At 69.4% G+C, this 55,916-nt stretch carries 58 protein-coding genes, 2 tRNA genes and 1 other RNA gene (2 of these 61 cut by a window edge); 36 read left to right on the forward strand and 25 right to left on the reverse strand.

Going from position 1 to position 55,916, the window contains the following annotated elements; genetic code table 11:
- The 3 genes in view from LY13_RS02255 to LY13_RS02265 are tightly spaced (at most 23 nt apart) and all read right to left on the reverse strand, a layout consistent with a single transcriptional unit that may run on beyond the window.
- Window positions 1-585: the 5' portion of an FtsK/SpoIIIE domain-containing protein gene (locus tag LY13_RS02255; protein ID WP_253826453.1), read on the reverse strand. The gene continues 2,148 nt to the left of window position 1, outside the view; only the first 585 of its 2,733 coding nucleotides appear in the window; its start codon is at window positions 583-585; the stop codon falls past the left edge of the window.
- A gap of 7 nt (window positions 586-592) precedes the next feature.
- Window positions 593-856, reverse strand: coding sequence for a hypothetical protein (locus LY13_RS02260; RefSeq protein WP_253826454.1), 264 nt, complete (start codon window positions 854-856; stop codon window positions 593-595).
- 23 nt (window positions 857-879) lie between these two features.
- Entirely contained in the window at window positions 880-1,140 is a 261-nt protein-coding gene (locus tag LY13_RS02265; protein ID WP_183648638.1) for a hypothetical protein, read from the reverse strand.
- Window positions 1,141-1,374: 234 nt separating this feature from the next.
- Between LY13_RS02265 and LY13_RS02270 the strand changes: the two genes are divergently transcribed.
- The 3 genes from LY13_RS02270 (at window position 1,375) to LY13_RS02280 (ending at window position 3,129) form a co-directional block, all read left to right on the forward strand.
- The gene (locus LY13_RS02270; RefSeq protein WP_253826455.1) at window positions 1,375-1,740 is read left to right on the forward strand and encodes an FAD-binding protein; all 366 of its coding nucleotides are present in this window, start codon (window positions 1,375-1,377) and stop codon (window positions 1,738-1,740) included.
- Window positions 1,737-2,297, forward strand: coding sequence for a nuclear transport factor 2 family protein (locus LY13_RS02275; protein ID WP_253826456.1), 561 nt, complete (start codon window positions 1,737-1,739; stop codon window positions 2,295-2,297). The genes LY13_RS02270 and LY13_RS02275 overlap by 4 nt, the downstream gene beginning before the upstream one ends.
- A gap of 283 nt (window positions 2,298-2,580) precedes the next feature.
- Window positions 2,581-3,129, forward strand: coding sequence for a potassium channel family protein (locus LY13_RS02280; RefSeq protein WP_253826457.1), 549 nt, complete (start codon window positions 2,581-2,583; stop codon window positions 3,127-3,129).
- Here the strand turns inward: LY13_RS02280 and LY13_RS02285 are convergent.
- Both LY13_RS02285 and LY13_RS02290 read right to left on the reverse strand, forming a co-directional pair.
- Window positions 3,126-3,356: a DinB family protein gene (locus LY13_RS02285; protein ID WP_253826458.1), complete on the reverse strand. Its 231-nt coding sequence runs from the start codon at window positions 3,354-3,356 to the stop codon at window positions 3,126-3,128. The genes LY13_RS02280 and LY13_RS02285 overlap by 4 nt on opposite strands.
- Window positions 3,357-3,655: 299 nt before the next feature.
- Window positions 3,656-3,892 (reverse strand): hypothetical protein, encoded by a 237-nt coding sequence (locus tag LY13_RS02290; protein WP_253826459.1) that lies wholly within the window; start codon window positions 3,890-3,892, stop codon window positions 3,656-3,658.
- A 27-nt stretch (window positions 3,893-3,919) separates the two neighbouring features.
- Here LY13_RS02290 and LY13_RS02295 point away from each other — a divergent pair, with 27 nt between their 5' ends.
- The 6 genes from LY13_RS02295 (at window position 3,920) to LY13_RS02320 (ending at window position 6,773) form a co-directional block, all read left to right on the forward strand.
- The gene (locus tag LY13_RS02295; RefSeq protein WP_253826460.1) at window positions 3,920-4,342 is read left to right on the forward strand and encodes a DUF4396 domain-containing protein; all 423 of its coding nucleotides are present in this window, start codon (window positions 3,920-3,922) and stop codon (window positions 4,340-4,342) included.
- 44 nt (window positions 4,343-4,386) lie between these two features.
- Window positions 4,387-5,253: an oxidoreductase gene (locus tag LY13_RS02300; protein ID WP_253826461.1), complete on the forward strand. Its 867-nt coding sequence runs from the start codon at window positions 4,387-4,389 to the stop codon at window positions 5,251-5,253.
- A gap of 131 nt (window positions 5,254-5,384) precedes the next feature.
- Window positions 5,385-5,606 (forward strand): hypothetical protein, encoded by a 222-nt coding sequence (locus tag LY13_RS02305; protein WP_253826462.1) that lies wholly within the window; start codon window positions 5,385-5,387, stop codon window positions 5,604-5,606.
- A gap of 125 nt (window positions 5,607-5,731) precedes the next feature.
- The gene (locus tag LY13_RS02310; protein WP_253826463.1) at window positions 5,732-6,046 is read left to right on the forward strand and encodes a DUF2795 domain-containing protein; all 315 of its coding nucleotides are present in this window, start codon (window positions 5,732-5,734) and stop codon (window positions 6,044-6,046) included.
- 37 nt (window positions 6,047-6,083) lie between these two features.
- Window positions 6,084-6,422, forward strand: a complete 339-nt coding sequence (locus tag LY13_RS02315; RefSeq protein ID WP_253826464.1) for a DUF8129 domain-containing protein — start codon at window positions 6,084-6,086, stop codon at window positions 6,420-6,422.
- 21 nt (window positions 6,423-6,443) lie between these two features.
- Complete coding sequence (locus LY13_RS02320; RefSeq protein ID WP_301298363.1) at window positions 6,444-6,773, forward strand: DUF2267 domain-containing protein; 330 nt, start codon at window positions 6,444-6,446, stop codon at window positions 6,771-6,773.
- A 139-nt stretch (window positions 6,774-6,912) separates the two neighbouring features.
- Here the strand turns inward: LY13_RS02320 and metH are convergent, their stop codons facing one another.
- The 5 genes from metH to gnd form a co-directional block, all read right to left on the reverse strand.
- Window positions 6,913-10,641 (reverse strand): methionine synthase, encoded by a 3,729-nt coding sequence (gene metH, locus LY13_RS02325; RefSeq protein ID WP_253826466.1) that lies wholly within the window; start codon window positions 10,639-10,641, stop codon window positions 6,913-6,915.
- Window positions 10,642-10,927: 286 nt separating this feature from the next.
- A tRNA-Ser gene (locus LY13_RS02330) sits at window positions 10,928-11,013 on the reverse strand.
- 308 nt (window positions 11,014-11,321) lie between these two features.
- Complete coding sequence (locus LY13_RS02335; RefSeq protein ID WP_253826467.1) at window positions 11,322-12,029, reverse strand: potassium channel family protein; 708 nt, start codon at window positions 12,027-12,029, stop codon at window positions 11,322-11,324.
- Complete coding sequence (locus LY13_RS02340; RefSeq protein ID WP_301298364.1) at window positions 12,022-13,380, reverse strand: TrkH family potassium uptake protein; 1,359 nt, start codon at window positions 13,378-13,380, stop codon at window positions 12,022-12,024. The genes LY13_RS02335 and LY13_RS02340 overlap by 8 nt, the downstream gene beginning before the upstream one ends.
- Before the next feature lie 16 nt (window positions 13,381-13,396).
- Window positions 13,397-14,836 (reverse strand): NADP-dependent phosphogluconate dehydrogenase, encoded by a 1,440-nt coding sequence (gene gnd, locus LY13_RS02345; RefSeq protein WP_253826468.1) that lies wholly within the window; start codon window positions 14,834-14,836, stop codon window positions 13,397-13,399.
- A 66-nt stretch (window positions 14,837-14,902) separates the two neighbouring features.
- Here gnd and LY13_RS02350 point away from each other — a divergent pair, with 66 nt between their 5' ends.
- Window positions 14,903-15,760 (forward strand): helix-turn-helix domain-containing protein, encoded by an 858-nt coding sequence (locus tag LY13_RS02350; RefSeq protein ID WP_253826469.1) that lies wholly within the window; start codon window positions 14,903-14,905, stop codon window positions 15,758-15,760.
- 184 nt (window positions 15,761-15,944) lie between these two features.
- Here LY13_RS02350 and LY13_RS02355 read toward each other — a convergent pair whose 3' ends face one another.
- Entirely contained in the window at window positions 15,945-16,151 is a 207-nt protein-coding gene (locus tag LY13_RS02355) for a hypothetical protein (protein WP_253826470.1), read from the reverse strand.
- A 280-nt stretch (window positions 16,152-16,431) separates the two neighbouring features.
- On the opposite strand from LY13_RS02355, the gene LY13_RS02360 reads away from it, so the two are divergent.
- The 3 genes from LY13_RS02360 (at window position 16,432) to LY13_RS02370 (ending at window position 19,611) form a co-directional block, all read left to right on the forward strand.
- Complete coding sequence (locus LY13_RS02360) at window positions 16,432-16,698, forward strand: DUF397 domain-containing protein (protein ID WP_253826471.1); 267 nt, start codon at window positions 16,432-16,434, stop codon at window positions 16,696-16,698.
- 76 nt (window positions 16,699-16,774) lie between these two features.
- An RNA gene (gene ffs / locus LY13_RS02365) (signal recognition particle sRNA small type) lies at window positions 16,775-16,871 on the forward strand.
- Window positions 16,872-17,196: 325 nt separating this feature from the next.
- Window positions 17,197-19,611 (forward strand): DNA polymerase III subunit gamma and tau, encoded by a 2,415-nt coding sequence (locus LY13_RS02370; protein ID WP_308216251.1) that lies wholly within the window; start codon window positions 17,197-17,199, stop codon window positions 19,609-19,611.
- Between the two features lie 67 nt (window positions 19,612-19,678).
- Here the strand turns inward: LY13_RS02370 and LY13_RS02375 are convergent, their stop codons facing one another.
- Window positions 19,679-20,524, reverse strand: a complete 846-nt coding sequence (locus LY13_RS02375) for an N-acetylmuramoyl-L-alanine amidase (protein WP_253826473.1) — start codon at window positions 20,522-20,524, stop codon at window positions 19,679-19,681.
- Window positions 20,525-20,602: 78 nt separating this feature from the next.
- On the opposite strand from LY13_RS02375, the gene LY13_RS02380 reads away from it, so the two are divergent.
- From LY13_RS02380 to LY13_RS02415, 8 genes are all read left to right on the forward strand, one after another.
- Entirely contained in the window at window positions 20,603-20,968 is a 366-nt protein-coding gene (locus tag LY13_RS02380) for a YbaB/EbfC family nucleoid-associated protein (protein WP_253826474.1), read from the forward strand.
- 2 nt (window positions 20,969-20,970) lie between these two features.
- On the forward strand, window positions 20,971-21,567 hold the full coding sequence (gene recR, locus LY13_RS02385; protein WP_253826475.1) for a recombination mediator RecR: 597 nt from the start codon (window positions 20,971-20,973) through the stop codon (window positions 21,565-21,567).
- Between the two features lie 6 nt (window positions 21,568-21,573).
- A complete protein-coding gene (locus LY13_RS02390) occupies window positions 21,574-22,182 on the forward strand; it encodes a uridine kinase family protein (RefSeq protein WP_253826476.1) in 609 nt (202 codons plus the stop codon).
- Window positions 22,183-22,362: 180 nt separating this feature from the next.
- The gene (locus LY13_RS02395; RefSeq protein ID WP_253826477.1) at window positions 22,363-24,027 is read left to right on the forward strand and encodes an ABC transporter substrate-binding protein; all 1,665 of its coding nucleotides are present in this window, start codon (window positions 22,363-22,365) and stop codon (window positions 24,025-24,027) included.
- Between the two features lie 95 nt (window positions 24,028-24,122).
- Window positions 24,123-25,127 carry an ABC transporter permease gene (locus LY13_RS02400; RefSeq protein WP_253826478.1) on the forward strand — a complete coding sequence of 335 codons (1,005 nt, stop codon included), beginning with the start codon at window positions 24,123-24,125 and terminating at the stop codon, window positions 25,125-25,127.
- Window positions 25,124-26,044 (forward strand): ABC transporter permease, encoded by a 921-nt coding sequence (locus tag LY13_RS02405; RefSeq protein ID WP_253826479.1) that lies wholly within the window; start codon window positions 25,124-25,126, stop codon window positions 26,042-26,044. The genes LY13_RS02400 and LY13_RS02405 overlap by 4 nt, the downstream gene beginning before the upstream one ends.
- Before the next feature lie 5 nt (window positions 26,045-26,049).
- On the forward strand, window positions 26,050-27,045 hold the full coding sequence (locus LY13_RS02410; protein ID WP_253826480.1) for an ABC transporter ATP-binding protein: 996 nt from the start codon (window positions 26,050-26,052) through the stop codon (window positions 27,043-27,045).
- A gap of 143 nt (window positions 27,046-27,188) precedes the next feature.
- The gene (locus LY13_RS02415; RefSeq protein WP_253826774.1) at window positions 27,189-28,241 is read left to right on the forward strand and encodes an ABC transporter ATP-binding protein; all 1,053 of its coding nucleotides are present in this window, start codon (window positions 27,189-27,191) and stop codon (window positions 28,239-28,241) included.
- A gap of 81 nt (window positions 28,242-28,322) precedes the next feature.
- On the opposite strand, the gene LY13_RS02420 is transcribed toward LY13_RS02415, so the two are convergent.
- Entirely contained in the window at window positions 28,323-29,231 is a 909-nt protein-coding gene (locus LY13_RS02420; RefSeq protein ID WP_253826481.1) for an EamA family transporter, read from the reverse strand.
- Between the two features lie 81 nt (window positions 29,232-29,312).
- Here LY13_RS02420 and LY13_RS02425 point away from each other — a divergent pair, with 81 nt between their 5' ends.
- Window positions 29,313-30,221, forward strand: coding sequence for a LysR family transcriptional regulator (locus LY13_RS02425; RefSeq protein ID WP_253826482.1), 909 nt, complete (start codon window positions 29,313-29,315; stop codon window positions 30,219-30,221).
- A 233-nt stretch (window positions 30,222-30,454) separates the two neighbouring features.
- Here LY13_RS02425 and leuA read toward each other — a convergent pair whose 3' ends face one another.
- Entirely contained in the window at window positions 30,455-32,257 is a 1,803-nt protein-coding gene (gene leuA / locus LY13_RS02430; protein ID WP_253826483.1) for a 2-isopropylmalate synthase, read from the reverse strand.
- Between the two features lie 256 nt (window positions 32,258-32,513).
- Between leuA and LY13_RS26110 the strand changes: the two genes are divergently transcribed.
- Complete coding sequence (locus LY13_RS26110; RefSeq protein ID WP_372493722.1) at window positions 32,514-33,050, forward strand: hypothetical protein; 537 nt, start codon at window positions 32,514-32,516, stop codon at window positions 33,048-33,050.
- A gap of 29 nt (window positions 33,051-33,079) precedes the next feature.
- Here LY13_RS26110 and LY13_RS02440 read toward each other — a convergent pair whose 3' ends face one another.
- Window positions 33,080-33,673 (reverse strand): nitroreductase family protein, encoded by a 594-nt coding sequence (locus LY13_RS02440; protein WP_253826484.1) that lies wholly within the window; start codon window positions 33,671-33,673, stop codon window positions 33,080-33,082.
- Window positions 33,674-33,845: 172 nt separating this feature from the next.
- Between LY13_RS02440 and LY13_RS02445 the strand changes: the two genes are divergently transcribed.
- The 3 genes from LY13_RS02445 to LY13_RS02455 all read left to right on the forward strand — a co-directional run bounded on the left by LY13_RS02445 (window position 33,846) and on the right by LY13_RS02455 (window position 36,654).
- On the forward strand, window positions 33,846-35,108 hold the full coding sequence (locus LY13_RS02445; protein ID WP_253826485.1) for an aspartate kinase: 1,263 nt from the start codon (window positions 33,846-33,848) through the stop codon (window positions 35,106-35,108).
- Window positions 35,108-36,154 (forward strand): aspartate-semialdehyde dehydrogenase, encoded by a 1,047-nt coding sequence (locus LY13_RS02450; protein WP_253826486.1) that lies wholly within the window; start codon window positions 35,108-35,110, stop codon window positions 36,152-36,154. The genes LY13_RS02445 and LY13_RS02450 overlap by 1 nt, the downstream gene beginning before the upstream one ends.
- A gap of 125 nt (window positions 36,155-36,279) precedes the next feature.
- A complete protein-coding gene (locus LY13_RS02455; RefSeq protein WP_253826487.1) occupies window positions 36,280-36,654 on the forward strand; it encodes a DUF8711 family protein in 375 nt (124 codons plus the stop codon).
- Between the two features lie 52 nt (window positions 36,655-36,706).
- On the opposite strand, the gene LY13_RS02460 is transcribed toward LY13_RS02455, so the two are convergent.
- A complete protein-coding gene (locus LY13_RS02460; protein ID WP_253826488.1) occupies window positions 36,707-37,903 on the reverse strand; it encodes an MFS transporter in 1,197 nt (398 codons plus the stop codon).
- 371 nt (window positions 37,904-38,274) lie between these two features.
- On the opposite strand from LY13_RS02460, the gene LY13_RS02465 reads away from it, so the two are divergent.
- Window positions 38,275-38,832 carry a hypothetical protein gene (locus LY13_RS02465; protein WP_253826489.1) on the forward strand — a complete coding sequence of 186 codons (558 nt, stop codon included), beginning with the start codon at window positions 38,275-38,277 and terminating at the stop codon, window positions 38,830-38,832.
- 88 nt (window positions 38,833-38,920) lie between these two features.
- Here the strand turns inward: LY13_RS02465 and LY13_RS02470 are convergent, their stop codons facing one another.
- Complete coding sequence (locus LY13_RS02470) at window positions 38,921-39,982, reverse strand: alpha/beta hydrolase (RefSeq protein ID WP_253826490.1); 1,062 nt, start codon at window positions 39,980-39,982, stop codon at window positions 38,921-38,923.
- A 215-nt stretch (window positions 39,983-40,197) separates the two neighbouring features.
- Between LY13_RS02470 and LY13_RS02475 the strand changes: the two genes are divergently transcribed.
- Together LY13_RS02475 and LY13_RS02480 are read left to right on the forward strand one after the other, a co-directional pair.
- Window positions 40,198-40,767 (forward strand): NADPH-dependent FMN reductase, encoded by a 570-nt coding sequence (locus LY13_RS02475; protein ID WP_253826491.1) that lies wholly within the window; start codon window positions 40,198-40,200, stop codon window positions 40,765-40,767.
- Between the two features lie 138 nt (window positions 40,768-40,905).
- Window positions 40,906-41,382, forward strand: a complete 477-nt coding sequence (locus LY13_RS02480; RefSeq protein ID WP_253826492.1) for a Dps family protein — start codon at window positions 40,906-40,908, stop codon at window positions 41,380-41,382.
- A gap of 107 nt (window positions 41,383-41,489) precedes the next feature.
- On the opposite strand, the gene LY13_RS02485 is transcribed toward LY13_RS02480, so the two are convergent.
- A complete protein-coding gene (locus LY13_RS02485) occupies window positions 41,490-43,352 on the reverse strand; it encodes a S9 family peptidase (protein ID WP_253826493.1) in 1,863 nt (620 codons plus the stop codon).
- Window positions 43,353-43,517: 165 nt separating this feature from the next.
- On the opposite strand from LY13_RS02485, the gene LY13_RS02490 reads away from it, so the two are divergent.
- The 4 genes from LY13_RS02490 to LY13_RS02505 all read left to right on the forward strand — a co-directional run bounded on the left by LY13_RS02490 (window position 43,518) and on the right by LY13_RS02505 (window position 48,104).
- Window positions 43,518-44,330 carry a potassium channel family protein gene (locus LY13_RS02490; protein WP_253826494.1) on the forward strand — a complete coding sequence of 271 codons (813 nt, stop codon included), beginning with the start codon at window positions 43,518-43,520 and terminating at the stop codon, window positions 44,328-44,330.
- A 235-nt stretch (window positions 44,331-44,565) separates the two neighbouring features.
- Window positions 44,566-44,760 carry a hypothetical protein gene (locus tag LY13_RS02495; protein ID WP_253826495.1) on the forward strand — a complete coding sequence of 65 codons (195 nt, stop codon included), beginning with the start codon at window positions 44,566-44,568 and terminating at the stop codon, window positions 44,758-44,760.
- A gap of 327 nt (window positions 44,761-45,087) precedes the next feature.
- Complete coding sequence (locus tag LY13_RS02500; RefSeq protein WP_253826496.1) at window positions 45,088-45,594, forward strand: hypothetical protein; 507 nt, start codon at window positions 45,088-45,090, stop codon at window positions 45,592-45,594.
- A gap of 173 nt (window positions 45,595-45,767) precedes the next feature.
- Window positions 45,768-48,104 (forward strand): PQQ-dependent sugar dehydrogenase, encoded by a 2,337-nt coding sequence (locus LY13_RS02505; protein WP_253826497.1) that lies wholly within the window; start codon window positions 45,768-45,770, stop codon window positions 48,102-48,104.
- A 476-nt stretch (window positions 48,105-48,580) separates the two neighbouring features.
- On the opposite strand, the gene LY13_RS02510 is transcribed toward LY13_RS02505, so the two are convergent.
- From LY13_RS02510 to LY13_RS02525, 4 genes are all read right to left on the reverse strand, one after another.
- Window positions 48,581-48,654: transfer RNA gene (locus tag LY13_RS02510), tRNA-Pro, on the reverse strand.
- Window positions 48,655-48,699: 45 nt separating this feature from the next.
- Window positions 48,700-49,653, reverse strand: coding sequence for a metallophosphoesterase (locus LY13_RS02515; RefSeq protein ID WP_253826498.1), 954 nt, complete (start codon window positions 49,651-49,653; stop codon window positions 48,700-48,702).
- 57 nt (window positions 49,654-49,710) lie between these two features.
- Complete coding sequence (locus LY13_RS02520; RefSeq protein ID WP_253826499.1) at window positions 49,711-49,977, reverse strand: hypothetical protein; 267 nt, start codon at window positions 49,975-49,977, stop codon at window positions 49,711-49,713.
- Window positions 49,978-50,077: 100 nt separating this feature from the next.
- Complete coding sequence (locus LY13_RS02525) at window positions 50,078-52,189, reverse strand: transglycosylase domain-containing protein (protein ID WP_253826500.1); 2,112 nt, start codon at window positions 52,187-52,189, stop codon at window positions 50,078-50,080.
- A 368-nt stretch (window positions 52,190-52,557) separates the two neighbouring features.
- Between LY13_RS02525 and LY13_RS02530 the strand changes: the two genes are divergently transcribed.
- Window positions 52,558-52,857 carry a WhiB family transcriptional regulator gene (locus LY13_RS02530; protein WP_253826501.1) on the forward strand — a complete coding sequence of 100 codons (300 nt, stop codon included), beginning with the start codon at window positions 52,558-52,560 and terminating at the stop codon, window positions 52,855-52,857.
- A gap of 149 nt (window positions 52,858-53,006) precedes the next feature.
- On the opposite strand, the gene bagB is transcribed toward LY13_RS02530, so the two are convergent.
- From bagB to LY13_RS02545, 3 genes are read right to left on the reverse strand one after another with little or no spacing between them, the layout of a single operon-like run.
- A complete protein-coding gene (gene bagB, locus LY13_RS02535; RefSeq protein WP_253826502.1) occupies window positions 53,007-54,179 on the reverse strand; it encodes an ATPase BagB in 1,173 nt (390 codons plus the stop codon).
- A gap of 2 nt (window positions 54,180-54,181) precedes the next feature.
- Window positions 54,182-55,186: an ATPase BagA gene (gene bagA, locus LY13_RS02540; RefSeq protein WP_253826503.1), complete on the reverse strand. Its 1,005-nt coding sequence runs from the start codon at window positions 55,184-55,186 to the stop codon at window positions 54,182-54,184.
- 17 nt (window positions 55,187-55,203) lie between these two features.
- Window positions 55,204-55,452, reverse strand: a complete 249-nt coding sequence (locus LY13_RS02545) for a hypothetical protein (protein WP_253826504.1) — start codon at window positions 55,450-55,452, stop codon at window positions 55,204-55,206.
- Window positions 55,453-55,494: 42 nt separating this feature from the next.
- On the opposite strand from LY13_RS02545, the gene sp36 reads away from it, so the two are divergent.
- Entirely contained in the window at window positions 55,495-55,656 is a 162-nt protein-coding gene (sp36, locus tag LY13_RS02550; RefSeq protein ID WP_005466698.1) for a Sp36 family protein, read from the forward strand.
- 6 nt (window positions 55,657-55,662) lie between these two features.
- Window positions 55,663-55,916, forward strand: the 5' portion of a protein-coding gene (locus tag LY13_RS02555; protein ID WP_183648786.1) for a RidA family protein. 211 nt of this gene lie beyond the right edge of the window; 254 of the gene's 465 nt are visible here — the first part of the coding sequence; the start codon lies at window positions 55,663-55,665; the stop codon falls past the right edge of the window.

The following is a 55,916-nucleotide window of genomic DNA, read 5'->3' on the forward strand; positions in this document are numbered from 1 at the left end:
GTGGACCTTCACCGCGCCGGGTTCGAACGTCGAGAGCACGCGCATCAGCAGCGATTCGACGAGCGCGTCCACGGTGACCCGAGTGGTGGGCGCCGACGTGATCGCCAGGTGGGAGGCGTCGAGCAGCGGCACCGCGACGTCGAACGTCTGGCCGCCGCCGATGTCCACTGTGGAGTCGCCGATCCGCCACAGTTCCGGCGACGACAGGCCGGGGTCGGTGCCGACGCGGCCGAGCCACTCCCCGGGCGGCGCTCCCGCGGGGCCGGGCGCGGACGTGGCGACGAGTTCGCGGAGTCTCCGGGGACCGTCCGCCCAATCGGCGTAGAACCGGTCACGCACGGTCGCGAGTCGTTCGACTACGCCTGCCATCGCGGGGGTGGTCATCCGCGCGGCGAGTTCCGGGTCGGAGGCGGCACGTTCCAGCCCGGTGCGCACGACCTCCTGTTCGAGTCTGCGCTGTGCGAGGTCGTGCTCGGTGGTCGTGCGCGCGTTGCGGGCGGCCCCGAGCGCGAGGCCGATCTGGTGGCGGAGTTGGTCGAGAGCGGTCACGACCCGAGCGCGCTGCTCGCCCTTCTTCCTGCCCATGCGGCTGCTACAACCTTGCTTCGTACTGGTTCAGGGCCGATTCGACGTTGCCGAGCTGGGCGATGTGCTCGTCCAGCTGGTCGAACGCGCGCGCCAACGGCGGAGGGAGCCACGGCTCACCCGACGTGGCCGTGCCGGTGCCGCTCTGGGCGCTGAGCAGCGCACGCCGGTAGTCCTCGAGCAGTTCCCTGGCGTGGGCGGCCTGCGCGGCGGTGTCGGTGAGCCCCGATCGGACGACGCCCAGCGAGGCGCGCAGCTCGTGTAGTGACATCGTGAACGCGGATCCGCTGCCGTTCAGAGGCGGGCCGCGTAGCCCTCGGTCGACGAGATGCACGCCTGGATGGTGCTCTGCGTGCCCGTGATGCCCTGAATCGCCTCCGCCATGAGTCCGTGCGCCTGGCTGACGTCCTCCTGCGTGCTGCCCTCGGTCGCCATCGCGAGGGTCTGCTGCGCTTCCTCGAGGGTCTGGGCGGCCTGTTGAAGTGCGGCGATGCTGGCGGAAGCTTTCTCGTTCGCGGCGGCGATCCCCGCGCGGATCTCTTCCACTCCGGCCATGGGGCGGACTCCTAGGACATGTTCGGTACGTGTCGCTTCCCAACTTAGCGTGACGGCGCCTCGGCAGGAGTGTGGAGGTGCCTCGAATTCGCTGACGCTACGTGTTCGCCGCCCGGCCGTGAAACTCCTTCACGTATCGACCCGGGGTTGCGGTGTCGCGGCGGGGCTTGTCCGCCCCATTGACGTCATGGCGGAATCACTTAGCATAGTTATCCTCGATTGAGGGGAGAGCTCGTGGGTGAGTTCGACGTCGTGCCGGGCACCGGGACCGCGAGTGCCTACGACGGCTTCGTCGGCTTCGTCGGCGACAAGCGGTACCACCCCGGAGCGACGTCCACTCTCGGGCCGCTCGACGAAGGTCCGTACTACGCCGTGGAGCTTCGTATCAGCACCCTCGGAACCAACGGCGGTCCACAGACCGATGTGGACGGATATGTGTTCACTGTGGATGGAGGCTCGATCCCAGGGCTCTTCGCCGCGGGAAGCGCCATGGCCGGGCCCGCCGGAATGGTGTACGGCGGGGCGGGCGGCGCGCTCGGTCCCGCGCTCGTGTTCGGATACCGCGCCGGGGGCGCGGCGGCTTCGGGAGGCAGACGATGACGGAGGCACTCGAGCAGCGCATCCAGCGAATCGAGGACAGGACGGCGATCCAGGACCTCGCCGTGCTCTACGGCTACATCATGGACGAACGCGACGAGGACGGGATACGGAAGATCTTCTGCGAGGACGGGACGTTGCGGTCGGCCGACGGGGTGTTCGCCGCGAACGGCATCGACGAGATCGTGACGACGTACCTCGGCAGATTCAAGGCCCTCGGCCCGACCAACCACTTCACGCACGGTCACGTCGTGCGGTTCGACGACAACGACCCGGACGTCGCCCACGGCCAGCTCGCGTCGCATGCCGAGGTGGTCCGCGATGGCAAGGCCATGGTGGTCGCGCTGCGTTACCAGGACGTGTACCGGCGCACGTCGACCGGCTGGCGGTTCGCCGACCGGCTCATGTCGTACATGTACTACACCGAGGTCACCGAGTACGCCGACGTCCTCGGCCGCGATCTGCGCGTGCGCGCCTACGGCGACGAACGCCCCGGCGACTGGCCCGAACTGCTCACCAAGGGCCACCCACCGGAGTGGCTGACGTCCTACCTCCCCTGACTGCCGTGTTGCGCCTTCGGGGGATCGTGTTGCGTTTTCCGGGGGTCGTGTTGGGCCTTCGGGGGCGTGCATCGGTGGGGACGTCCGTGGCGCGCCCTCGTCGCCCGGCCACCAGGCCTCGCGGGAGGCGCCGCGTCCCTGGCCCCTGGCCGTCCCTGTTCCCGCGGACGTGCGGCCGGGCAGAGGGCTCTGATCACGACCTGCGACGACGTGTCGCCGGTGGCGGTCGGGGTATCCGTACCCGTGACGTGCAGGTGAGGGCGCGGACTCCGGAGGTCGGGCCGTGGGACGAGGGCGATTCGACGAGCTGCCCGCCACTGCGCGCAGACGGCTCGTGGCCGGCGCGGTACTGCGGACCGTGCTCAGTGCCGGGCTCGTGATCACCGGGTACTACCTCGTCCCGCTGGACCGCCCGTTCGACGCCGGACCGTGGCTGCGGTTCGGCGTCGCGCTGGTGGCCTTCGGGGCGGCCGTCGGCTGGCAGCTCAGGGCCGTCGCGATGTCCGACACGCCGCGGTTGAAGGCCGCGCAGCTGGTCGCCGTCGGGTTGCCGCTGCTGCTCGTGCTCTTCGCGTCGGCCTACGCCGGACTCGACCGGGCTCAGCCGGGAAGCTTCAGTGAGGACCTCGGCCGTACCGATGCGCTGTACTTCACCGTCACCGTGTTCGCGACGGTCGGCTTCGGCGACATCGTGCCGCGCACCGAGGCTGCGCGGATCCTGACCATGATCCAGATGGCGGTGGGGATCGTCGTGGTGGGCTTCGCCGCGCGGGCCGTCGTCGGCGCGGTGCGGACCGCCCTGTGCCGCGCCGACCCGGGACCGCCTGCCTAGCGCGCCGACGTGGACGTGCGGCCGAGTGCGACGGCCAGACGTTCGATCGATGTGGGCTCGGTGTCGGGGACGTCGGTGACCGCGAACGGAACGTGCGCCGTGGACGTTCCGAGCGCGGTGCCGAGGCCACGATGTGCGGTGCCGACCAGGTGCGCCATCAGCGTGCGGACGTCGAGTTCTGTGCAGGGCGTCGCGCCGGTGAGCTGGTCGGTGTCGGTGCCGGACATGAGCGACGACCCAGGCCCTGGCGCCGGCGTAGTCCCGCAGCCGCTGCCGAAACTCGTCGGCGGAGGTCGACGCACCCGCTGACGATCCGGCCCCCGGAACCGCAACGCGCGCCCCTGAATCCGCAACACGGACCCCTGGATCCGCAACACGGGCTCCGGAATCCGCAACACGGGTGTGTGCGGATGTTTGGTCGTCGTTCGGCAACGGGAATACCCCCTGGGGGTATGGTTGTCGGACCCTTCGGAGAGGAAACGTATACCCGTACGGACTGGAGGTCGGCGTGTCCGACAGATCTGTGTCAGAGGACCCGGCGCTCACGGGCCCGGCGCCTGAGCAGCGTACGTACGAAAAGTCCGAACCGGCAGGGCGCCCGCACGGCGACCGCGATGACCACGGCGATCATGGCCACAACGGGGACCACGGAGACCACAGCGACCGCCGCGTCCGCGGCGACGGCTCCCACAGCTCCCACGGTGACCACGGCGGCCACGGCGGCCACGGCGACCACGGCCCGCACGGCGGCCACGGTGGCCACGGCGAGAGGGGGCAGGCGACGTGGGCGATGGCGGTGTCGGCGACGCTGCACTGCCTGCTCGGCTGCTCGATAGGCGAGGTCAGCGGCATGATCATCGGTACGGCGCTGGGCTGGCACACGGTCGGCACGGTGGTGCTGTCCGTGGCGCTCGCGTTCCTGTTCGGCTACGCCCTGAGCATGCGCGGTGTCGTCCGTGCGGGTGTCGGTTTCGGGACCGCGCTGCGGGTGGCGCTCGCCGCGGACACCGTGTCGATCGCGGTCATGGAGATCACCGACAACGCCGTCATGGTCCTGGTGCCGGGCGCGATGGACGCCGGCCTGGCGACGGTCCTGTTCTGGGTGACGCTGGCCGTCGCGCTGGGGATCGCGTTCGTGGTGACGGTGCCGGTCAACCGGTGGCTCATCGGCAAGGGACGCGGGCACGCCGTCGCACACGCGTATCACCACTGACCGCGGTTTGTGGACCCGTCTCGGGCGCGGCTAGCGTCGCAGCTATGGACACGTATTCCCTCGGTCGGTTTCCCGTGCACCGCATCGGGTTCGGTGCGATGCAGCTCCCCGGCCCCGGAGTGATGGGGCCGCCGCGTGATCACGACGAGGCCGTCGCGGTGCTGCGCCGCGCCGTCGAGCTGGGTGTCGACCACATCGACACCGCGCAGTTCTACGGACCGGACGTCGCGAACGAACTGATCCACGAGGCGCTGCACCCGTATCCCGACGGCCTCGCCCTGGTCTCGAAGGTCGGTGCGGTCCGCGACGAGCAGGGCGGGTTCGTGCCCGCCCAGCGGCCGGGACAGTTGCGCGCGGCCGTCGAGGAGAACCTGCGCACGCTCGGCGTGGACCGGCTCGCTGCGGTGAACCTGCGCCGGATGGACGAGCACGAACTGCCCGCCGACCAGCGGATCCCACTCGAGGATCAGCTCGCGGAGCTGGTCGGGCTGCGCGCCGAGGGCAAGATCGCGGGCATCGGCATCTCGACGGCGACGCACGCCCAGGTGCGGCAGGCGATCGAGCAGGCGGGCATCGTGTGTGTGCAGAACGCGTTCAGCCTGGTGGACCGCTCCGACGCCGACGTGCTGGACCTGTGCCACGACGAAGGCATCGCCTACGTGCCGTACTTCCCGCTCGGCTCGGCGTTCCCCGACATGCCGAAGGTCACCGACAACGCCACGGTCCGGTCGGTGGCCGAACGGGTCGGTGCGTCGCCCGCGCAGGTGGGGCTGGCCTGGCTGCTCGCTCGCCGGGACAACGTGCTGCTGATCCCCGGTACGTCCCGGGTGGCGCATCTCGAGGAGAACATGCGGATCGCCGACGTCTCCCTGAGCGCGACCGACATCGAGGAGCTCGAGGGCGGGGCCTGAGCGAGGATGCCCGGTTGCGTCCTGTTCGGGGAGGAGGTTCGAACCTGCTGCGGTGACCCTCGGCCGCGCGGCGGGTTTGCCGACTCGGCGAAGCGGGTAGGGCCAGCAGAGCCACCGAGAAAGGAGACATCGTGGTAAGAACGGCGCATTATCGCGCAGCGGACACGGACCATGCGTCCGCGATCACGGTGCGGGACGATCGTGGTGTCCCGGTGGCCGAACTCGAACTGTCACAGGGCGGCGACAACCAGAACGACATCGACGGCGAACTGCTTGCAGCCGGTTTCAGCCGCAGCGCCGACTGGGCCAAGGTCGACGACGGATGGGTCGCCCCCGTCGTGCCGGCGGAGTAGGGGTGCGTCCCCGTCACCGTGAGCCCGACGGTCTCCCCGTCAGCCAGCACCGATCGTGATGTCGTCCCGGCCGGGTCGTCGCCGGAAGGCGTTCCCGGCTCGGCCAGAACGGAAAGGGGCAATCGATGAGCACGGACCGTGAATCGTTGAAGGCGGCGCTGTCCTCGGTCGACTTTCCTACCAGCAAAGAGACGTTGGTGTCCCATGTGGAGGCCGACAGCGGCCAGGCGGACGTGGCCCGGGCGCTGCGTGCGATGCCGCCTGCCGAATACGACAACATCGGTGAGGTCATCCAGTCGGTGTCACTGGAGGAAAGCCGGTCCGACTCGGACAAGGCGCAGCAGGCCCGCCACAACAACCAGTCGTCGCTGGCCGAACACGAAACCGAGGTGCCGTCGAACCCGATCGTCGAGGAACTCGGCGAGAACCGGGGAAGCTGACCACATCGACCGTTCCACGTCCCGCGAGGTGCACACCATGACGTCCGACAACGTCCTGCCTCTTCCCGACTACGACGAGTTGCCGATCGCGAAGCTGCAGCACCAGATTCGCGCACTGTCGCCCGACGACATCGAGACCCTGATCGAACACGAACAGCAGCACGGCAACCGCACGCCCGTGCTGGAACTGTTGCGGACCCGGCAACAGCAACTCGCCGAGGGCGCCGAGCCGTCCGGTGGCGACCAATGGGACGGGACCGGAAAGCCGGCGGACACCCCGCACGGCTCACCCGTCTCGCGTGACAGTGCGGCCGGTCCGGGCGCTCCGCTCCGGCACGGTGTCGCGGGTCAGACTCCCGACCGCGACCGGCCGTGACGCCCGGGTCACAACGTCCCGCTGCTCACGGACAACGAGGCCCATCAGCTGTGCCGCGCGACCGTGCGGGCCCTGGGCACCTCCGTTTCCAGCGGGCAGGCCAAGCAGCTCGCCCAATGGCTGCCGGACGTCCTGGAGGCCGAACTCGGTGAGAAGAGCGGACACGCCGAGCGGTTCGACAAGACGAACTTCCTGAACAAGATCGGCGGCGAGACCCACACGGTCGACATGGAGAGCATGGAGCGCCAAGCCTCCGCCGTGCTGTCCGTGCTGCGTTCGTGGGCGCCGACCGACCAGGTCGACGACACGATCGCTCAGCTCCCACGCGAGTTGTCGGTCTTGTTCGAGTGACGGCCTCGCGTGAGCAGTGGCTGTCGGCCGCGGCTCGCGCGCACGCCTGTCACCACTGAGAACCGACTGAAACGCCGGGTGGGTCGCATTCGACCCACCCGGCGTTTCAGCGTCGTGTGCGCTGCTCAGCGGCAGCCCATCAGTCCTCTGGGTCGTAGCCCAGGTTCGCCGACAGCCAGCGCTCGGCCTCGGCCATCGACCAGCCCTTGCGCTGCGCGTAGTCCTCGACCTGGTCACGGCCGAGCCTGCCGACCACGAAGTACCGCGACTCCGGGTGGCTGAAGTAGAAGCCGGACACCGCCGCGCCCGGCCACATGGCCATCGACTCGGTGAGCTCGATGCCGGTGGTGTTCTCGACGTCGAGCAGCTTCCACAGCGTCTGCTTCTCGGTGTGCTCCGGGCACGCCGGGTAGCCCGGCGCGGGCCGGATGCCGTCGTACTTCTCCTTGATCAGGCCGACGTTGTCGAGTTCCTCGTCGGGCGCGTAGCCCCAGAACTCCTTGCGCACGCGCTCGTGCATCCGCTCGGCGAAGGCCTCGGCGAGCCGGTCGGCCAGCGACTCGAGCAGGATCGCGTTGTAGTCGTCGAGGTTCTCCTTGAACTCGGCGATCTTCTTCTGCGTGCCCAGGCCCGCGGTCACGGCGAAGCCGCCGACCCAGTCCTGCAGCCCCGTCTCCTTCGGCGCGACGAAGTCGCCGATGGAACGGTTCGGGACGCCTTCTCGGTGCTCACCCTGCTGGCGCAGGTTGAACAGCGTCGTCAGCGTCTCGCTGCGCTGCTCGTCGGTGTAGAGCTCGATGTCGTCGCCGACCGCGTTGGCGGGGAAGAAGCCGATGACGCCGTTGGCGGTCAGCCACTTCTCCTCGGTCAGCTTGTCGAGCATGGCCTGCGCGTCGTCGTACAGCTTGCGCGCGGTCTCGCTGGTCGACGGGTTGTTGAGGATGTCGGGGAACGAGCCCTTCATCTCCCACGCGTTGAAGAACGGCTGCCAGTCGATGTAGTCCCGCAGCTCGGCGAGGTCGTAGTCCTCCAGCACGTGGATGCCCGGCTTGGCGGGCGTCGGCGGCGTGTACGACGACCAGTCGATCGGGGTGCGGTTCTCCCGCGCCTGCTCGAGGGTGACCAGCGGCCGGTCCTGCTTGTTGGCGTGCCGCGCACGCAGCGCGTCGTAGTCGGCCTGCACCTCGGCCATCAGCGTCTCCCGCTGCTCGTCGTGCAGCAGCGAGGCCACGACCGGCACCGAACGGGACGCGTCCTTGACCCACACCACGGGGCCGTCGTACTTGCGGTCGACCTTGACGGCCGTGTGGGCGCGCGAGGTCGTGGCACCGCCGAGCAGCAGCGGCACGTCGAACTCCTGGCGCTGCATCTCGGACGCGAAGTTGACCATCTCGTCCAGGGACGGGGTGATCAGGCCGGACAGGCCGATCACGTCGGCGTTGTGCTCCTTGGCGGCGTCCAGGATCTGCTGGGCCGGCACCATCACGCCGAGGTCGATGACCTCGAAGTTGTTGCACTGCAGCACCACGCCGACGATGTTCTTGCCGATGTCGTGGACGTCGCCCTTCACGGTCGCCAGCACGACGGTGCCGTTGGTGTCCTTCTCGCCGGTGGTGCCCGCTTCGGCCTTCTCCTGCTCGATGAACGGGATCAGGTAGGCCACGGCCTTCTTCATCACGCGGGCGCTCTTGACCACCTGCGGCAGGAACATCTTGCCCGCGCCGAACAGGTCGCCGACGACGTTCATGCCGTCCATCAGCGGGCCCTCGATGACCTCGATCGGCTTGCCCTTGCGGTTGGCGATGTCGGTGCGCAGCTCCTCGGTGTCGGCCTCGATGTGGGCGTCGATGCCCTTGACGAGCGCGTGCGTGATCCGCTCGCCGACCGGCAGCTCGCGCCACTCGTCGGCGGTCTCGTCGGTGGAGGTGCCGCTGCCCTTGTACCGCTCGGCGAGCTCGAGCAGCCGCTCGGTCGCGGCCTGCGAGTCGTCGGTGCGGTTGAGGATGACGTCCTCGATGGCGTCACGCAGGTCGGGGGCCACCTCGTCGTAGACGGCGAGCGCGCCCGCGTTGACGATTCCCATGTCCAGACCGGCGTCGATCGCGTGGTACAGGAAGACCGCGTGGATCGCCTCACGCACGGTGTTGTTGCCGCGGAACGAGAACGACACGTTGGAGATACCGCCGGAGATCTTCGCCTCCGGCAGGTTCTCCTTGATCCACCGGGCACCCTGGATGAAGTCCATGCCGTACGTGGCGTGTTCCTCGATGCCCGTCGCGACCGCGAACACGTTCGGGTCGAAGACGATGTCCTCGCGGGGGAACTCGACCCGGTCGACGAGGATGTCGTAGGCGCGTTTGCAGATCTCCTTGCGGCGCTCGAGGTTGTCGGCCTGACCGTCCTCGTCGAAGGCCATCACGACGACGGCCGCGCCGTACTTCTTGCAGAGCTCGGCCTGCTGGATGAACTCGTCCTCGCCCGACTTCAGGGAGATCGAGTTGACGATCGGCTTGCCCTGGATGTTCTTCAGGCCGGCCTCGATGACCTCCCACTTGGAGGAGTCGACCATGATCGGCACCCGGCTGATGTCCGGTTCGGAGGCGATCAGCTTGAGGAAGCGATCCATCGCCTCGACGCCGTCGATCATGCCCTCGTCCATGTTGACGTCGATGACCTGCGCGCCGTTCTCGACCTGCTGCACGGCCACCGACAGGGCGGTGTCGTAGTCGCTGTCCTTGATCAGCTTGCGGAACTTCGCGGAGCCGGTGATGTTGGTCCGCTCGCCGATGTTCACGAACAGCGACGAGTTGTCGACGTTGAACGGCTCGAGGCCGGACAGGCGCATCGCGGGCTCGGGCTCGGCGGGCACGCGCGGGGACAGCCCCTCGGAGGCCTTCGCGATGGCGCCGATGTGCTCCGGGGTGGTGCCGCAGCAGCCACCGAGCACGTTGACCAGGCCGGCCTCGGCGAACTCGCGGACCACGGGCGCCATCTGCTCGGGCGACTCGTCGTACTCACCGAACGCGTTGGGCAGGCCCGCGTTCGGGTAGCAGTGCACGAAGCAGTCGGCGATGCGGCTGAGCTCGGCCGCGTACTGGCGCATCTCGGCGGCACCGAGCGCACAGTTCAGGCCGACGAGCAGCGGGTTGATGTGCCGGATCGAGTTCCAGAACGCCTCGGTGGTCTGACCCGACAGCGTGCGGCCCGAGGCGTCGGTGATGGTGCCGGACACCATGACCGGCCAGCGGCGGCCCCGCTCCTCGAAGAGGGTCTCCAGCGCGAAGATGCACGCCTTCGCGTTGAGGGTGTCGAAGATCGTCTCGATCAGCAGCAGGTCGGCGCCGCCGTCCACGAGGCCGTTGGCCTGCTGCAGGTACGCGGTGACGAGCTCGTCGTAGGAGACGTTCCGGGCGCCGGGGTCGTTGACGTCCGGGGAGATCGACGCGGTGCGGTTCGTCGGGCCCATCGCACCCGCCACGAACCGGGGCTTGTCGGCGGTCGAGAACTCGTCGGCTGCCTTGCGGGCGACCTGGGCGCCCTCGTAGTTCAGCTCGTAGACCAACTCCTCCATCTCGAAGTCGGCCTGCGCGATGGTGGTCGCGCTGAAGGTGTTGGTCTCGACGATGTCCGCGCCCGCCTCGAGGAACCGGCGCGTGATGCCGCCGATCAGTTCCGGCTGGGTGAGCACCAACAGGTCGCTGTTGCCCTTGACGTCGCAGCCCCAGTCGGCGAAACGCTCGCCGCGGTACTCGGACTCGCCGGGCGACTCCTGCTGGATCATCGTGCCCATCGCACCGTCAATGATCATGATCCGCTCACGCAGGAGCGCGGTGAGCTGGTCGGTGCGGTCTGGCTGAATGTTGCTCATGCCCTGCCTTCCTGGTCGGAAGGCGTCCTTGGAGGTTCTCACCGAGCGTGGCGGACCGCCCCCTGCCACTGGCAGCCCGTTGCAACGCCTCTCGGCACACCCCAGCCTAAGGTGTTCCCGGGCTGTGGTCGCGAGCGTTTTGCGAGGAAGCTCACCGCTCGGTTGACCGTCGCCGCCCGGCGCGCCTCTGAAACGCCCGATCGACTCTGAAACATTCGGCCGACCTGGGGACGAAAAGCGACAACGCCGGGCAGCCCGTGCTGGGCCACCCGGCGTTGTCGACCGGCGGAGGATACGGGATTCGAACCCGTGAGGGCTGTTAACCCAACACGATTTCCAATCGTGCGCCTTAGGCCGCTCGGCCAATCCTCCGCGGAAAAGGGTACAGGACCGCGCGTCACCGGCTCGTACGGGGTCTCGCCTGCGACGACGGTGCGTGATCGTGGCGCGGGCCGTGACGTGCCCCGCGTGCCCCCAAGGGCACCTTGGTTGCACTCAACGCCACTGTTCTTCCCTTGATCTTGCTGCCCGCGGGAAGTCATCCACGCCATGCGCGAGGGGAAGTTTCAGGGCTCCCACCCGCCGGCCCGGCCGCCTCCCCTCATCGGCACGCTGACGCGTGGCTGTGCTGCACGCCACCAAGGTGCCCTTGGGGGCGTGCAACCCCGCGAGGTCGTCACTCAGCGTGGGGGCGTCGACGTCAGGTTGGCGAACGCCTCCACCTGATTCCGGCGGCCCGCCACGACGAGCAGGTCGTGGCGCTCGACGACGCTCTCCTGCGTGGCGTACGTGAACTTCTCACCGGGCCGCTTGATGCCGACGACCGTCACTCCGTACCGCTTGCGGATCGACGTCTGCCCCAGCGGCACGCCCAGCACCTCGTCGGGGGCCGTCGTCTTCACGAGCGCGTAGTCGTCCTCGAACTCGATGTAGTCGAGCATCCGCCCCGTCACGAGGTGGGCCACGCGTTCACCCATGTCGTGTTCGGGAAGGACGACGTGGTGGGCGCCGACGCGTTCGAGGATCCGCCGGTGCCGCTTGCTCGTCGCCTTCGCCCAGATGTGCGGAATGCCGAAGTCGGCGATCACCGACGTCGTCAGGATGCTCGCCTCCATGTCGTTGCCGATGCTCACGACAGCACGTTGGAAGTCGGGCACCCCGAGCTGCACCAGCGCATCGGGATCGGTCGTGTCCGCGACGGCCGCGTGCGTCAGTTCGTCGGCGAAGTGCTGCACGAGCTTCGGATCACGGTCCAGCCCCAGCACCTCGAACCCGCTCGCGATCAGCTCCAGCGCCAGCGAACCGCCGAACCGGCCGAGCCCGATGACCACGACGCGGTTGACGTCGTGGGACGTCCGCGGCGCGTTCCTGCTCGCCCACCTAGCCAACGATCGGCCTCTCTTCCGGAAGTTCGTACCGACGGGAACGGTCCCGCAACGCCAGCGCCGATGCCAGCGTGATGGGACCCACGCGTCCCAGGAACATGAGCAGTGACAGCACGAGGTGCCCGGCCGTGCCCACGTCGGCGGTGATACCGGTGGACAGTCCGACGGTCGCGAACGCCGAGATCACCTCGAACAGCACCTGCTCGAGGCGGAACGGTGTCAGCGCCAACAGCGCCAACGTGCTCAGCATGACCGCCGCGACGCTCAGCAGCACCACGGTCAGCGCCTGCCGCTGCACCAGCGCAGGGATCTTGCGGCCGAAGGCGTGCGCCGACGGCTCACCCTTGATCTCCGAGTAGATGACGAACGCCAGCAGCGCGAACGTCGTCACCTTGATGCCGCCCGCCGTGCCCGCGCTACCGCCGCCGATGAACATGAGGATGTCGCCCACCAGCAGCGTCCCCGATTCCATCTCGCCGACGTCGACGCTGTTGAACCCGGCCGTCCGCGGCATCGCGCCGTGGAACGCACCCGCCAGCAGCTTTCCCGCGAGGCCGAAGCCGCCGAGGGTCTCCGGGTTGTTCCACTCGGCGATCGTGATGACGACGACGCCGATGCCCAGCAGCACGCTCGTCGTCAGCAGCGTCAACTTGGCGTGCATCGACCAGCGGCGCACCTCGTCGCCGCGCCGGCGTGGCCGCCGGTGCCGCCACAGCTCCAGCCACACGGGGAATCCCAGCCCGCCCGCCAGCATCGCGAACATGACCGGCAGGCAGATCCACGCGTCGGTCGCGAACCCCATGAGGCTGTCGCTGTAGAGGGCGAAGCCCGCGTTGTTGAACGCCGAGATCGCGTGGAACACGCCGTGGTAGGCCGCCTGCCCGGCCTCGTAGCCGTAGCCGGTGGCGAACCGCACCGCGAGCACCGTCGCGATGACCAGTTCGAGCAGCAGCGACACCGTGATGACGCCGCGCACCACGCGCCGGACGTCGCCGAGGTCGAGCGCCTTCGTCTCCGCCTGCGCCGTCAGCCGCATCCGCAGCCCGAACCGCCGGGACACGAGCAGCCCCAGCAGCGACGCCGTCGTCATGATGCCGATGCCGCCGAGCTGGATCAGCCCGAGAATGACGACCTCACCGAACGTGGACCAGTGCTCGGGCGTGTCCACGACGATCAGCCCGGTGACGCAGAGTGCCGACACCGAGGTGAACAGTGCCTCGACGAAACCGGTCGTCTCGCCGGGCTGGGCCGAGACGGGCAGTGCGAGCAGCACCGCCCCGCACACGACGACGAACGCGAACCCCGCGACGACGACGCGCGCGGGTTGGCGCCAACTCGGCAGCAGCCGGGTCAGTACGCGGCCTGCCACCTCACGCGGGGTGTTCGGGACGGCCGTCGGCGGCCCACTCGGTGTGGAACGCGCCGTCGGCGTCGACACGCCGGTAGGTGTGGGCGCCGAAGAAGTCGCGCTGCCCCTGGACGAGCGCGGCGGGTAGCCGGTCGGCGCGCAGCGCGTCGTAGTAGGCCAGCGCGGTCGAGAAGCCCGGCGTCGGAATGCCGAGGCGCACCGCGGTCTGGACCACCGACCGCCACGAGTCCTGCGCGTCCTCGACGGCCTTGCGGAAGCCGCCGCTGGTCAGCAGCGTCGGCAGGTCCGGTTCGGCGGCGTAGGCGGCACGGATGTCGTCGAGGAAGCGCGCCCGGATGATGCAGCCGCCGCGCCAGATCGAGGCGACCTTCCCGAGGTCGATGTCCCAGCCGTACTCGGCCGCGCCCGCGAGGATCTGGTTGAAACCCTGCGCGTAGGCCACCACTTTGGACGCGTACAGCGCCTGCTCGACGTCGTCGGCGAACCGTTCCGCCTCGGAGCCCGACAGCACGGCGCGGGTCGGACCGTCCAGGCCCCGGGCGGCCGCACGCAGGTCGGCGTGCCCGGACAGCGACCTGGCGAAGGTCGCCTCCGCGATACCGGTGATCGGTTCGCCCAGGTCGAGTCCGATCTGGACCGTCCAGCGGCCCGTGCCCTTCTGCTCGGCCTCGTCGGCCACGACGTCGACGAACGGCTTGCCCGTCGCGGCGTCGGTGTGCCCGAGCACCTCGGCGGTGATCTCGATCAGATACGACTCGAGCCGCCCGGTGTTCCAGGTGCGGAAGACGTCCGCGATCTGCGCCGGTTCGTAGCCGAGCGCTCCGCGGAGCAGGTCGAACGACTCGGCGATGAGCTGCATGTCCGAGTACTCGATGCCGTTGTGGACCATCTTGACGAAGTGGCCCGCGCCGTCCTCGCCGACGTGGGTGCAGCAGGGCTCACCGTCCACGTGCGCCGAGATGCTCTCGAGGAGCGGACCGAGCGACTCGTACGACTCCGCGGAACCGCCCGGCATGATGCTCGGCCCGTGCAGCGCGCCCTCCTCGCCGCCGGACACGCCGGTGCCGACGAAGTGCAGACCACGCTCACGCAGCGCGGCCTCGCGACGGCGGGTGTCGGCGAAGTGCGCGTTCCCCGCGTCCACGATGACGTCACCCTCGTCGAGCAGCGGTGCGAACTCCTCGATCACGGCGTCCGTCGGCCCGCCGGCCTTGACCATGACGACCAGTTTCCGCGGGCGCTCCAGCGCCTCGACGAACTCGCGCGCCGAGTAGGTCGGCACGAAGTCGCCCTCGTCACCGAACTGGTCGATCAGCTCCTTGGTCCGGGTTTCGGACCGGTTGTGCAGGGCGACGGTGTGTCCGCGCCGGGCGAGGTTGCGGGCCAGGTTCCGCCCCATCACGGCGAGTCCGGTCACGCCGATATCGGCCTTCTTCGTCATGGGGCCAACCCTACGCCGACCTCCTGCTTTGGGGCAGAGGCAAGAAAAGGTAACGTTCACCCCGCCATGGCCAGTACCGTGACCTCTCGCCGCAAGCAACTCGGCAACGAGTTGCGGCATGCGCGTACCAACTCGGGGATGACCCAGCAGCAGGTGGCGGCGATCCTCGGCTGCACGCAGGGCAAGGTCAACAAGATCGAATCCGGTGCCGTCGGCGCGAAGCTCGGCGATGTCCGGACCATGATCGATGCCTACGGCGTCTCCGGCGAGGAGGCCGACACGCTGCTGAACCTGGCGCGTGCGGCGGCAGGGCAGCGCGGCCACTGGTCCGGCTATCGCTCGGTGGTGCCGCACTGGTTCCGCACCTTCACCGACCTCGAACCAGCAGCCGCCGAGATCATGACGTGGCACGGCGAGCGTATCCCCGGGCCGCTGCAGTCCGAGCACTACATGCTCAAGCAGTTCACGGAGGCCGGATCCGGCGACATCACCTCGCTCGTGCGGGCGCGGCTCGACCGCAAGGCCGTCTTCGACCAGGAGCAGCCGCCGTACTACCGGTTCATCCTGTCCGAATCGGCGTTGTGGAGGGCGCCGGGCGGGCGTTCACCCGGCGTGATGCTCGACCAGATGGAACATCTGCTGGAGCTGGACAAGCGCGGTCGCGTCTACATCCACGTGCTGCCGTTCGACGCGAAGCTCGCGGCTGTACCCAATGACTTCACGATCATGCGCTTCCCGGACCGCACCCGTGACTTCGTCTACGTGGAGCACTCCGCGGGCGGCATCTACCTCGACGACATGAAGGACTTCCAGATCTTCGTCGACTCGTGGGACCGGCTGCGAGGTGCCGCGCTGGAACGGGGCGAGACGCGGGAGTTCGTCCAGGGGATGGCCGCGCACTACCGCTCCCAGCTGATCACCTGAGTCGTCGGCGTGCGGCGCCGTGGCGTTGGCCGCGGGATGACTTGCGACTGTGAGCGTCGGCGGTGGGGATGGCGACGGCAGTGGCCTGCTCGCGCTCACCGGCCCGTCACGAGGGCGTCGACGACGAGGGCGGGAGCGTCGGCGGTGGGATGAGTGCCGACCGTCGGCAGGCCGGCAGGGGGAGTCAGAGGCGCGAGACGTAGCGCGACGTGAGCCTGCGGTCGTCGGCGGCGCCGTCCTGCGGTCGCGGGCGACGGGTGACGAGTCCGGGCCCGAACCTCCGGGGCTTGCGCGGTGACGGCAGCGCGGGCGCGGGGTGGTCGGTGACATCGGACAGGTCCGGCTCCGTGACTGGCGTGTTCGTCCGGGTCATCTCCAGTCGTACGGCCATGTGTACTCCACCCCCAAGAGAGCGCGCGCCGGGTGCGCGTGCGTGCGGACTTGTGGTTCGCCTCTCAGCGGGCGGGCCGGGGTCGACCTGCCGCCGAGCGTTAGGAATAATCCTAGGAGGGGATTAATCACGGTGTCGACCGGCGTACGTGAAGTTCCCACGGATGGGCGCACGCTTCGGTCGGTTTGGCGCCTGAGCACAGGGAGAAACCGGGGAAGCGGCACGAAATCGGACCAGTCCGACGAGGTTGTCCGGTGTCGCGACCGGTACGGAGGTAGAGATGGCCGACCGCACAGTGGAGACGGATTATTACGACCCGGCAACCGTTGTCAGCCGGTTCGACCCGATCGGATGGCAAAAGTCGTTCGCGAGTGAGCCGAACGGCGGAAACTGCGTGGAGGTCAACTTGGGTGACACCGGCGGCGAGGGCCACGTCGGCGTCCGGGACACCAAGCTCGACGACAGTCCCGTCTTCATGTTCACCCGGGGTGAATGGCAGGCGTTCGTGACCGCCGTCAAGGCAGGTCAATTCGATCTGCCCGCCTGAAACCCGCCTCGCGGCGGCCGGCCCGGCGGTCTTGACGGCCCCCGTTCCGGCGAATCGCCGCCAGGCCGTAGACTTGGCAGCGGACCCCCGCGGCGTCCACCCTGTGAACCTCCCCAGGGCCGGAAGGCAGCAAGGATAAGCAGGCTCTGACGGGTGCGGGGGTCCCCTTTTTTATGTGCCCCCATGCGGCGGTCCCGGCCCCGTGTTGCAGGTTCAGGGGACCGTGTTGCAGGTTCCAGGGTTCGTGTTGCGGGTCCAGGGGACCGTGTTGCGGGTTCGGGAGCCCGTGTTGTGGTCTCCGCTGCGCGTGTTGTGCCTTCAGTGCCGCGTGTCCCGCTTTGGCGCCCCAGTGACCGTCGCCCGCGCGCGGAACACGGTGCCCGAGGCAGAACACGTGCCAGAGTGCAGGGCACACGCGCCCGAGTGCAGGACGCGCGGCGGGGTGGGCAGGGCGAAGTCCTCGTCGGGGTGTCGGCGTGGGCCGGTACGCTCGCTGCCGTGGCTCTCGCGCTGTACCGCAAGTACCGGCCGTCGACCTTTGCCGAGGTCGTGGGGCAGGAACACGTCACCGAGCCGCTCCGCACCGCGCTGGCGGCCGGGCGTATCAACCACGCCTACCTGTTCTCCGGACCCCGTGGCTGCGGCAAGACGTCGAGCGCCCGCATCATGGCGCGCTCGCTCAACTGCGAGAGCGGGCCCACGTCCGATCCGTGCGGCGAGTGCGGCCCGTGTAAAGCGCTTGCGCCGGAGGGGCCCGGCAGTGTCGACGTCACCGAGCTCGACGCCGCCAGTCACGGCGGTGTCGACGACGCCCGCGAACTGCGTGACCGCGCCTTCTACGCACCCGCCGAGTCGCGCTACCGCGTGTTCATCATCGACGAGGCCCACATGGTCACCACGCAGGGCTTCAATGCCCTGCTGAAGATCGTCGAGGAACCGCCGGAACACCTGATCTTCATCTTCGCGACCACCGAGCCGGACAAGGTCCTCACGACCATCCGCTCGCGCACGCACCACTACCCGTTCCGGCTCATCCCGCCGACGGCCATGCGCGACCTGCTCGAACGCAACGTCGCGGCCGAGGGCATCAACGTCGAGCCGGCCGTGTACCCGCTGGTCGTGCGTGCCGGGGGCGGATCGGCGCGCGACACCCAGTCGGTGCTCGACCAGCTCCTCGCAGGCGCGGGTCCCGAGGGCATCACCTACGGCAGGGCCGTCGCACTGCTCGGCGTCACGGACGCCGCGCTGATCGACTCCATGGTCGACGCGCTCGCCGCCGAGGACCACAAAGAGGTCTACGCAACCATCGACCGCCTGGCCGAGGCCGGTCACGACCCGCGGCGGTTCGCCAGTGACCTGCTCGACCGGTTCCGCGACCTCATCCTGCTGCGCTCCGTTCCGGACGCCGCATCCAACGGCATGGTCGCCGCGCCGGAGGAGGAGCTCAACCGCATGTCGGCGCAGGCCGAACGGGTCGCGCCGGGCACGCTCACCCGTTACGCCGAACTGCTGCACAACGGCCTGCGCGAGATGCGCGGTGCGACGGCGCCGCGTCTGCTGCTGGAGCTGCTCGCCGCGCGCATGCTGCTGCCCGAGGTCGCCGACGACGAAGGCGCCACGTTGCAGCGGCTCGAACGGCTCGAACGCCGCATGACGGCGGGTGGCGGGCCCGCTCCGGCGGGTGCGGCTCCGGCGAGTGCCGCGGCTCCGGCAGGCACGGCTCCGGCCGCCGAGGCGAAGCCCGAGAGGACGTTCGAACGGCCGTCCCAACGCGCGCAGCAGCCGGAACCGGCCCCGGCGCAGACGCCGTCCCCCGAGCAGTCGCCGTCCCCGGAACCGGCGAAGCCGGCACCCACGCAGGCACAGGCCACGCCGACGCCCGCGCAGCCCGAGGAGCAGGCCGCGCCACAGCAGGCCGCTCCTGCGCAGCCGGAATCCGCACCCCCGGCACCCGCTGCGCAACCGGCACCCGCTGCGCAACCGGCACCGGCGGCCCAGGGCACGGCGGCCCAGGACGCGGGGTCCCAGGATGCGGCGTCCGGGCAGCCGGGGCAGCTCGACGCGGCGGCGTTGCGCCAGTACTGGCCGCAGCTGCTGTCGACCGTGCGCAAGGCGAGCCGAAGTACCGAGGCGATGCTGACGAACGCGACGGTGCACAGCGTCGATGCGGGCGGCGTGACGCTCACGCACACGGCCGAGCCGTTGGCGCGGCGACTGTCGGAACCCCGCAACGCGGACTGCATCGCGGCGGCACTCGGCGAACTGCTGGGTGGCCAGTGGCAGGTGCGGTGCCTGCACGCGGGAGCGGCGGGCGTCCCGCCGGCGCAGTCGGCCGCACCGGCCCAGAGCGCGTCGGCGCAGGGCATGTCGGGCCAGGGCACGTCGGGCCAGGGAGCCTCCGCGAGGCAGTCGGCCCAGCCCACCGCCGGTTCGCGGGCCGAATCCGGCCCGTCCGCGTCGGCCCCGTCCCGGTCCGGCACGTCCGCACCGGCCCAGCCCGCAGGCGGTCCCGCCCAGGGCGGTGACGCCGAGTCGGGACAGGCCACGGCCGAGGCGGCACAGTCCGCACCCGGACAGTCCGCACCCGGGCGGGCCGAATCCGGGCGGTCCGCATCCCAGGACCGGCAGTCCCAGGACGACGTGTCCTCGGACGAGTCCGGTCCGAAAGTGACGACGACCGAGCCCGACATCCCGCTGCCCCCGGAACCGGACGACGACGAGTACGGCGTCCCGGAACCGCCCGGGCCGGACCCGCAGCGGTCGGAGCCGTCCCGGCCGGTGCCGTCGTCGACGTCGTCAGGGCCGGGCGACGGTGCTGCGCAGGCCGGCTCCCCGGCCGCGGCCTCCGCCGATCCGGAAGACGTGGCCCAGCGCCTCCTGTCCGATCACCTCGGCGCCCGCCCCATCGACTGACCAGACCCGACGTCCCGTACCGGCCCCGAGGCGTCGGCACGCTCCCGAGGTGTCAGCGGTACGGGCGTCAGCGGTCGAGGTAGCGCAGCAGGCCGCGGGTGATGGCGTCGGCGTACCGGCGTCGGCCTTCGGACGTCGACATGGCCTCCGCCTCCTCGGGGTTGCGCATGTTGCCGCATTCGACGAGCACGGCGGGCACGGTCGACAGGTTGAGGCCCGCGAGGTCGTCGCGCGCGTCGAGGCCTTCCTGCGAGGCGATGTAGTCCGACGTCGGCAGCCCGGCGGCGGACATCCCCGCCACCATGTCGCGCGCCAGTCGCGGCGCGGCGGTGCGCTGGGCGTCGTTCAGTGGCGGGGCCGAGTAGATGACGTGGAAGCCGCTCGCCTCGGCGGACGTGCCGTCGGCGTGGATCGACACGACGGCATCGGCGTCGTTGCGGTTGCCGATGGCGGCGCGTTCGTCGACGCACGGCCCGACACCGTTGTCGTTCGATCGGGTGAGTACGACGTCGACGCCGTGGCCGGCCAGCATGCGCTGCACGTGTCGGGCGACCGCGAAGTTGAACGCGTGCTCGCCGTATCCTTCGTCGGTGCTGGTGCCCGTCGAGTTGCACTGTTTGCGATCGCCGCGGCCGTTCGGCACCGGACGTTCGATCCGGTCCAGGTTCGCCGCGTTGCGACCGTTGTGCCCCGGGTCGAGCACGACGACGGAGTCGCCGACGCCGGCATCGGTGCTCGAATCGCGCTCCGAACCGGCCGACGCCGAACGCTGGGTGGCGGCTCGCTCGTCGCCGACCTCGCCGTCGGCCGCGGGTTCGGCGGGCGAGCAGCCCGCGAGCAGCATGCCGAGACCGGCCGTCACGGCGATGCCGCGGGCCAGCGCGGTGGTGAATGTGCCCCCCGAACTCCGCACGGTGTCCACGGTGCCACAGGCGCGGCGACTAGGCTGGCCGGTACAGCCAGCTCAAGCGACGAGATCGGATCGACCACCATGGCGCAGCCCGGCGGCGGAATGCCCGACATGCAGCAGATCATGCAGCAGGCGCAGCAGATGCAGCAGCAGATGCTCGAGGCCCAGGAGGAGATCGCCAAGGCCGAGGTCACCGGCACGGCGGGTGGCGGCAAGGTGACCGCCACGGTCAGTGGCGAGCTCCAGCTCAAGAAGCTCGACATCGACCCGGGGATCGTCGACCCCGAGGACGTCGAGACGCTGTCCGACCTCGTGGTGGCCGCCGTCCGCGACGCGACGAGCAACGCGCAGCAGCTCCAGCAGGAGAAGCTCGGCTCGATCACGGGCGGGCTCGGCGGCGGCGAAGGCCTGCCCGGCATGGGCAACCTCGGCCTTCCCGGAATGTAAGCGTGTACGAAGGTGTCGTTCAGGACCTGATCGACGAGCTCGGCAGGCTGCCCGGGGTCGGTCCGAAGAGTGCGCAGCGGATCGCGTTCCACCTGCTCGCCTCGGACCCACAGGACATCGGGCGGCTGCGCGAGGTGCTCGGCAAGGTCGCCGAGGGCGTGCGGTTCTGCGAGATCTGCGGCAACGTCTCCGAAGGTGAGCGGTGCCGCATCTGCAACGACGCGCGCCGTGACGCCACGTCGGTCTGTGTCGTCGAGGAGCCGAAGGACGTACTGGCCGTCGAGCGCACGCGTGAGTTCCGCGGCCGGTACCACGTGCTCGGTGGTGCGCTCGACCCGTTGTCGGGTGTCGGCCCGGACCAGCTGCGCATCAAGGACCTGCTGACGCGCATCGGGTCGGAGGAGATCACCGAGGTCATCATCGCGACCGACCCGAACACCGAGGGCGAGGCGACCGCGACCTACCTGGTGCGGATGTTGCGCGACTTCCCCGGCCTGACGGTGACGCGGCTCGCCTCCGGGTTGCCGATGGGCGGCGACCTCGAGTTCGCCGACGAGCTCACGCTCGGCCGCGCCCTGTCGGGCCGCCGCGCGCTGTGACCCGCCGTGGACGCGGGTTCCGTGGCCGACCCGGCAGGCGACCTCGCCGCCAGGGTGCTCGCCGCGCCGCCGCGGCTGGGAGCGGTGCGGCTGTTGGCGATCGACGGGCGATCGGGCGCGGGCAAGTCGCACCTCGCCGCCCTGGTCGTCGACGTCCTGCGCCGCCGCGGAGCCGATCCGGCGCTCGTCAGCACGGACGACTTCGCGACATGGGACGACCCGGTGTCGTGGTGGCCGCGGTTGGCGACGGGAGTGCTCGATCCCCTCGCGGCGGGCGAGCCCGGCCGCTACCGGCGTACCGAGTGGACCGCGGCGGGGGAGCCGGTCCCGGGGGCGGAGGTTGACGTTCCGGTTCCCGGGGTGCTGGTGTTGGAAGGCGTGTCGTCGGGGCGCCGTTCCGTGCGGGGTGCGACGTCGGTGCTGTGCTGGTTGGACCACGCCGGTTCGGATGCCCGGTTGGCGCGGGCCGTCGCCCGCGACGGCGAGTGGTCCAGACCGCATCTGCAGCGATGGCAGCGCTTCGAGACCGGCTGGTTCGCCGTGGACGAGCCCTGGAATGCAGCCGATGTGACCTACTCCTCCGAACGGTCTAATCAACTCGGTGGAAACGACTGAAACCCCTGGAATTCAGGCACCGTCCGTGCTCGGATCCGTGAATTAGTCGCCGTAAACGGCTGTCAAGTAGCCCGATCGTAACCTCAAGTACTTAAAGAACCGGCCATGAGCCGCTAAGGTCTGCCTCCATCTGCGCCCACCTGGGCGTAACCCGACTGACCTTCCTCAAGGGGTGCGAACATGCTCCACTCACGGGTGACTCGCACGCGCAGCCTCGCCCTGATCGGGCTGGCCGGCGCGCTTGCGATGACCGCTTGTGCCTCGGAACGTGGCGAGGACGCCGGCGACGCGAACACGCTGGTGTTCGGCGCCGCAGGTGCGCCGAAGAACTTCGACCCGATCTTCAACGACGACGGCGAGAGTTTCCGCCCGATCCGGCAGATGTACGAGACGCTCGTCGCGTACAAGCCCGGTACCGCCGAACTCCAGCCCGGTCTGGCCACCGAGTGGACACCGAGCGACGACGGCAAGACGTGGACGTTCAAGCTCCGCGAAGGCGTGAAGTTCCACGACGGCACGGACTTCAACGCCGAGGCCGTCTGCTTCAACTTCGACCGCTGGTACGACATGTCCGGCGCCGCCGCGCAGAGCCAGATGATCTACTACGGCGACGTGTTCGAAGGCTTCGCGAAGAACGAGGGCGACGCTTCGGGCGACCCGGTGTACAAGTCCTGCGAGGCCGAGGACGAGCACACCGCGGTGCTGAACCTCAACGAGGCCAAGGGTGCGTTCCCCGACGCGTTCGGCCTGACGTCGCTGTCGATGTCGAGCCCGGAGGCGCTGAAGAAGTACAACGCCGACGAGGTCACGCAGAGCGGCGAGTCGTTCAGCTATCCGGCCTACGCCAACGAACACCCGACGGGCACCGGCCCGTTCAAGTTCGAGTCCTACGACAAGTCGGCGAACACGATCACGTTGACGCGGAACGAGGACTACTGGGGCGATAAGGCGAAGCTGGAGAAGCTCGTCTTCCGCGTCATCCCGGACGAGAACGCGCGTAAGCAGGACATGATCTCCGGCCAGATCGACGGGTACGACCTGCCGAACCCGGCCGACTACCAGGCGCTGCGTGACTCGGGCGCCCAGGTGATGGTCCGCCCGACGTTCAACATTCTCTATCTGGGCATCAACCAGAAGAACACGCCGGAATTGAAGGACGTGCGCGTCCGCAAGGCGATCGAGTACGCGGTCAACAAGGAGCAGCTGGCGAAGAACCAGCTCCCCGAGGGTGCTTCCGCTCGCTACCAGTTCGTGCCGGAGGAGACCGACGGCTACACCGACGACGTCGAGAAGCACGAGTACAACGTCGACAAGGCCGAGCAGCTGCTGAAGGAAGCGGGTGCCGAGGACCTGAAGCTCAAGTTCTACGTGCCGACCGAGGTGAGCAGGCCGTACATGCCGAACCCGGTGGACATCGCGGGTGCCGTCTCGGACAACCTCGATGCGGCCGGCATCGACGTCGAGATGGTGCAGCGGCCGTGGAACGGTGGCTTCAAGGACGACATCCAGAAGCACGGCAACCACGACATCCACCTGCTCGGCTGGACCGGTGACTACGGCGACGCGGGCAACTTCGTCGGCACGTTCTTCGGCCGCGAGAAGGCGGAGTTCGGCTTCAACGACAAGGAGATCTTCCAGGCGCTGGCCGACGCCGACGCGAAGGTCGACGACCAGGAGCAGAAGCAGGCCTACGAGGAGGCCGCCGTCAAGATCTCCGAGTACGTTCCCGCCGTCCCGCTGACGTCGTCGCCGCCGGCGATCGTCGTGGGCGGTGACGTCCAGGGGCTCGTCCCGAGCCCGCTGACCGACGAGCGGTTCGTCTCGGTATCCAAGGGCCAGAGCTGACGCTCTGCTCGACATCCCACCGGGAGGCAGTGCCGACGTGCGCACCGCGTGCGTGAGCGCTGCCTCCCGGCTTCATGGGGCAAAGGCACCTATTCATGCTCAGGTTCACGGTGCGTCGGCTGCTGCAAGCGGTTCCGACGCTGTTCGTACTGTCCATTCTGGTTTTCGCGTGGCTCCGGTTGCTGCCCGGCGGACCTGCAACGGCTCTGCTGGGGGACAAGGCGACCCCGGAACGGGTCGCGGCGATGAACGAAGTGCTCGGCCTGGACGATCCGCTCTACGTCCAGTACTTCGGTTTCCTCGGCCGCATCCTCACCGGTGACTTCGGAAACTCGTTGATCACCGGTGATCCGGTGATGGAAGAGGTCAGCTGGGCGTTCCCGGCGACGCTGGAACTGTCCGTCGCGGCGATGTTCCTCGCGGTGCTGTTCGGTATTCCGATGGGGTACATCGCGGCGCGGTTCCGCGGCAGGTTCCTCGACAACGCCACGGTCGTCACCACGCTCGTCGGCGTCGCGGTGCCGGTGTTCTTCCTCGGCTTCCTGCTCAAGTACATCTTCACGCAGGAGATGTCGCTGCTGCCGCCGTCCGGCCGACAGGACGTGCTCATCGACGCCACCCGGGTCACCGGTATCGCCACATTGGACGGACTGCTCACGGGAGAGTTCGACGCCACGTGGGATGCGATGCTGCATCTGATCCTGCCCGCGGTGGCCCTGGCGAGCATTCCGTTCGCGGTGATCGTCCGCATCACGCGCGCGTCCGTGCTGGACGTGCAGGGCGAGGACTTCGTCAGGACGGCGAACTCGAAGGGCCTGACGACGCAGATCGTGCGCAAACGCCACGTGCTGCGTAACGCCCTGCTGCCCGTGTCGACCACGATCGGCCTGCAGACCGGCCTGCTGATGTCGGGTGCCGTGCTGACCGAGAAGGTGTTCGCCTGGGGCGGGCTCGGCACCCTGCTCGAACAGGCGATCCAGCAACGTGACTACCCGAGGCTGCAGGGGCTGATCCTGTTGTTCGCGACGGTCTTCGTGCTGGTCAACCTGCTGGTCGACCTTTCGTACGCAATCATCGACCCGAGGGTGCGTGTGCGATGAGCATTCTTTCCACACGGAAGGCCGACAAGATCGACTCGCTGGCCGAGGGTGGAACCAGCCTCGCCATGGACGCGCTCCGCCGGACGTTCCGCAGTCCGGTCGCGATCCTCGGGCTCGTCATCGTCGGCCTGTTCGTCATCCTGGCGATCATCTCGCCGTTCGTCGCGCCGAAGGACCCGTACCGGCCCTATCCGGAGCTGAAGGCCGAGCTGACGCCGTCGAACATCCCGGGTCCGATGCCGGGCTTCCTGCTCGGCAGTGACCAGAACGGGTACGACTTCTTCTCGCGGTTGCTCGTGGGCGCGCAGCAGACCCTGTTCGTGGGTGTGTTCGCGACGCTGATCGGCGTCACCATCGGCATGATCATCGGCGGGCTCGCAGGCGCGTTCGGCGGCTGGGTCGACAGCCTCCTGATGCGACTCACCGACATCATGCTGTCGATTCCGTCGCTGCTGCTGGCGATCTCGATCGCGGCGTTGATGCCGGGAAGCCAGTGGACGGTGATCATCGCGGTGGCGATGATCGGCGTTCCGGTGTTCGCACGATTACTGCGGGGCGCGATGATGGCGCAACGGTCGAGCGATCACGTGCTCGCGGCGACCGCACTCGGCGTCAAGCGGAGGACGATCGTGTTCCGGCACATGCTGCCCAACTCGATCGGCCCGGTGATCGTGCAGGCGACGCTCACGCTCGCGACCGCGATCATCGACGCGGCTGCGCTGTCGTTCCTCGGACTCGGCGACTCCGACTGGCGGCGCGCGGAGTGGGGCCTGATGCTCGGCAACGCGCAGGAGCTGCTCAGTGTGAAACCGTCGCTGGCGTTCTTCCCCGCCATCGCGATCATCGTCGTGGCGCTCGGCTTCACACTGCTCGGCGAGTCGATGCGGGAATCGCTCGACCCGAAGAACAGGCGGTAACTCACGTGGCACTACTGGACGTACGCGACCTGAGCGTCGTGTTCAAACGCAAGGGGACCCGCCCGTTCACCGCGGTCGACGGTGTCAGCTTCTCGGTCGAACCGGGGCAGACGGTCGGCCTGGTCGGCGAATCGGGCAGTGGGAAGTCGGTGACCTCGCTGGCGATCATGGGCCTGTTGCGCAAGCGGGGCGCGGAGATCGGCGGTTCGGTGACGTTCGAAGACACCGAGCTGCTGACGCTCTCCGACAAACAGCTCCGCGACCGCCGTGGCCGTGACCTCGGCATGGTGTTCCAGGACCCGCTGTCGTCGCTCAACCCGGTCATCACCATCGGGCTGCAGATCACGGAGGTGCTGGAACGGCACCGCGGAATGTCCCGCAAGGAGGCGCGGGTCGAGGCTGCCGAACTGCTGGACCGGGTCGGACTGCCCGATCCGCAGCGGCGGATCGACGAGTACCCGCACCAGCTCTCCGGCGGTATGCGGCAGCGGGTGCTCATCGCGATCGCCCTGGCGTGCAGGCCCAAGCTGCTGATCGCCGACGAGCCCACGACCGCGCTGGACGTGACGATCCAGGCGCAGATCCTGTCGTTGCTGTCGGAACTGGTGTCCGAAACGGACACGGCGCTGATCATGATCACTCACGACCTGGGCATCGTGGCGGGGCTGTGCGACGACGTCAACGTCATGTACGGCGGGCGGATCGTCGAACGGGCACAGCGGCACGACCTGTTCGACCGCTCGCGGCACCCGTACACGCACGGCCTGCTGCAGTCGATCCCCCGCCTCGACGCCCCGCGGGGCGAGCCGTTGACGCCGATCCGCGGGTCGGTGTCGGACAACATCGAGTGGGAGCAGGGCTGTGCGTTCGCGCCGCGCTGTCCGAACGCGACGGACGTGTGCTGGAGCGAGCCGCCCGAACTGAAGGCCGACGACGGCAGGATGCTGCGTTGTCACAACCCCGTCGCCATCGGCGATGCCGTCACGGAGGGAGCACTGTGACCGACGAGACCGCCACGACGACGGGCGCCGCCGGCACGGAGGTGGCCGGTACCGAGGCACCGCGTGACGATGCGGCGAGCACCGGGGTGCAGGACGCCGTGACGGCTGCCGAGACCGACGGGGCCGGTCCCGGCGACGGCGCGGTGGACGGTGACGACGTCCTCGTCACCGTCGAGGACCTCAAGGTGCATTTCCCGATCAAGCGGGGAATCGTGCTCGAGCGCACGGCGGGACACGTCTACGCGGTCGACGGGATCGACCTGACGATCCGGCGCGGCGAGACGTACGGCCTGGTGGGTGAGTCCGGGTGCGGCAAGACGACGCTCGGCCGCGGCCTGCTGCGGCTCGTCGAGCCCACCGGCGGGCGCGTCGTGTTCGACGACACCGACGTGTCCACGCTCAAGGGCGAGACGCTGCGCAAGTCCCGCCGCCGCATGCAGATGATCTTCCAGGACCCGCTGTCCAGTCTGGACCCGCGGCAGTCCGTGGAGTCGATTCTCGTCGAAGGAATGCGTGCGCACGGGCTCGACTCCGGCAAGGAGTCCACGCGGGCCCGGCTCGTCGAACTGCTCGACTCGGTCGGCCTGCCGGAGAGTGCGCTGCACAAGTATCCGCACGAGTTCTCGGGCGGGCAGCGGCAGCGGATCGGTATCGCGCGCGCACTGGCCGTGGAGCCGGACCTGATCGTGGCCGACGAGCCGGTGTCGGCACTGGACGTGTCGGTGCAGGCGCAGGTGCTGAACCTGTTGGAGCAGCTGCAGCAACGGCTGGGGCTGACGTATCTGGTCATCGCGCACGACCTCGCGGTGGTGCGGCACATCTCCGACCGGATCGGCGTGATGTACCTCGGGTCGCTCGTCGAGGAGGCGAGCTCCGACGAGATGTACGCCGAGCCGATGCACCCGTACACGAAGGCGTTGTTGTCGGCGGTGCCGGTGCCCGATCCGACGGTCGAGGACGAACGGGAGCAGATCCTGCTGACCGGCGACCTGCCGTCACCCGCGAATCCGCCGACGGGCTGCCGGTTCCACACGCGCTGCCCGTGGAAACAGGACACGCTCTGCGACACGGACCGTCCGGAACTGCGCGACGTCGGCGGCGGCCACCGCGTCGCCTGCCACTACGCCGAGGACATCCTCGCGGGCAGGATCACCCGACACGAGGTCGAACCCGAACTCGTTCACCCCGACGCGTGAGCGGTGGGTGCCCCCAAGGGCACCTTGGTGGCGTTCAGTGCACCGAAGGTGCCCTTGGGGGCACGCGTAGTGCTCCGCAGGCTAGGTGACGGCGGGTTCGGGTTCGCGCGGCCTGTTGCGGCCCCGGACGAGGCGTGCCGTCGTGGAGCCGAGGAAGACACCGGTCACGACGACGACCGCGGCCGCGATCTCGACCGTTGTCGGCCGTTCACCGAGCAGCAGGAACGACAGCGTCATGCCGACCACCGGGACGAGCAGTGAGAACGGGGCCACCGAGCTGGCCGGGTTGCGGCGCATGAGCGTCGTCCAGATGCCGGAACCGAGGACGGTGCCGAGCAGCACGATGTAGCCGAGTCCGGCCACCGCGATCCACCCGTCGTCGATCGTGGCGAGTGACTGCCATTGCCGTCCCGGGCCCTCGAAGACCAGCGACAGCGCGAACATGGGCAGCGGTGGCACGACGCTCATCCAGAGCGTGAAGTGCAACGGGTTGTCCGGTTTCGCCTGCCGGGAGCACAGGTTGCCCGCCGCCCAGCTCAGTCCGCCCAGCAGCGTCAGGATCACCGGCAGCAGAGCCGCGTACTCGGCGCGTTGCCACGCGATCGCCGCCATGCCCACCACGGCCAGCGCGATCCCCGTCAGCTGCCTGCGCGAGAGTCGTTCACGCAGCAGCACGGCGCCGAGCAGCACGGTGAACGGTGCCGACGACTGCAGGACGAGCGACGCGAGCCCCGTCGGCATTCCGCTGTACATGCCGACGAACAGGAACGCGAACTGGAACGTGCCGAAGCCGAGGCCGTAGCCGATCAGCCACCGCGCCTTCACCTTCGGACGCGGGATCAGCAGGACCGTCGGGACGGCGATGACGAGAAACCGCAGTGCACCGGCGAACAGCGGGGGAAAGTGCGTCAGGGTCGCGTGGATCGCGAGGAAGTTGCAGCCCCAGACGACGGCGACGAACGCGGCGAGCAAACGATCCCTCGGCGGCATGACTACCAGAGTGAGGCCCGAGGAATCTGTAGTCCAGCGAGAATATTTGCAGTGAGTATGTAGTTGTGCTTCAATGATCGCGTGGATGTCGGCAAACTGAGGACGTTGCGGGAGTTCGCGGACCGGGGGAGCGTCTCGGAGGCCGCCAAGGCCCTGAGCTGTACACCGTCGGCGGTGTCGCAGCAGCTGCGCGCACTACAGGCCGAAGTGGGATTGGTGCTCACCGAACCGGACGGACGCGGCCTGCGCCTCACCGACGCCGGCAACGCTCTCGTGTCGCGAGCCGACGACGTGCTGGCCGCCATCGACCGCGCGGAGACGGAGCTCGACACGTTCCGCAGCACGCCGCGTGGACGCGTACGGCTGGCGGTGTTCCCTTCCGCCGCGCTGGTGCTGTTGCCCGGGTTGTTGCGGCAGGTCGACGCCGTCGACGGGCTCGAACTGGACGTGCGCGATGTCGACATGACGCCACCGGAAGTGCCAGGTCTGATGGCCGACTTCGACGTCGTCGTGACGCACCGGGACGAGTACGCGCAGCCCATCGCGTCCGAACGGCTCGAGGTGCTGCCGCTGCTCCGGGAACCGCTCGACGTCGCGCTGCCTCCCGACCATCCGCTCGCGGGTGCCGACCGCGTGGAGCTGGCCGACCTGGCCGCGGAACCGTGGATCAGCGTCGACGTCGGATTCCCCGTCGACGACCTGCTGGTGTCGCTGGCCACGCGTACGGGCGTCCGGCCACGGGTCGTCCAGCGGATCAACGACTTCCGGATCATCGAGTCCCTCGTCGCCGCAGGCCACGGGATCGCCCTGCTGCCGAGGTACACAGTGGACACGGCGAAGGTGCTGTGCAAGCCGCTCGCCGGTGTCAGGGCCGCCCGGAACATCGAGGCGGTGATCCGGCCCGGCGCTCCCGACCGTCGCCCCGCGGTCCGTGCCGTACTGGACGCGATTCGCGCCGAGGCTGCCCAGTTCGGCGAACCGGGGTCGTGATGCCACCGGGGCACCGTGCCCCGGCGTGCCGAACGAGGGGCCAGTCCTCCCGGAACCCACAACACGGCCCCCGGGATCCGCAACACGGCCCCCGGAAGGCGCAACACGGTCCCCGGGATCCGCAACACGGGGCGGGCGGGTCGCCCACCCCGTGCCCCGGTGGTCCGGTCGGCGTGACGCCTCCGATCGGCGTGGCGCCTCGGTTCGGATGACGCCTCGGTTCGCGTGACGCCTCAGCGGTGTGCGCGGTTGATCGCCGAGACGACGGCGCGCAGCGAGGACGTGACGATCGACGGGTCGATGCCGACGCCCCAGTAGATGTTGTCGCCGATGCCGCACTCGATGTACGACGCGGCGCGCGAGTCGTCACCCGGGGACAGGGTGTGCTCGCTGTAGTCCATCAGCCGTACGTCGTAGCCCACGGTGGTCAGGCCGTCGAAGAACGCGGCGATCGGGCCGTTGCCGCGGCCGCTGATCTCCCGCTCCTCGCCGTCGACCAGGACGGTCGCCGTCACCTCGTAGCCGTCCGAGGTGGCGCCCACCTTGGCGCTCTCGAGCTTCAGCGGCGTGGTCGACTCCAGGTACTCGCGGGAGAACGCCGTCCACATCGTGTCCGGGTCGACCTCGCCGCCCTCGGCGTCGGTGTAGTGCTGGACGACCTGCGAGAACTCCACCTGGAGCCTGCGCGGCAGGTCCAGCTGGTGTTCGCTCTTCATGATGTACGCGATGCCGCCCTTGCCGGACTGCGAGTTCACGCGGATGACGGCCTCGTAGGTGCGGCCGACGTCCTTCGGGTCGATCGGCAGGTACGGCACCTCCCACGGGAACTCGTCGACCGGGGTGCCCGCCTTGTCCGCGGCCGCGTGCAGCGCGTCGAAGCCCTTGTTGATCGCGTCCTGATGGCTGCCGGAGAACGCGGTGAACACCAGGTCGCCGCCCCACGGGCTGCGCTCGGGTACGGGCAGCTGGTTGCAGTACTCGACCGTCCGCTTGATCTCGTCCATGTCGGAGAAGTCGATCTGCGGGTCGACACCCTGGCTGAACAGGTTCATACCCAGCGCGACGAGGTCGACGTTGCCGGTGCGCTCGCCGTTGCCGAACAGGCAGCCCTCGATGCGGTCGGCGCCGGCCTGGTAGCCCAGCTCGGCGGCGGCGATGCCCGTGCCGCGGTCGTTGTGCGGGTGCAGCGACAGGATGATCGAGTCGCGCTTGTCGAGGTTGCGGCTCATCCACTCGATCGAGTCGGCGTAGACGTTGGGCGTGGCCATCTCGACGGTGGCGGGCAGATTCATGATCGCGGGCCGCTCGGGCGTGGGCTGCCAGATGTCGGCGACCGCGTTGCACACCTCGGCCGCGTACGACAGCTCCGTGCCGGTGTACGACTCGGGCGAGTACTGGAACCGGAACTCGGTGTCCGAGTACTTGTCCGCGTACTCGGCGGCCAGCTCGGCGCCCTGCAGCGCGATCTTCTTGATGCCCTCACGCTCCTCGCGGAACACCACGCGGCGCTGGAGGATCGACGTCGAGTTGTAGACGTGCACGATCGCGCGCGGCGCACCCTCGAGCGCCTGGAAGGTGCGCTCGATCAGCTCGGGGCGGCACTGCGTCAGCACCTGGATGTGGACGTCGTCGGGGATCGCACCGTCGGTGATGATCTCGCGGACGAAGTCGAAGTCGGCCTGGCTGGCCGCGGGGAAGCCGACCTCGATCTCCTTGTATCCCATCCGTACGAGCAGGTCGAAGAACTTGCGCTTGCGGGCGGGCGACATCGGGTCGATCAGCGCCTGGTTGCCGTCACGCAGGTCGACCGCGCACCACAGCGGGGCGCGTTCGATGCGGTTGTCGGGCCACGTGCGGTCGGGCAGCCGGATGTCCTCGACGAGACGGTGCCATGGCTCGTAGCGGTGGTACGGCATGGACGAGCCGCGCTGGAAGTTCCACACGGCCTGGTCTGCGGGTGCCGGGCGCGACGGCTTGCGGATGCGGCTCGCGGAAGTGGAAGGGGCCTCGGAGATTCCGCTCTCGGGCGTACTCATGTCGCTGATGCTCCTGCTTGCTGCTGGAAGGGCTCTCGGTCCTCAGACCGGCACGACGAAACCCCGCGACGGGGAGCCGGTCTGATCAGGCCCCGTCGCGGCAGCGAAGCAGAAGTGCGCGTGCCACGAGTGCGAGGCTAACCCAACGGCGCGCCGGCTGGCGAGGGCGGGCCCCGACATCGAAATGTTACGACGCAACATCGTTGCAGGTTACTGGCCCGTAGCAATTGCTCATATGACGTGTCAGACTGCCGTCATGGGTGAGCACACGGAGAAGAACGCGCAGGGTAGCGCGGGTGGTGGCACCGACGCGGAGGCCACTGAGGTGCATCAGCCGTCGGTCCCCTCGGCGACGTCCGGAGACAGCGGCGCGCAGCAGGCGGCCGCATCGAACGGCACCCCCGGCGCGGCGAACGGCGCGGCGGGTGGTTCGACCGGTGGTTCGCGGCGTGCGCAGCGTGAGGCGAAGGCGTCGTCGGTCGACTGGACCGCGGTCCGCGAACGCGGCGTCGGCCTGCTGGCCGGGATCGTCCGGTGGGTCGGCCTGGCGTTCGCGCTCGTCCTGGTGCTCCACGTGATCTTCGTGATCGGCGAGGCGAACTCCGAGAACAGCATCGTGCAGTGGGTGGCGGATTCGTCCGAGAGCCTCGCCGTCGGGTTCCACGACCTGTTCCAGCCCGCGGACCCCAAGCTCCTGGTTCTGATCAACTACGGCATCGCGGCGATCTTCTGGCTCGTCGTGTCGTCGATCGTGGCGAAGGTGATCCGCAGGGTCGGTGGCGCGGGCGCCTGACCGCTCACGCGGGCCCGGCGACCGCAGGGTCACGGCAAGGGGGCGCCCCACGTTCCGGTGTAGGCGAGCTCCGACAGCGGCAGGCGGGTGCGCGGCGCCCGTTCCCGCTCGACGTCCCGTGGCTCCCCGAGCACCTCGGCGTCGGCGGCGGGGCCGACGGCGATCGCCACCAGCGGCTCGACGTCCGTGGGCACGTCGAACGTCCGCCGTACCGTGTCGGCGTCGAAGCCCGCCATCTGGTGTGCCGCGAGGCCCTCGGCGACGGCCTGCAGCGCGAGGTTCTCCGCGGCGAGCCCGGTGCTGTACTCGGCGTACGGCACCTCCCCCTTGGCGTTCCGCCGCACGGTCAGCGCCACCAGCAGCGCACCCGCACGGTGCGCCCACGACCGGTTCCGTTCCGTCAGGGCCGCCAGCACGCCCGCGTACGTGTCGTCACCGCGCAGGCCGACGAGGAATCGCGCGGGCTGGGTGTTGCCGAACGACGGTGCCCACCGCGCCGCCTCGAGTAGGCGACGGATCTGCGCCGGTGTGACGTCGCTCATTGCGTCGAGGGCGCGGGGGCTCCTGCGCCGGGCGATCAGGTCGTGCACCCCGATGGTCGTTTCTTGTTGTCCGCCACTCATTCCGCACCTCCACGGGCCCGGAAACCAGCAGCTAGGCGGCGTGCGAGGCGTCACAGAGGCGGATGGCGTCCGGGTGAACGATCGGTACCCTGGTCACGACGATACGGAGCGTGCGCACCTTTGCGACAAGGCCGCCGAGCGGGCGCCGCTCCATCGAGGAGGTTCGGCCAAAGTGGCGCTCATAGTCCAGAAGTACGGCGGTTCGTCGCTGGAGAGCGCAGACCGGATCAAGCGTGTCGCCGAGCGCATCGTTGCCACGAAGAAGGCAGGCAACGAGGTGGTCGTCGTGTGCTCCGCGATGGGGGACACGACCGACGAACTGCTCGACCTCGCGGAGCAGGTGAATCCCGTCCCGCCGGAGCGCGAGATGGACATGCTGCTGACCGCGGGCGAGCGGATCTCGAACGCGCTTGTCGCGATGGCGATCTCGGCGCAGGGCGCCGAGGCGTGGTCGTTCACCGGCTCGCAGGCGGGCGTCGTGACGACGTCCGTGCACGGAAACGCCCGCATCATCGACGTCACGCCGGGGCGCGTGACAGAAGCGCTCGACCAGGGCTACATCGCGCTGGTGGCGGGTTTTCAGGGCGTTGCGCAGGACACCAAGGACATCACCACGCTCGGGCGTGGCGGATCGGACACGACGGCCGTCGCGCTCGCCGCGGCACTCGAGGCCGACGCGTGCGAGATCTATTCCGATGTGGACGGCGTGTACACCGCGGACCCGCGGATCGTGCCGGACGCCCGCAAGCTCGACACGGTGCCGTACGAGGAGATGCTCGAGCTCGCGGCGAGCGGCTCGAAGATCCTGCACCTGCGCTCGGTCGAGTACGCCAGGCGGTACGGCGTGCCGATCCGGGTTCGCTCGTCCTACAGCGACAAGCCGGGCACGACGGTGGCCGGCTCGATTGAGGAGATCCCCGTGGAACAGGCGTTGATCACCGGCGTGGCGCACGACCGGTCCGAAGCGAAGATCACGGTCACCGGGGTCCCCGACCATGCGGGCGCGGCGGGCAGCATCTTCCGCGCGGTCGCGGACGCCGAGATCGACATCGACATGGTGCTGCAGAACGTGTCCAACACGCAGGGCCGCACCGACATCACGTTCACCCTGTCGAAGGCGAACGGGCCGAGCGCGGTGAGCGAGCTCGAGGCGCTCAAGGACGAGATCGGCTTCTCGGCCGTGCTCTACGACGACCACGTCGGCAAGGTCTCGCTCGTCGGCGCGGGCATGCGCTCGCACCCGGGCGTCACGGCGACGTTCTGCGAGGCGCTGGCCAACGCGGGCGTCAACATCGAGATCATCAACACCTCCGAGATCCGCATCTCTGTGCTCATCCGTGACGAGCAGGTCGACGACGCGGTGCGTGCGATCCACGAGGCGTTCGAACTGGGCGGCGACGAAGAGGCCGTCGTCTACGCGGGGAGTGGTCGTTGATGGCAGGCGGGTTGCGAGTCGGCGTGGTCGGTGCGACCGGCCAGGTCGGCGGTGTGATGCGGCAGCTGCTGGAGGAACGCAAGTTCCCCCTGTCCGAGCTGCGACTGTTCGCCTCGGCCAGGTCGGCCGGTTCGACCCTGTCGTGGGGCGGCAAGGACATCGAGGTGGAGGACGCGGCCACGGCCGACCCCTCCGGACTGGACATCGCCCTGTTCTCGGCGGGCGGGTCGACGTCGAAGGCGCAGGCGCCGCGGTTCGCCGAGGCGGGCGTGACGGTGATCGACAACTCGTCGGCCTGGCGGCTCGACCCGGACGTGCCGCTCGTCGTCAGCGAGGTCAACCCGGACGCGGTCGCCGACGCGCGCAAGGGGATCATCGCCAACCCCAACTGCACGACGATGGCCGCGATGCCGGTCCTGAAGCCGCTGCACGACGAGGCAGGTCTCACGCGCCTGATCGCCAGCACGTACCAGGCGGTGTCGGGCAGCGGGCTCGGCGGTGTCGAGGAGCTGGCGAGCCAGGTCGAGGCGGCAGGGGCCAAGGCGAAGGAGCTGACGCACGACGGTTCCGCGGTCGACTTCCCCGCACCGAGCAAGTACGTCGCGCCGATCGCCTTCAACGTCCTGGCGATGGCCGGATCCATTGTGGATGACGGAACGTTCGAGACGGACGAGGAACAGAAGCTGCGCAACGAGAGCCGCAAGATCCTGGACATTCCGGGGCTCGCGGTGTCGGGAACGTGCGTGCGCGTCCCGGTGTTCACGGGTCACTCGATCTCGGTGAACGCCGAGTTCGCCTCGCCGCTCTCCGTGGCGCGGGCACAGGAGCTGCTGGCCGGTGCACCGGGCGTGCAGCTCGCGGACGTGCCGACGCCGCTGGAGGCCGCGGGCAAGGATCCGAGTTTCGTGGGCCGTATCCGCACCGACCAGGGCGTGCCGGACGGCCGCGGGCTGACGCTGTTCCTGTCCAACGACAACCTGCGCAAGGGTGCGGCGCTCAACACGGTGCAGATCGCCGAGCTCGTCGCGGACCGCATCACGAAGTAGGCGGCGCGGAAGGCACGGCCGGCGCCGAACCGGGTGCACGGAGTACCTGCCGGGGACGGCTTCGATCGTCACGCCCTCACCCGTGACCACCCGCGCGGGTGAGGGCTGCCGGTAGTGTCGGCCCCATGTGGAAACGGACGGCGCCGGTCGCCGCACTGGGATTGTTGTTGCTCGCCGGATGCTCCGAGGTCGCTGAGGTCAGCGAGTCCGTGGGCGGAGCCGCGGACAAGGCGAGCGTCTGTGGCCAGGCGCTCGGGATCGTCGACCTCAACCCGAACGTCGATCCGCAGCAGGTCCAGGACGAGGCCGCGGACAAGGCGCAACGGCTGCGGGACCTGGCGGGTCAGGCGGCGGAGCAGGACCTCAAGCAGAACCTGACCGCACTCGCGGACGGCTACGTCGAACTCGAACAGCAACGCGCCGACCGGATCGGCGACTTCAACCAGTGGCTGAAGCAGAACCTGAACAAGCTCGACCAGCTGCGGAAGGCCTGTACCTGACCTGCGGGGACGGGTGCCGGGCGGGACGAAACGCCCTGCCCGGCAGCCGTCGTCAGGCGGGCTGCGGGGCGCTCTCCTCCGAGGTGCGGCGGGACAGGGCGGCTCCGGCCGCGGCGAACGCCAGTCCGCCGACACCCGCGGCGACGAACCCCATGCCCGGCGACGTGTGGTCCATGACGAATCCGACGACGGGACTGCCGAGGGCGAGGCCGAGGCGGGTCGCCGAGTCCTGCACCCCCATCGCCTCGCCGCGGACGTCGGGTGGGGCGAGGTGCGACACCCGTTCCGTCGTGGCCGCCAGGGTCGGGGCGCACACGAGGTTGGACGGCACGAGCACGAGCGCCAGCAGCCACCACGGCCCTGCCACCAGCGCCGCAGGGATCGTCAGCGCGGCGAGCGTGACCATCAGCGTCAGCTGGGACGCGGACCGCCGTGCGACGCCGTGCACGATTCCGCCCACCAGCGAGGCGAGGCACATCACGGCGATGACGACCCCGGCCCAGCCCACCTCGCCGGTTCCGCGCAGGGTCGCCAGCGCGGCGAGCTCGGCGCCGACCAGCACGAACAGGGCGCCGGTCGCGACGAGCAGGGTGGCGATCATCCGCCTGCCGAGCCAGGACGTCAGCGGTGGGCGTACGGCGCCGCGGGTGGGCCTGCCGGCTTCGTCGGGGGTGCGTACCGGCGGGTTCACGACGTACAGCGCGGCCGCGCAGGTGCCGAACAGCAGGCCGATGCCGGTCAACGCGGCCGTCGACGACACCTGTGTGCTGACGAGGATTCCCAGTGCGGGTCCGGTCATGAACGTCAGCTCGACGAGTATCGAGTCGAGCGAGTAGGCGGTTCGGCGCTGCCCGACGGGGACGAGCGCCGCGATCACCTGGCGCGCGATCGGCCCCGCGGGGATGAGCAGCGCGCCCGCAGGCAGTGCCGTGACGAGGAGTACCGCGTACGGCAGGTGCGGCGCGGCGATCCAGAACGTCGTCGACACCGTGCCGCACGCCACGACGACGGGCCGCAGTCCGTAGCGGTCGATCGTGCGGCCCAGCAGTGGAGCCGCCAGTGCCGTGCCCGCGGTCGTGGCGGTGCCGACGAGCCCTGCGGCGCCGTAGCCGTGGCCGAGCGCGCCGACGACGTGGAGCGTCAGGGTGACGCCTGTGGCGGTCATGGGGAGACGGGCGAGTACGGCGACGAGCGTCGACGTGGCCATGCGCGGAATGCGAAGAATGTGCAGGTAGGGCGTCAGCGGCACACCGCGACGTAACAGCACCCCGGTACGGTCGTGCAACTTTTTTCGATCACGTCACACGACGGCCGTGAGTGACGCGCCGCAGAGTGAACTCCGAGGGTGGCGACGCGAAACGGTGACGTCGAGGGATAGCTGTGAGAGCTGTGGTGGACGGTGCGACCCCAGGGTGACTCCCCGATCGCTCGTCTCGGTACTTGCCGTACCGGCAACCGGGTGAGGCTGCACCCCCTTACGGCCCAGCGGTCCGGTAGTCCCGCCTACGTGCGGTGACGTGGTCACGCCACGGGATCAGGGGATTGCACGGTGTACACGGCGAGTCGGGTTGGTACGGCTGGACCTGTTCGTTGCTCTCCCACGCCAGGAGGTTGGCAGTCATGAAGTCCGGAATCGCTCGCACGGTCGCCGCGGTGCTGTCGGGGGCCGCGATCGCGGTCTCCACATCGGGGATCGCGACGGCTGCGAGCATCAGCGACGACGGCAGCGGCTCGGTCACGACCCAGTCGAGCGCACACCGCCTGCTGGACCTGAGAGACCAGCTCACCGACCGGGCCTACTCCGGTGACGTACAGGGCACCAAGGCCACGCTCGCCGACATCGACCCGGTGCTGGAACGCCTCGCGGCCGCACCGGCCTCGCGGCAGGCCGTCACCGACGCGAAGAAGGCACTGTCGCAGAACGCGAAGGTGCAGGACGTCCTCGCGAACCCGCAGGCCGAGCCGCGTACGTACACGGCGGGTCCCGAGATGCGGCAGTTGCCTGGACTGCCGGACCCGTTGAGCGCGGTGAACGGGCTGCTGCAGTCGCTGCTCGCGACGGTGCAGGGGCTCCTGTCCGGGCTGCTCGGCCCGGTGCCCGTACCCGAGGTGCCGGAGGCCCCGGGCGTCCCGGAGACCCCGGAGGTCCCCGAGGTGCCGGACGTCCCGGCGCCGTAACTCCCGCGACGTCGGATGCCCCCAGGGGCACCTTGGTTGCGTTCAATGCAACCAAGGTGCCCTTGGGGGCTTCTGTTTGCGGCCGGAGCTACCGGGGCTGTGCCGACAGGCCCATGCGGAGAGCGCCCGCAGCCTCGGCGGTCGCCTCGCGGAACCGGGTGCCGATGCCCGTGAAGTTGACGAACCCGTGGATCAGGTCCTCCTGCCTGCTCAGGCCCACCGGCACGCCGGCGTCGGCCAGCTTGGCGGCGTACGCCTCGCCCTCGTCGCGCAGCGGGTCGAAGCCCGCGGTGACGATGTAGGCGGGCGGCAGGCCCGTGTGGTCGTCGGCGAGCAGGGGCGACAGCATCGGGTCGGAGCGGTCGACACCTGCGGGCGCGTACTGGTCGACGAACCAGGTCATGTGGTCGTCGGTGAGGAAATAGCCGTTGCCGAACAGCTCCCGCGAGCGGCGTCGGGTCGTCGAGTCCACCGCCGGGTACAGCAGCAGCTGGAAGGCCGGTGCGGCGCCGCCGCGGCGGGTCGCGGCCAGCGACGTCACCGCGGCGAGGTTGCCGCCCGCGCTGTCCCCGCCGACGGCGATGCGTGCGGGGTCGGCGCCGAGGTCGGCGGCCTTCGCGTGGGCGTAGTCGAACGCCGCGAGCGCGTCCTGCTGGGCTGCCGGGAACGGATGCTCGGGGGCGAGCCGGTACTCGACCGACAGCACGCGCACACCCGCCTGCTTGGCGAGGAAGCGGGCGGTGTTGTCGTGGCTGTCGCGGGTGCCGATGACGAACCCGCCGCCGTGGTAGAAGACGAGCAACGGCGAACCGTCGGCCAGTCCCTGCGGCGTGTACAGCCGGGCGGGGATCTCGCCGTGGTCGGCCGGAACCATGAGTTCGCGGGTCGCGACCGGCTGGATCGGTTCGCCGCTGACCAGGTGCCGCGCGGCGTCGAGGGCGGCGCGGGAGCGGTCGACGTCGAAGTCCGAGTCGACCAGTGACGTTCCGGAGAGCTGTTGCATCCGCAGCAGCAACTGGGCATCGAGTGCGAGTTCCTGCCCGTCCAGCCGGACCGGCTTGCCCGCGATCAGTCGGCGCAGTGGTGCGGGCAGCGCGTAGATCGTCTTCATGGCCACGGCCTGGGCCCGGATCTGAGGTGGAATCGCCATCGGTGGTGCCTTCCCGTCGACTCTGACTGCGCTCGTGAGGTTACTTTCGAGTAGCCGACACTGCCAGTCGTCGACGTCCGCATTCCGGACCGTTGCGCGGCGTTCGGCGCGGACCGGCCGCTCACGGGTGGTCGTCGGCGGCGAGGTGTGACGGACGTCGTCTCCGCGTCGCCGTGCTGGACTTCCACCAAGGTCGAGGCCTTAGCCTCGGAGTCGTGACTTCTACAGGCGCGATCAAGGTGCTCGGTATCGGTGGCTCGTTGCGGGACGGCTCGCAGACCGAACGGGCGCTGCGGGTCGCACTCGACGGCGCGGCCGACGCGGGCGCCGAGACGTCCGCCCTCTGCGGCCAGGCACTGAACCTGCCGTTCTACGACGCGGTATCCGCCGAGCGCACGCCACGGGCGAGCGAACTCGTCGAGGCCGTCCGGGAGGCCGACGGGGTCATCGTGGTCTCGCCGGGCTACCACGGCGCGTTGTCCGGGCTCATCAAGAACGCTCTCGACTACGTGGAGGACCTCCGCGAGGACCGGCGGCCCTACCTGGACGGCCGCGCGGTCGGTTCGGTCGGCGTGGCCTACGGCTGGCAGGCGGCGGTCACCACGCTCGACCAGCTGCGCACCATCACCCACGCGCTCCGCGGCTGGCCCACGCCACTGGGCGGAGCCGTCAACACCGCCGAGGTCAAGTTCGACGCGGAAGGCGGCGTCTCCGAGGAGAAGGTCGAGCGCACCCTGCGTCTCATCGGCACCCAGGTCGCCGAGTTCGCCCAGCGCCGCGCATGACGGCGGCCGGGTTTGGGCACCCGGCTATGCGGTAATCCCCGAATTGCGGCGGTGGCACGCGAGCCGCATGCTGCGCGCAGCACGTGACGTTTCGACAGCTTCGAGCGCTTGCAGGGGAGCGCACCGCAGGAGGAAACGATGGCCAAGTCGCCGATCAGCAGCCCGCTCAAGGACAGCGACAAGAAGATCACCGCGGCCGTGCTGCAGAGCACGCTGGTGGACCTGATCGACCTGTCACTGATCGCGAAGCAGGCCCACTGGAACGTGGTCGGCCCGAACTTCCGCAGTGTCCACCTGCAGCTCGACGAGCTGGTGTCGACCGCGCGCACGTACACCGACTCGGTGGCCGAGCGCGCCAACTCCATCGGGGTCTCGCCGAACGGCAAGGCCTCGACGGTCTCCGAGAGTTCCGGCCTGTCGGACTACCCCGACAACTGGCAGGACACGAAGGCCACCGTCGACGCCATCGTCGAGATCCTCTCCGAGCTGATCGAACGCCTCCGGAAGAGCATCGACGAGACCGACAAGGCCGACCTCGTCACCCAGGACCTGCTCATCGAGATCGCGGCCGAACTCGAGAAGCAGCACTGGATGTGGCAGGCCCAGCAGCAGTAGTCCCGAGCGTGGTGTTCTCTCAGGTGGTACCGCGCCACGATCAAGGACCGCCGTTCCGGCCGCCGCCCGCCACGGGAGGCCGACGCGAGGCCGGGTTGATGTCCGGGTCAGGCGAGGCCGACGGCGTCCATCGCGAAGTGGACCTCGGTGGCGGTCTGCGTGATCGTCTCGGAGATCACCAGGGAACCGTGGCCCGCGTCGTAGCGGTAGAAGGCGTGCGGAACGCCGCGCTCGGCGAGTCCGTCGAGGTAGTTCTCGATCTGGCGGATCGGGCAACGCGGGTCGTTGTCGCCCGCGAGGACCAGTACCGGAGCCTCCACGGCGTCGAGGTACGTCAGCGGCGAGCACTCGCGGTAGACGTCGGGCACCTCCTCGGGTGACCCGCCGAACAGCGCGCGGTCGAACGAGCGCAGCTGCTCCATCTCGTCCTCGTAGGCCGCGACGTAGTCGGCGACGGGTACGCCCGCGACGCCCGCCGTCCACCGGCCGGGCTGGGTGCCGAGCGCCAGCAGCGTCAGGTATCCGCCCCACGACGCTCCGCTGACGACGCACCGCTGCGGGTCGCTGAGGCCGCTGCCCACGGCCCAGTCGTGCACGGCGGCGACGTCCTCGAGTTCGGTCAGGCCGGGCCTGCCCTCGATGGCGTCGCGCCACGCCGAGCCGTAGCCCGTCGACCCGCGGTAGTTGACCTCGACGACCGCGAACCCGGCGTCCAGCCATACGGCGCGATAGGCGGAGAAACGGTCCTCGTCGGCCGCGTGCGGACCGCCGTGCAGCAGGAAGACGGTCGGTTGGGGGCCCTCGGCGCCCTCCGGCTTGGCCACGAGGGCGTGGATGCGGCCGCCTGGGCCATCGACGAACGCGTCCTCGAGCGCCTGCGACCCCGGGGCGGGGTCGCCGGGCGGGGTCAGCAGCACCTCGTCGGTCCCGTCGGCGCGGCGGACCCGCACGACGGGCGGCTGCGCGGCGTTGGACCACGAGTACTCGACACTGCCGTCGGCGCGTACGCCACCGCCCCCGATGCGGCCCGGCGGCGTGTCCAGTGCGGTGAGTTCTGCGGAAGCCAGGTCGTACCGATGCAGCGAGCTGCGGCCCTCGTGGAAGTGCACGATCAGCAGCGCATCGGCGTTCGGGTACCACGTGCCCGCGACCTCGCCGGGCAGGTCGAGGTCGATCTCCTGCTCGGTGTCGGACTCGACGTCCCAGATCAGCAGTTCCTCCCTGCCACGGCGTTCGTGCAGGAGCAGCAGCCGTGGATCGCCCTCGACGGGCGAGAACTCGAGCGCGTCGAGGCCCTTGCCCTCGCCGTCCCACTTGTCGGCGACCGTCTCGAACCCGTCGGTGGCGAGTACGCGGACGGCAGGGTGGCGGGAGTCGCCGTGTTCGGAGTGGGCGATCGCCAGCAGCCGTTCGTCCCGGGACAGCGCCGCGATGCCCGCGTCCTCGGCCCGGGAGTAGAAGCGTGTCGTCTCCCCGCCGGCGTGGGCGTACAGCGCGCTGCCGTCGTCGGTGGACACGCCGACCGCGACGAGCCGGTGGCCGATCTCCAGACCTGCCGGGTAGCCGTCCGGGACGTCGACGACGGCCTTGGTGGGCTCGGTGTGCTGCGCCGCGTCGCTTGCGTCGAACGGTTGGCGGACCCAGGAGCCGAACTCGTCGCCGTCGGTGTCGTCGAACCACCAGATCGACTCGCCGTCGGGCGACACCGCTGCGTGGAGCGTCCCGTTGGGGCGGTCGGTGACCTGCCTGCGCTCGCCGGTGGCGCGGTCCCACGCGTAGATCTCCCAGACACCGCTCGCGTTGGACACGTAGATGCTGGCGTCGGGTGCGTCGAGTGCCCAGTCCGGCACCGATACGCGCGGCGCCAGGAACCGGGACCGCCAGCGCTGCTCGGCCCCCTCGTCGGGGAAGAGCCGTTCGGGGACGTGCGGGGCCGGATACTGCTTCTCGCCTGGCTGCTGTGTCGTCACGGCCGTCGATACTGCCAGGCCCGGGGTGTGTGGCAGTCGTGCGCCGCGCCTGCCGCCGACGGTCTCAGGATCCGCCCGCCGGGACGCCTCGTTGTGGGGCCCGTCACCTGTGAGGTTGTGGGGTTGTGCGGACCGGCGGAAGGGGAGGGCGTCATGATGGGCGCGATGTCTGCCGAACCTGTGCGCACCGACGACGGCGCCCCTGACGAACCCGACGAGACACGGCTGCGGCGCTGGGAGCAGCGCACCGAGTGGCCGATGATCGGGCTGTCCGTCCTGTTCTTCGCGGGTTACGCCTGGATCGTGCTGCAGCCGGACATGGACGCCGGGATGCGCTCGACGCTGGACACCGCCATGTGGCTGGTGTGGGCGGCGTTCGCGGCCGACTACCTCATCCGGCTGTCGCTGAGCAGGCGGCGCGGCCGGTTCGTGCTGCGGAACCTGTTCGACCTCGTCGTCATTGCGGTCCCGATGCTGCGGCAGCTGCGCGTGTTGCGGTTGATCATGGTGCTGGTCCTGATCAACCGCCGCATCCAGGCGCGGGTGCGCGGACAGGTCGTGGCGTACGTCTCGGGTGCGACGGTGCTGGTCGGCGTGTCCGCGGCGCTCGCCGTCCTCGAGGTCGAACGCGGCCACCCGGACGCGATGATCACGAACTTCGGCGACGCGCTGTGGTGGACGATGACGACCATCACCACCGTCGGCTACGGCGACTACTCGCCGGTCACCGGTCAGGGCAAACTCATCGCGACCGGCCTGATGCTCGCGGGTATCGCGCTGCTCGGTGTGGTCACGGGTTCGATCGCGTCGTGGTTCGTCGAGAAGTTCGGCGGCATGGAGGAGTCGGAGCGCGAGACGAGGCGGGCCGACGCGCTGCAGGCCGAGGAGCTGCGTGGTGAGGTCGCCGATCTGAAGGCGGAGATCACCGCACTGCGGGAGCAGTTGCCGGGCGCGCGCACCGACGACTCCCGGGCGTAGCGAACCCGCGCGCCGACGTCGTTCGGACGTCCCGACCCGCTCTTCCGCCGGTGTCTCCCGGACGCCTCGCCTCCTCGTCCGCCGGAGTCTCCCGGAGGTGGCGAAGCCTCTCGCCGACGTCTGCCCGGATGCAGCGACACTCCCGCCGGCGTCGACGGCTGCCGGGGCGTCACGACCGCCCTCCCGCCCGGAATCGCCGGGAATGCGGCCCTTGCGGTTGTGGATCACCACTCCTATGCTTCGGGAAGCGCTTTCGGAAAGCGCTTACAAGGATGACGCTCACAACGACGAGTCGTACGGCGAGCCAACGGAGGTGATCGCTGAGTTCTTCGCGCATGGCGCCGGCTCGTCGACACGACCGCTCGTCGAGGTGGCGGTGCCGCATGAGTTGCCACATCGCATCACCGGCGACCGCAGCGCGGTCCGCTGAGCGGGGAGGATCATGCACCGCACGTTCACGCATGCCCGAACGACTTCCAGCGCACGCAATACCGATCCGACATCGTCGCCGCGTGCGGCGACGCCGTGGCGGATCATCGCCCTCGCAGCCGCAGCCACCCTCTCGCTGACGGTCGCCCCGGCGGGCGCGGCACCCTCTTCCCAGGCAGGAGCGTCACCGGGGCGGTCCGCGGAGACGGCTACGTCCGAGGTGGCCGGACCTCCGGAGCATGGCCGGTTCGCCGTCGTGCGGCCGGAACCGACACCGCGGGACTGGTCGCCGCTCCATCCCGACAAGTGGACGTTCGACGATCGGCAGGTGATCCAGTCCGAACGCGGCGACCCACCGGAGGGTCCGCGCAGGCCCTTCGAGTACGCGATCGTCGACGAGGGTCCCGAACTGGACTCGCTGCGCTATCGCGCGACGGTCCGCATCGACGAACCGGTCGCCCGCAACGATCGCGACGTCGTCCTGATCTTCAACTACCGATCGCCGACGCGCTTCTACTACGTCCACCTGTCGCAGGACAACACGATCTATCCCCACAACGGCATCTTCAAGGTCGACGACGCCGACCGGGAACGCATCGACGACCAGTGGGACGGCGAGCTCGGCCCGCCACCCGCGATCGACGACCGCGCCTGGCACGACGTGCGCCTCGATTACCACGCACCCTCGGGTCGCATCGCCGTGTACCTGGACGGTTCGCGCACGCCGTTGATGACGGCGACCGACAGGAGCTTCTCGGGTGGCCGCATCGGATTCGGCTCCTTCGACAACTACGGCCGCATTCGCGACGTGACCGCACTGGGCACCCGCGGCTGACGAGCCGGAATCCACTGTAGACGTCCCTGTCCGGCTGTTTCCCTTTTCGGGCGCGAGTCCAATTCGGGCCGAGTCCCGTTCGGACAGGGCGGGGTCGACGCGTGTCCGCATGCGCGCCGGCCGGAAACCGATCCAAGCACGTGAAAAAACCTGAGCACGTGGGATGGAGTCCAATGATGGGCAAGAGAAACTGGTGGGTGCCGGTCGTCACCGCGGCCGTACTCACGATGTCGCTGACGGCGCCTGCCGGCGGCGCGCAACCGGCCCAAGGTCCGCCTGCGACCGGTGACGAACCGATCACCGATCCGATTCCCGAGGATCCACGGCCGGCGGAACTGGGGCTGGTTCTCGAGGAGTACGCGCAACTGCCGGAGACCGAGCCGACACCGCCGCCGACGGACGAGCGGTTGATGCGGTACAACCGGATCAACTACATCGGCGAGGCGCCCGACGATTCGGGCCGGAAGTACGTGCCGGACCTCAACGGTCCGATGTATCTGCTCGGCGACGACGGCGAGCAGCACGAGTATCTCGACATGCGCGACGAGGACGAGCACTTCTTCTCCGGCAGAGGCATGGGGACGGGATTCGGCTTCGTCACGTTCCACCCGGAGTTCGAGGAGAACGGCAAGTTCTACACCGTGCACTCGGTCGGCGAGGAGGGGATCGCGGAGAACGAGCCGACGTACCCCAACCAGCCGAACGCCGACGTGCAGAGCGTCGTGACGGAGTGGACGGCCGACGATCCGTCGGCGAACACGTTCTCCGGTACGCACCGTGAGATCTTCCGGTTCGGCTTCGCGACGCAGATCCACGCGATCCAGCAGATCGACTTCAACCCGACGGCGGAGCCGGGTGACGAGGACTACGGCCTGCTGTACATGGCGGTCGGCGACGGCGGGAACGGTGTCGGCACCGACGTTCCGCAGAAACTCGACAATCCGGCGGGCAAGATCCTGCGGATCGACCCGGAGGGCACGAACGGCCCGGGCGGCGCGTACGGCATCCCGGAGTCGAATCCGTTCGTCGGGCAGGAGAACGCGCTCGGCGAGATCTACGCGCTGGGCATGCGTGATCCGCACCGCTTCACGTGGGATCCCGAGGGCAAGCACGAGATGTACCTCGGCCACATCGGACAGCGGGCGCTCGAGGCCGTGTACAAGGTCGACAAGGGCGACAACCTGGGCTGGAGTGAACGGGAAGGCCGCTTCCGGTTCGACCCCGAGCAGCAGTGCGTGCTGTATCCGCTGCCGCCGGACGATCCCAAGCACGGCTACACCTATCCGGTCGCGGCCTACGACCACGACGCACCTGAGAACTGGCCGTGCAATTCGGACAGTGGGCACGCGATCTCGGGCGGCAAGGTGTACCGCGGCGACGCGCATCCGGAGTTGCAGGGCAAGTACATCTTCGGCGACCTGGTCGACGGTGAGGTGTTCAGCACCGAGGCCGCCGACATGAGCCGCGGCAAGAACCGTGAACCGATCACCGAGGTGCAGCTGTTCGACTCCGACGGTGAGCGGAAGCGGATGAGCGACTTCGTCGACGACGGCCGGGTCGACCTGCGGTTCGGCACCGACGCGGCGGGCGAGCTCTACCTGCTGGCGAAGGCGAACGGCAAGATCTGGAAGGTCACCGACGTGAATCCGGCGGAGCCGTCGGAGGTCACGGATGCCGTGTCGGACAACCTCGTCGCGCACTACGACTTCGAGCACCCGTTCGCCGTGGATGGTGCGAAGGAGGCCGGTCAGGGCAGTGCGAACACGCTGCTGGACCTGGTCAACGGTGGCGAGGACATGCGCGTCGACGGTGGCGCGTTCCCCGGCAGCAACAACTCGTTGCAGTTGAAGCAGGTGAATCCCGGCCAGGTCGGCAACGACGACTGGAAGGCCGGCCTGTGGGACGGCGACGAGAACGGTGTCGAGTCGTTGAACGCGTTCAACGCCGCCGACGGGATCACGGTGATGGGCTGGGTGAAGATGACGGGTGAGAACCCGAGCCCGGACCCGTCGTCCGACGATCCGGACGCGCGGTACAACTCCGTCGGCCTGGCGGGTGTGCTGAGTGGCGATTCGGACGGGCACAACGTGCGCGCGCTGTTGGAGCTCATCGAGGTCGACGGCGAGATGCGGCTGGTGGCCCTGGGCAGGCGCCTGGACGGTGGCGAGTCGCAGACGTTCGCGGCCGAACAGGACTGGCGTGAGCTGCTGCCGAAGGGCGAGTGGGTGCACCTGGCCGCCACGTTCGACTACACGACCGGCGAGATGGCGTTGTACCGCAACGGTGAGCCGATCGAGGGATCGTACGTGAAGGACGGCGACCCGTGGCAGGTCGACGGTTCGCCGACGAGTGCGGCGAACCCGCGCGGCATCAAGATCGGCGGTAGCTTCCCGCAGAACACGTCGGAGAAGAATCCGTGCAACTGCAGCATGGATTCGCTGATGTTCCTGGACGAGGCTGCTGACGGTTCGACGATCGCCGAGCAGTACGCCCGCTTCCGGGGCGAGTAGGGATCACCGCAGCGGTGGGCCGTACCGGGGGTACGGCCCACCGCTGCCGTTTCGCCGTCGTCATGCCCACCCGGTCCGGCACCGGCCGCCGACGACCGTTCAGCGCTACCGCCCGGCTCGGTCCGCCCCCTGAGACGCCCGAACCCGCAACACCGCCCCCGGGATCCGCAACACGAACCCCCGAATCCGCAACACGGGCTCGCGAACCCTCAACACGGGCTCGCGAACCCGCAACACGGGCCCCGGGATCCGCAACACGGGCCCCGGGATCCGCAACACGGGCTCGCGAACCCGCAATACGGGCCCACCCACCCGACGCGACGCACGAACGCACGCGCAACCACAGGCAGGGGCCCGGAGGGGCGGAGCCCGCCGGGCTGGGGTGTGGGGGCTGCGCCCCCACAAGACATAAAGAAAGAGACCCCCGTCCGCGCTCTGCTGTGAACAGAGCCGCGGACGGAGGTCTCCCTCTTCCGTCGGGGTGGCGGGATTTGAACCCACGACCTCCTCGACCCGAACGAGGCACGCTACCAAGCTGCGCCACACCCCGATGATGTTGTTCACCGGTCTCCCGGTGAGCGGGTCGGGAAATAGTCTAGCTGACTTCGTTGCGGGCTTTGCGGCGGGTGGTCCTTCGGGCGGTGGTGTCCTTGCGGGTGGTCGCTGAGCTGCGGGGAACGAGGGTGAGGAGGGTGGCTTCGGGCGGGCAGGCGAACCGGGCGGGGGCGTAGGGCGAGGTGCCGAGTCCGGCGGAGACTCCGAGCCACATGTCGGCGCCCCAGCGGGAGATGCCGCGGGCGCGGGAGCGGTCGAGTTCACAGTTGGTGACGAGGGCGCCGATGCCGGGGATGCGGAGTTGCCCGCCGTGGGTGTGGCCTGCGAGGACGAGGTCGTAGCCCTCGGAGGCGAACGGGTCGAGCACGCGCGGTTCGGGAGAGTGGGTGATGCCGAGTTTGAGTACGACCTCGGCGTCGACGGGGCCCGCGATCTGCTCGAAGCGGTCGCGGCGCAGGTGGGGATCGTCGACGCCCGCCGCGAAGATGCGTTGGCCCGCGACGTCGAAGGCGGTGCGGCGGTGGGTGAGGTCGTGCCAGCCGCGTTCGATCATGGCGGCGCGCAGGTCCTGCCACGGCAGGTGGTTGCCGTGGATGCGTTTCTTGCGGCCCTTGGGCATGAGGTAGCGGGCGGGGTTCTTGGGTTTGGGTGCGTAGTAGTCGTTGCTGCCGAAGATGAACACTCCGGGCCGGTTGAGCAGCGGCCCGAGGGCGCGGAGCACGTGGGGTACGGCGCGGCGGTGGGCGAGGTTGTCGCCGGTGTTGACGACGAGGTCGGGTTCGAGTTCGTCGAGGGCCGCGACCCAGCGCTGCTTGGACTTCTGGCCGGGCAGCATGTGCAGGTCGGAGATGTGCAGGATGCGAATGGGGTAGGCGTCGTCGTCGAGGACGGGCACCGAGGCGGTGCGCAGGGTCCAGTTCCTGCGTTCGACGCCGACGGCGTAGCCGAGGGTGGCGGCGCCGACGGCGGCCGTCGTGGTGACGAGGCGCTTCATGGGATCTCCCTTGCCCTGCAGGTGCACGCGCCCAGCGTACGCGCGTGCGGCCGGCCGTCAGGGGCGCGTCGAGTCGGGGCTGGGGCGTATCCGTTGCCGCGTTTCCGAGACGGCGAACACCAGCGCGATCGCGGTTCCCGGCCCGATGACGGCGAGCCACCACAACGGCGCGGGCGGGACGGCACCGATCACGTACAGGCCCACCGCGACCTGGGTCCACAGCAGGATCAGCCGGGGCAGCGGAGGCAGCGGCGTGAACGGCAGCAGCACGGCGATCACGAAGACGGCCGCGATGATGCTGTACCAGAAGAGGACGTAGTACACGGTTACGTGTCCTCCGGGGCCGCCGGGTGTCCGGTCGCCCCGATCACGTACAGGCCGACCGGACACCGAGCGCCGTCAGGGGCCTCATCGCCGCGGCCGGCTACTCGTAGCGGGGGCTGGGTTTCGGGAGCTGGCGGACCGGTTCGCCCTTGAGGATCTCCTTCATGGCGTTGAACCAGGTGCGCGCCGGTGCCTTGCCGCCGAAGATGTTGCCTTCGCCGTCGACCGAGTAGACGTTGCCGGGGCCGCTGTCCACGATGCCGCCGGTCGGCCGTTCCGGTTTGAACACCATCGACGCGGCGGCCAGCTGGGGCGTGCCGCCGACGAACGCGCCGGAGGCGTTGCTCTGCGTGGTGCCCGTCTTGCCGATCATCGGGCGCGACCAGTTGACGGCCTCGGCCGCGGCGGCCGACGTGCCGCCGGGGAGGTCGTCCTTGCTCATGCCGACGGCCAGCGAGTTCGCGAGGTCCTCGTTCACGACCTGCTGGCAGGGGTTCTCGTCGACCTTCACCGGGTTGCCGTCGCGATCGGTGACCTTGAGGACCGGCGTCGGCGGGCACCAGGTGCCGCCGCTGAGGATGGTCGCCGCGACGTTCGCCATCTCGAGGGGGTTCGTCGGGCTGACGCCCAGGGTGAACGCCGGCATCCCGCGCGAGTTCTCCCGCGGCGCGAAGTACTTCCGCTGCGACATCGCGTACTGGCCGCCGGCCTCCTTGTCGATCGGGCCGCCGTTGCCCGCGTTCGACTTCATGGTCCTGCGCATGCCGAGTTTGTAAGCCATGTCGAGGACGGGTTTGATGCCGACCCGGTCGACGAGGTGTACGAACGTCGTGTTCGGTGACTTCGCGAGCGCGTCCTGCAGGGTCATCGTGGGCGGGTACTCGCCCGCGTTGCCGACCGTGTACGGCGCCCCGGCGTTGGTGTAGCGCGACGAGGTGTACGACCCGGGCGACGGCAACTGGTCCTGGATGCCGACGCCTGCGTGCTGCATCGCCGCTGCGGCCGTGAAGATCTTGTAGCTCGACCCCGCACCGGTGACGTTCCACGTGTCGGACGGCAGGGCGTACGTCGTCTGGCCCGCCTCCTTGTCGAGGCCGTAGTCGCGGTTGGCCGCCAGCGCCACGACCTCGTGCCGCTTCTTGCCCGGCCGGACCATCGACAACGTGTTGGCCACGTTGTCGGTCATCTTCGGCACCTGCTCCTCGGCGGACTTCTTCGCGAGGTGGTTGATCCGCCGGTTCAGCGTGGTGCGGATCGTGTACCCGCCGTCGTAGAGCTCCTCCTTCGGGATGCCGGAGCGGATCAGGTAGTCCTCGACGTACTGGCAGAAGAAGCCGTGCTCGGGGCCCGCGCCGACGCAGTTCGCGGCGGGCTTGTTCGGACCGCCCTTCACGACGCCGACCGGCTCCTTCTTGAGCCGTTCCGCGTCCTCCTCGGACAGCTTGCGGTTGTCGACCATCGAGTCGAGCACGAGGTTACGGCGGTTCTTGGCGCCCTCGGGGTTGTTCCACGGGTCCAGCACCGCCGGGTTGTTCACCATGCCCGCGAGCAGCGCCGACTGGTTGACGTCGAGTTTGTCGGGGGTCGTGTTGAAGTAGGCGCGCGCGGCCGCCCCGACGCCGTAGATCTGCCGCGAGAACTCGACGACGTTGAGGTACCCGGCGAGGATCTCCGCCTTCGACATCCGCGTTTCGAGCTGGATCGCGATGCGCGCTTCCTTCAGCTTCCGCGCGATGGTCTGCTCCTGCGCGCGTTGCTGGCCGATCTCGTCGTCACGGTAGGTGACGTTGATCAGGTAGTTCTTGACGTACTGCTGCGTCAACGTCGAGGCGCCCTGGGTGTCGCCGCCCGAGCTGTTGCTGATCGCGGCGCGCAGCGTGCCCTTCCAGTCGACGCCCGTGTGCTCGTAGAAGCGGCGGTCCTCGATCGAGATCAGCGCCCACTTCATGGCGTCCGAGATCTGGTCGGGCTTCGTCGGCACGCGGTACTGGTTGTACAGGGTGGCGATCGGCTTGCCGCTCCGGTCCGTGACCGTCGTCAGCTGCGGCGGAGGCTCGTCGGCCAGTTCGGCCGACATCGACTCCACGGTGTCGCTCGCCTGGTTCGACACGACACCGGCGGCTCCGACCACGGGGAAGAGGATCCCTGCCACCAGCACTCCGGCCAGCAGGCAGAGCCCGAACATCTTCAGCAGACCGCTTCGCTTACCCACGCAGCCAGGGTACGCACACTGCGCGTCACGTGCGGGTTGGCTACGCGGTGCGCCTCGCCGTCGCGAATACCCACTTCAGTGGAAAATGCTCCAACCGGCGGGTCGAAACATTGTAGGGACCTGTACTTGACCGCGCGGTCATTCGCGAAAACAAATACGAAGTTCGTTGGTTGGATCGTGGAACCGCGGCTGTCTACAGTTCGTCAACATCTCACGAGGCAACGCTCACCAGGGGAGGCGTTGCGGAGGGACCGTGAGAACACAGGGAGAGAGCGACCCGGCGCAGCGCTGAAGCCGAGTAGCCCCGACCGGGCGGACCGAGGCAAGGCGACTGCGCAGGTCACAACAGGTAGGAGCTGGGGGTCGTGATGAGCACCAACCAGTCGAGCTGGCGTATCCAGGCGTACTGCCGGGACACGGACCCGGACGGACTGTTCGTCCGCGGTGCGGAGCAGAATCGCGCGAAGACCATTTGCATGGGCTGCCCCGTGCGGACCGAATGTCTCGCCGAGGCGCTCGACAACCGGATCGATTTCGGCGTCTGGGGCGGAATGACCGAACGGGAACGGCGTGCCCTGCTGCGCAAGCGCCCCGAGGTGCACAGCTGGTGGGACCTCCTCGAGTCGGCCAAGCGCGAGTACGAGCCCGCGGGAGCCGGTTCGAGCTGACTCGCCCGACGGGTGGACGCCGGCCCGCCCGGTGTCCACCCCCTCACGACCGGCGGTCCTCACCACCGGCAGGCCCGGGCGAGCGACGCCGAGCGCCGACGGTCCCGGGCGCCGGTGGTCCGGGCCCGGTGGTGCCGGTGGGCGTGGGGCTACGCGCCCGCCAGCCGGCCGCCGATGTCCCGCAGGCCGCAGACGTCGTGCACATCGCTCGCCAGTGCGGGCACGCGCCGCACCGGCACGTCCGGGTGGGCCCGGGTGAACCGTTCCAACAGCCGTGACTCGCGGTCGGCCAGCTGCACCCGGTCGGCGTGCAGTCGCAGCACCGCCTCCGCGAGCGGCGCGCTCGTCTCGCCGCGTTCCAACGCCTCGGCCGCCGCCAGCGCGTCGACCTCGGACAGGTCGGCCAGCACGGGATGCGTCCGGTTCGCCACCAGCCCGGCCAGCGGCATCGACTCCTCGGACAGCCGCTCGACGAAGTAGCTCGCCTCGCGCAGCGCGTCCGGTTCCGGTGCCGCGACGACGAGGAACGACGTGCCTTCCGACCGCAGCAGCTCCTGCGTCTTGGCCGCCCGCTCGCGGAACCCGCCGAACGTCGAGTCGAACGCCTGCATGAACGCGGAGGCGTCCGCCAGCAGCTGGCCGCCCAGGATGGTCGACACGGCCTTGGCGAACATCGAGAAGCCCGCGCTCATGACCTTGCGGATGCCCCAGCCGCCCGCGCGGGCCGGGCTGGTGAGCAGGCGGATCATCCGCCCGTCCAGAGCCGCCGACAACCGGCTCGGGGCGTCGAGGAAGTCCAGCGCCGACCGGCTCGGAGGCGTGTCGACCACGATGAGGTCCCAGTCGCCGGTGGCGGCGAGCTGGCCCAGCTTCTCCATCGCCATGTACTCCTGCGTTCCGGAGAACGACGTGGAGATGGTCTGGTAGAAGGGGTTGCTGAGCAGCTGCTCGGCCCGCTCGGGGCCCGCATGGCGCCGCACCATGTCGTCGAACGTGCGGCGCATGTCCAGCATCATCGCCCACAACTGGCCGTCGGGGTCGAACCCCTCGACGGTCACCTGCCGCGGATGATTGCCCAGCTCACGAAGGCCCAGCGCCTGCGCGAGCCGCCGGGCCGGGTCGATGGTCAGCACCACCGTCTGCCTGCCGCGTTCGGCGGCCCGCAACGCGAGCGAGGCGGCCGTCGTCGTCTTGCCGACCCCGCCCGAACCGCAGCACACGATCACGCGCGTGTCCGGGTCGTCGATCAGGGCGTCGACGTCCAGTGCGTCGGTTTCCAGGGCGGCGCGCTCGCCTCGCGACGTCTCCCGTGGTTCGGCCATCGTCACCGCACCCCCTGGCTGCGGAGCGACTCCGCGAGCTCGTACAGCGCGGCGACGTCGACGCCGCCGGACAGGTCGGTCAGCTCGAGTGTCGGCAGGTCGCTCTCCGACAGCTGCTGCCGCGCGACCGTCTCCGCCGCGACGCGGCCGGCGTGCTCGACGGTCTCGGTCACGAGCGCGTCGAGCGTCTCGTCCGGCAGGTCCAGTCCGGCCGCGGCGAGTCCGCTGCGCACGCGGTCGGCGTCCACGCGGCCGTCCGCGGCCGGTGAGACCGACCGGGCGGGCAGCCGCGGCGGCCGCACCCGGTTGATCAGCACCGCACCCGGCCGCAGGTCCGCGCCGTCCAGCTCGGCGACCGCCTCCAGCGTCTCGCGCACCGGCATCTCCTCGAGCAGCGTCACCAGGTGCACCGCCGTCTGCCCCGAGTGCAGCAGGTCCACGACCCCGTCGGCCTGGGAGCGGATCGGCCCGGTCTTGGCGAGGTCCGTCAGCGCGCGTGTCACGTCGAGGAACTTCACCACCCGGCCCGTCGGCGGCGCGTCGACGACGACGGCGTCGTAGAAGTGGCGCCCGTCGGAGTCGGTCCGGCCGACGCACTCCTTGATCTTGCCCGTGAGCAGGACGTCCCGGAGGCCCGGAGCGAGGGTGGTGGCGAACTCGATCGCACCCATCCTGCGCAGCGTGCGGCCCGCGAAGCCGAGGTTGTAGAACATCTCGAAGTACTCGAGCAGCGCCGCCTCGACGTCGATGTGCAGCGCACGCACCTCCCCGCCGTTCGGCGCGGCGGCGATGCGCTGCTCGGCGTACGGCAACGGCTCGGTGTCGAACAGCTGGGCGAAGCCCTGCCTGCCCTCGACCTCGACCAGCAGTACGCGCCTGCCGTGGCCCGCGAGTGCGAGCCCGAGCGACGCGGCGAGGGTCGTCTTGCCGGTGCCGCCCTTGCCGGTCACGAAGTGCAGCCGGGTGCGGGTCAGCTCGTCGGTCCAGCCGGCCAGCGTGGTGGTCACCGGGGCAGCGTAAGACATCAACTGGCCAACGCCAGCACGGCGACGACCAGGGCGGTACCGCCCGCGAGCCACCAGGAGGCCGCCGGTGACAGCACCGTGAGCGTGAGAATGCAGGTCAGGGCCAGTGCGGTGACGCCGACGAGGCCCGTCACGGCGACCGTCTGCCACCGCCCGGTCTTCTCCCTGGCGCGCGCCATGATCATCAGCACAGCCAGAACGCCCGCCACGCCCAGCAGCGAGGCCGCGAGGATCCGCCACGTTTCCACGGGAACTCACGCTACTGGCAGTGGTTGTCTAGGGTGACGGCCATGAGTGCCACGAAGTGGGAATACGCCACCGTTCCGCTGTTGATCCACGCCACCAAGCAGATCCTCGACCAGTGGGGCGAGGACGGCTGGGAACTGGTGACCGTGCTGCCGAACCCGTCCGGTGAGCAGCACGTCGCCTATCTCAAGCGGCCGAAGGACTGAGGGCCGATGAGCGCCAGCACCGCGTCGGCGAGGCTCGCCGAGCTCGGTATCGAACTGCCCGGCGTGGCGGCCCCTGTCGCCTCGTACATCCCCGCGATCCGCACCGGGTCGCACGTCTACACCTCCGGCCAGCTGCCGTTCGTCGACGGCGCGCTGCCCGCCACCGGCAAGGTCGGCGGTGAGGTCGGTCCGGAGGAGGCCAAGCAGTACGCCAGGACGGCGATGCTGAACGCGCTGGCCGCCGTCCACGATCTCGTGGG

This window comes from Prauserella aidingensis (assembly GCF_024171865.1).
Classification (GTDB): domain Bacteria; phylum Actinomycetota; class Actinomycetes; order Mycobacteriales; family Pseudonocardiaceae; genus Prauserella; species Prauserella aidingensis.

Coding starts and splice junctions, on each gene's coding strand:
- LY13_RS02260 (WP_253826454.1), bottom strand. CDS start 856: ATGTCACTACACGAGCTGCGCGCCTCGCTGGGCGTCGTCCGATCGGGG.
- LY13_RS02265 (WP_183648638.1), bottom strand. CDS start 1,140: ATGGCCGGAGTGGAAGAGATCCGCGCGGGGATCGCCGCCGCGAACGAG.
- LY13_RS02275 (WP_253826456.1), top strand. CDS start 1,737: ATGACGGAGGCACTCGAGCAGCGCATCCAGCGAATCGAGGACAGGACG.
- LY13_RS02285 (WP_253826458.1), bottom strand. CDS start 3,356: ATGTCCGGCACCGACACCGACCAGCTCACCGGCGCGACGCCCTGCACA.
- LY13_RS02295 (WP_253826460.1), top strand. CDS start 3,920: ATGGCGGTGTCGGCGACGCTGCACTGCCTGCTCGGCTGCTCGATAGGC.
- LY13_RS02300 (WP_253826461.1), top strand. CDS start 4,387: ATGGACACGTATTCCCTCGGTCGGTTTCCCGTGCACCGCATCGGGTTC.
- LY13_RS02310 (WP_253826463.1), top strand. CDS start 5,732: ATGAGCACGGACCGTGAATCGTTGAAGGCGGCGCTGTCCTCGGTCGAC.
- LY13_RS02315 (WP_253826464.1), top strand. CDS start 6,084: ATGACGTCCGACAACGTCCTGCCTCTTCCCGACTACGACGAGTTGCCG.
- metH (WP_253826466.1), bottom strand. CDS start 10,641: ATGAGCAACATTCAGCCAGACCGCACCGACCAGCTCACCGCGCTCCTG.
- gnd (WP_253826468.1), bottom strand. CDS start 14,836: ATGACGAAGAAGGCCGATATCGGCGTGACCGGACTCGCCGTGATGGGG.
- LY13_RS02350 (WP_253826469.1), top strand. CDS start 14,903: ATGGCCAGTACCGTGACCTCTCGCCGCAAGCAACTCGGCAACGAGTTG.
- LY13_RS02355 (WP_253826470.1), bottom strand. CDS start 16,151: ATGGCCGTACGACTGGAGATGACCCGGACGAACACGCCAGTCACGGAG.
- LY13_RS02360 (WP_253826471.1), top strand. CDS start 16,432: ATGGCCGACCGCACAGTGGAGACGGATTATTACGACCCGGCAACCGTT.
- LY13_RS02380 (WP_253826474.1), top strand. CDS start 20,603: ATGGCGCAGCCCGGCGGCGGAATGCCCGACATGCAGCAGATCATGCAG.
- LY13_RS02395 (WP_253826477.1), top strand. CDS start 22,363: ATGCTCCACTCACGGGTGACTCGCACGCGCAGCCTCGCCCTGATCGGG.
- LY13_RS02400 (WP_253826478.1), top strand. CDS start 24,123: ATGCTCAGGTTCACGGTGCGTCGGCTGCTGCAAGCGGTTCCGACGCTG.
- LY13_RS02405 (WP_253826479.1), top strand. CDS start 25,124: ATGAGCATTCTTTCCACACGGAAGGCCGACAAGATCGACTCGCTGGCC.
- LY13_RS02420 (WP_253826481.1), bottom strand. CDS start 29,231: ATGCCGCCGAGGGATCGTTTGCTCGCCGCGTTCGTCGCCGTCGTCTGG.
- leuA (WP_253826483.1), bottom strand. CDS start 32,257: ATGAGTACGCCCGAGAGCGGAATCTCCGAGGCCCCTTCCACTTCCGCG.
- LY13_RS26110 (WP_372493722.1), top strand. CDS start 32,514: ATGGGTGAGCACACGGAGAAGAACGCGCAGGGTAGCGCGGGTGGTGGC.
- LY13_RS02440 (WP_253826484.1), bottom strand. CDS start 33,673: ATGAGTGGCGGACAACAAGAAACGACCATCGGGGTGCACGACCTGATC.
- LY13_RS02450 (WP_253826486.1), top strand. CDS start 35,108: ATGGCAGGCGGGTTGCGAGTCGGCGTGGTCGGTGCGACCGGCCAGGTC.
- LY13_RS02455 (WP_253826487.1), top strand. CDS start 36,280: ATGTGGAAACGGACGGCGCCGGTCGCCGCACTGGGATTGTTGTTGCTC.
- LY13_RS02465 (WP_253826489.1), top strand. CDS start 38,275: ATGAAGTCCGGAATCGCTCGCACGGTCGCCGCGGTGCTGTCGGGGGCC.
- LY13_RS02470 (WP_253826490.1), bottom strand. CDS start 39,982: ATGGCGATTCCACCTCAGATCCGGGCCCAGGCCGTGGCCATGAAGACG.
- LY13_RS02480 (WP_253826492.1), top strand. CDS start 40,906: ATGGCCAAGTCGCCGATCAGCAGCCCGCTCAAGGACAGCGACAAGAAG.
- LY13_RS02490 (WP_253826494.1), top strand. CDS start 43,518: ATGTCTGCCGAACCTGTGCGCACCGACGACGGCGCCCCTGACGAACCC.
- LY13_RS02495 (WP_253826495.1), top strand. CDS start 44,566: ATGCTTCGGGAAGCGCTTTCGGAAAGCGCTTACAAGGATGACGCTCAC.
- LY13_RS02505 (WP_253826497.1), top strand. CDS start 45,768: ATGATGGGCAAGAGAAACTGGTGGGTGCCGGTCGTCACCGCGGCCGTA.
- LY13_RS02515 (WP_253826498.1), bottom strand. CDS start 49,653: ATGAAGCGCCTCGTCACCACGACGGCCGCCGTCGGCGCCGCCACCCTC.
- LY13_RS02530 (WP_253826501.1), top strand. CDS start 52,558: ATGAGCACCAACCAGTCGAGCTGGCGTATCCAGGCGTACTGCCGGGAC.
- bagB (WP_253826502.1), bottom strand. CDS start 54,179: ATGGCCGAACCACGGGAGACGTCGCGAGGCGAGCGCGCCGCCCTGGAA.
- sp36 (WP_005466698.1), top strand. CDS start 55,495: ATGAGTGCCACGAAGTGGGAATACGCCACCGTTCCGCTGTTGATCCAC.